Origin of the sequence: Candidatus Agathobaculum pullicola (assembly GCF_052117205.1) — a bacterium.
Taxonomy (GTDB): domain Bacteria; phylum Bacillota; class Clostridia; order Oscillospirales; family Butyricicoccaceae; genus Agathobaculum; species Agathobaculum pullicola.
This window is the reverse complement of record NZ_JBQKJP010000001.1, coordinates 53069-108682: the sequence shown is the minus strand read 5'-3', so window position 1 is coordinate 108682 and position 55614 is coordinate 53069. Positions and strand designations below refer to the sequence as shown.

General features: G+C 54.7%; 62 protein-coding genes (1 of these 62 running past the window's edge). 26 read left to right on the top strand and 36 right to left on the bottom strand.

The features are described 5' to 3' along the window. Positions 1 to 367, bottom strand: partial view of a VirB6/TrbL-like conjugal transfer protein, CD1112 family gene (locus ACTQ3V_RS00660; RefSeq protein WP_441363957.1) — the start only. Its footprint begins 479 nt before the window's first position; 367 of the gene's 846 nt are visible here — the first part of the coding sequence; the start codon lies at positions 365 to 367; its stop codon lies beyond the left edge, outside the window. A 90-nt stretch (positions 368 to 457) separates the two neighbouring features. On the opposite strand from ACTQ3V_RS00660, the gene ACTQ3V_RS00655 reads away from it, so the two are divergent. Further along, complete coding sequence (locus ACTQ3V_RS00655) at positions 458 to 730, top strand: type II toxin-antitoxin system Phd/YefM family antitoxin (protein WP_441363943.1); 273 nt, start codon at positions 458 to 460, stop codon at positions 728 to 730. After that, entirely contained in the window at positions 717 to 1019 is a 303-nt protein-coding gene (locus ACTQ3V_RS00650) for a type II toxin-antitoxin system RelE/ParE family toxin (protein WP_441363944.1), read from the top strand. Before ACTQ3V_RS00655 ends, ACTQ3V_RS00650 begins: the two co-directional genes overlap by 14 nt. A gap of 48 nt (positions 1020 to 1067) precedes the next feature. Here the strand turns inward: ACTQ3V_RS00650 and ACTQ3V_RS00645 are convergent, their stop codons facing one another. The 12 genes from ACTQ3V_RS00645 to ACTQ3V_RS00590 form a co-directional block, all read right to left on the bottom strand. Beyond that, complete coding sequence (locus ACTQ3V_RS00645) at positions 1068 to 1394, bottom strand: formate hydrogenlyase (RefSeq protein WP_441363945.1); 327 nt, start codon at positions 1392 to 1394, stop codon at positions 1068 to 1070. Beyond that, on the bottom strand, positions 1391 to 3124 hold the full coding sequence (locus tag ACTQ3V_RS00640; protein ID WP_441363946.1) for a VirD4-like conjugal transfer protein, CD1115 family: 1734 nt from the start codon (positions 3122 to 3124) through the stop codon (positions 1391 to 1393). Before ACTQ3V_RS00640 ends, ACTQ3V_RS00645 begins: the two co-directional genes overlap by 4 nt. Before the next feature lie 72 nt (positions 3125 to 3196). After that, a complete protein-coding gene (locus ACTQ3V_RS00635) occupies positions 3197 to 3931 on the bottom strand; it encodes a DUF3801 domain-containing protein (protein WP_441363947.1) in 735 nt (244 codons plus the stop codon). Beyond that, positions 3912 to 5318, bottom strand: a complete 1407-nt coding sequence (locus tag ACTQ3V_RS00630) for a relaxase/mobilization nuclease domain-containing protein (protein ID WP_441465809.1) — start codon at positions 5316 to 5318, stop codon at positions 3912 to 3914. Before ACTQ3V_RS00630 ends, ACTQ3V_RS00635 begins: the two co-directional genes overlap by 20 nt. Further along, positions 5318 to 5629 (bottom strand): plasmid mobilization protein, encoded by a 312-nt coding sequence (locus ACTQ3V_RS00625; RefSeq protein WP_441363949.1) that lies wholly within the window; start codon positions 5627 to 5629, stop codon positions 5318 to 5320. Before ACTQ3V_RS00625 ends, ACTQ3V_RS00630 begins: the two co-directional genes overlap by 1 nt. 346 nt (positions 5630 to 5975) lie before the next feature. Beyond that, complete coding sequence (locus ACTQ3V_RS00620) at positions 5976 to 6773, bottom strand: Fic family protein (RefSeq protein WP_441363950.1); 798 nt, start codon at positions 6771 to 6773, stop codon at positions 5976 to 5978. After that, complete coding sequence (locus ACTQ3V_RS00615; RefSeq protein WP_441363951.1) at positions 6766 to 7053, bottom strand: hypothetical protein; 288 nt, start codon at positions 7051 to 7053, stop codon at positions 6766 to 6768. Before ACTQ3V_RS00615 ends, ACTQ3V_RS00620 begins: the two co-directional genes overlap by 8 nt. A gap of 93 nt (positions 7054 to 7146) precedes the next feature. Further along, positions 7147 to 7875, bottom strand: a complete 729-nt coding sequence (locus ACTQ3V_RS00610; protein ID WP_024723025.1) for a DNA-methyltransferase — start codon at positions 7873 to 7875, stop codon at positions 7147 to 7149. Further along, positions 7865 to 8455 carry a hypothetical protein gene (locus tag ACTQ3V_RS00605; RefSeq protein ID WP_441363952.1) on the bottom strand — a complete coding sequence of 197 codons (591 nt, stop codon included), beginning with the start codon at positions 8453 to 8455 and terminating at the stop codon, positions 7865 to 7867. The genes ACTQ3V_RS00610 and ACTQ3V_RS00605 overlap by 11 nt, the downstream gene beginning before the upstream one ends. Further along, on the bottom strand, positions 8456 to 9229 hold the full coding sequence (locus ACTQ3V_RS00600) for a DUF7768 domain-containing protein (RefSeq protein WP_441363953.1): 774 nt from the start codon (positions 9227 to 9229) through the stop codon (positions 8456 to 8458). Next, a complete protein-coding gene (locus ACTQ3V_RS00595) occupies positions 9226 to 9867 on the bottom strand; it encodes a hypothetical protein (protein ID WP_441363954.1) in 642 nt (213 codons plus the stop codon). Before ACTQ3V_RS00595 ends, ACTQ3V_RS00600 begins: the two co-directional genes overlap by 4 nt. A gap of 14 nt (positions 9868 to 9881) precedes the next feature. Next, a complete protein-coding gene (locus ACTQ3V_RS00590) occupies positions 9882 to 10646 on the bottom strand; it encodes a phosphoadenosine phosphosulfate reductase (protein WP_441363955.1) in 765 nt (254 codons plus the stop codon). A 105-nt stretch (positions 10647 to 10751) separates the two neighbouring features. Here ACTQ3V_RS00590 and hbs point away from each other — a divergent pair, with 105 nt between their 5' ends. Further along, positions 10752 to 11024 carry a non-specific DNA-binding protein Hbs gene (hbs, locus tag ACTQ3V_RS00585; RefSeq protein WP_441464617.1) on the top strand — a complete coding sequence of 91 codons (273 nt, stop codon included), beginning with the start codon at positions 10752 to 10754 and terminating at the stop codon, positions 11022 to 11024. A 41-nt stretch (positions 11025 to 11065) separates the two neighbouring features. Here hbs and metK read toward each other — a convergent pair whose 3' ends face one another. The 10 genes from metK to ACTQ3V_RS00535 all read right to left on the bottom strand — a co-directional run bounded on the left by metK (position 11066) and on the right by ACTQ3V_RS00535 (position 17144). After that, complete coding sequence (gene metK, locus ACTQ3V_RS00580) at positions 11066 to 12217, bottom strand: methionine adenosyltransferase (RefSeq protein WP_441465808.1); 1152 nt, start codon at positions 12215 to 12217, stop codon at positions 11066 to 11068. After that, positions 12207 to 12572 carry a DUF3846 domain-containing protein gene (locus tag ACTQ3V_RS00575; protein WP_441465807.1) on the bottom strand — a complete coding sequence of 122 codons (366 nt, stop codon included), beginning with the start codon at positions 12570 to 12572 and terminating at the stop codon, positions 12207 to 12209. Before ACTQ3V_RS00575 ends, metK begins: the two co-directional genes overlap by 11 nt. A gap of 110 nt (positions 12573 to 12682) precedes the next feature. Next, a complete protein-coding gene (locus ACTQ3V_RS00570) occupies positions 12683 to 12949 on the bottom strand; it encodes a hypothetical protein (protein WP_216632164.1) in 267 nt (88 codons plus the stop codon). Positions 12950 to 13037: 88 nt separating this feature from the next. Beyond that, positions 13038 to 13544, bottom strand: a complete 507-nt coding sequence (locus ACTQ3V_RS00565; RefSeq protein WP_441465806.1) for a gamma-glutamylcyclotransferase family protein — start codon at positions 13542 to 13544, stop codon at positions 13038 to 13040. A 1-nt stretch (position 13545) separates the two neighbouring features. After that, positions 13546 to 13794, bottom strand: a complete 249-nt coding sequence (locus tag ACTQ3V_RS00560; protein WP_441364320.1) for a hypothetical protein — start codon at positions 13792 to 13794, stop codon at positions 13546 to 13548. A gap of 5 nt (positions 13795 to 13799) precedes the next feature. Then, positions 13800 to 14762: an amidoligase family protein gene (locus tag ACTQ3V_RS00555; protein ID WP_441465533.1), complete on the bottom strand. Its 963-nt coding sequence runs from the start codon at positions 14760 to 14762 to the stop codon at positions 13800 to 13802. Continuing rightward, positions 14759 to 15904 (bottom strand): DNA (cytosine-5-)-methyltransferase, encoded by a 1146-nt coding sequence (gene dcm, locus ACTQ3V_RS00550; RefSeq protein ID WP_441465805.1) that lies wholly within the window; start codon positions 15902 to 15904, stop codon positions 14759 to 14761. Before dcm ends, ACTQ3V_RS00555 begins: the two co-directional genes overlap by 4 nt. A 14-nt stretch (positions 15905 to 15918) precedes the next feature. Further along, entirely contained in the window at positions 15919 to 16221 is a 303-nt protein-coding gene (locus tag ACTQ3V_RS00545; RefSeq protein ID WP_441465531.1) for a hypothetical protein, read from the bottom strand. Continuing rightward, positions 16211 to 16861, bottom strand: coding sequence for a hypothetical protein (locus tag ACTQ3V_RS00540; protein WP_502918983.1), 651 nt, complete (start codon positions 16859 to 16861; stop codon positions 16211 to 16213). The genes ACTQ3V_RS00545 and ACTQ3V_RS00540 overlap by 11 nt, the downstream gene beginning before the upstream one ends. Further along, on the bottom strand, positions 16827 to 17144 hold the full coding sequence (locus ACTQ3V_RS00535) for a DUF6809 family protein (RefSeq protein WP_441465530.1): 318 nt from the start codon (positions 17142 to 17144) through the stop codon (positions 16827 to 16829). The genes ACTQ3V_RS00540 and ACTQ3V_RS00535 overlap by 35 nt, the downstream gene beginning before the upstream one ends. Before the next feature lie 320 nt (positions 17145 to 17464). Between ACTQ3V_RS00535 and ACTQ3V_RS00530 the strand changes: the two genes are divergently transcribed. Further along, positions 17465 to 17902 carry a cytidylate kinase-like family protein gene (locus ACTQ3V_RS00530; RefSeq protein WP_441465804.1) on the top strand — a complete coding sequence of 146 codons (438 nt, stop codon included), beginning with the start codon at positions 17465 to 17467 and terminating at the stop codon, positions 17900 to 17902. Positions 17903 to 18100: 198 nt separating this feature from the next. Here ACTQ3V_RS00530 and nifJ read toward each other — a convergent pair whose 3' ends face one another. The 10 genes from nifJ to ACTQ3V_RS00480 form a co-directional block, all read right to left on the bottom strand. Next, complete coding sequence (gene nifJ, locus ACTQ3V_RS00525; RefSeq protein WP_441465803.1) at positions 18101 to 21631, bottom strand: pyruvate:ferredoxin (flavodoxin) oxidoreductase; 3531 nt, start codon at positions 21629 to 21631, stop codon at positions 18101 to 18103. 50 nt (positions 21632 to 21681) lie between these two features. Beyond that, a complete protein-coding gene (locus ACTQ3V_RS00520) occupies positions 21682 to 22842 on the bottom strand; it encodes a UxaA family hydrolase (protein WP_441465802.1) in 1161 nt (386 codons plus the stop codon). A gap of 10 nt (positions 22843 to 22852) precedes the next feature. Beyond that, entirely contained in the window at positions 22853 to 23143 is a 291-nt protein-coding gene (locus ACTQ3V_RS00515; protein ID WP_441465801.1) for a UxaA family hydrolase, read from the bottom strand. 399 nt (positions 23144 to 23542) lie between these two features. Further along, complete coding sequence (locus ACTQ3V_RS00510; protein ID WP_441465800.1) at positions 23543 to 24304, bottom strand: IclR family transcriptional regulator; 762 nt, start codon at positions 24302 to 24304, stop codon at positions 23543 to 23545. Positions 24305 to 24537: 233 nt separating this feature from the next. Then, positions 24538 to 25650, bottom strand: coding sequence for a PTS transporter subunit EIIC (locus tag ACTQ3V_RS00505; RefSeq protein ID WP_441465799.1), 1113 nt, complete (start codon positions 25648 to 25650; stop codon positions 24538 to 24540). Between the two features lie 44 nt (positions 25651 to 25694). After that, complete coding sequence (locus tag ACTQ3V_RS00500; protein ID WP_441465798.1) at positions 25695 to 26405, bottom strand: cyclase family protein; 711 nt, start codon at positions 26403 to 26405, stop codon at positions 25695 to 25697. Positions 26406 to 26745: 340 nt separating this feature from the next. Then, positions 26746 to 27492: an amino acid ABC transporter ATP-binding protein gene (locus ACTQ3V_RS00495; RefSeq protein ID WP_441465797.1), complete on the bottom strand. Its 747-nt coding sequence runs from the start codon at positions 27490 to 27492 to the stop codon at positions 26746 to 26748. Next, positions 27479 to 28153 carry an amino acid ABC transporter permease gene (locus ACTQ3V_RS00490; RefSeq protein ID WP_441465796.1) on the bottom strand — a complete coding sequence of 225 codons (675 nt, stop codon included), beginning with the start codon at positions 28151 to 28153 and terminating at the stop codon, positions 27479 to 27481. Before ACTQ3V_RS00490 ends, ACTQ3V_RS00495 begins: the two co-directional genes overlap by 14 nt. An 83-nt stretch (positions 28154 to 28236) precedes the next feature. Further along, the gene (locus tag ACTQ3V_RS00485) at positions 28237 to 29028 is read right to left on the bottom strand and encodes a transporter substrate-binding domain-containing protein (RefSeq protein ID WP_441465795.1); all 792 of its coding nucleotides are present in this window, start codon (positions 29026 to 29028) and stop codon (positions 28237 to 28239) included. A 198-nt stretch (positions 29029 to 29226) separates the two neighbouring features. Further along, positions 29227 to 29817: a cytidylate kinase-like family protein gene (locus ACTQ3V_RS00480; protein WP_441465794.1), complete on the bottom strand. Its 591-nt coding sequence runs from the start codon at positions 29815 to 29817 to the stop codon at positions 29227 to 29229. A 186-nt stretch (positions 29818 to 30003) separates the two neighbouring features. Between ACTQ3V_RS00480 and ACTQ3V_RS00475 the strand changes: the two genes are divergently transcribed. From ACTQ3V_RS00475 to ACTQ3V_RS00415, 13 genes are all read left to right on the top strand, one after another. Beyond that, complete coding sequence (locus ACTQ3V_RS00475; RefSeq protein WP_441465793.1) at positions 30004 to 30678, top strand: response regulator transcription factor; 675 nt, start codon at positions 30004 to 30006, stop codon at positions 30676 to 30678. Further along, positions 30675 to 32051 carry a sensor histidine kinase gene (locus ACTQ3V_RS00470; protein ID WP_441465792.1) on the top strand — a complete coding sequence of 459 codons (1377 nt, stop codon included), beginning with the start codon at positions 30675 to 30677 and terminating at the stop codon, positions 32049 to 32051. Before ACTQ3V_RS00475 ends, ACTQ3V_RS00470 begins: the two co-directional genes overlap by 4 nt. Before the next feature lie 819 nt (positions 32052 to 32870). Then, positions 32871 to 33062 (top strand): hypothetical protein, encoded by a 192-nt coding sequence (locus tag ACTQ3V_RS00465; protein WP_441465791.1) that lies wholly within the window; start codon positions 32871 to 32873, stop codon positions 33060 to 33062. Then, positions 33037 to 33393, top strand: a complete 357-nt coding sequence (locus ACTQ3V_RS00460; RefSeq protein ID WP_441465790.1) for a hypothetical protein — start codon at positions 33037 to 33039, stop codon at positions 33391 to 33393. Before ACTQ3V_RS00465 ends, ACTQ3V_RS00460 begins: the two co-directional genes overlap by 26 nt. Beyond that, a complete protein-coding gene (locus tag ACTQ3V_RS00455) occupies positions 33393 to 33536 on the top strand; it encodes a hypothetical protein (RefSeq protein WP_441465789.1) in 144 nt (47 codons plus the stop codon). The genes ACTQ3V_RS00460 and ACTQ3V_RS00455 overlap by 1 nt, the downstream gene beginning before the upstream one ends. A gap of 36 nt (positions 33537 to 33572) precedes the next feature. Further along, entirely contained in the window at positions 33573 to 34061 is a 489-nt protein-coding gene (locus ACTQ3V_RS00450) for a hypothetical protein (protein ID WP_441465788.1), read from the top strand. Between the two features lie 86 nt (positions 34062 to 34147). Then, on the top strand, positions 34148 to 34867 hold the full coding sequence (locus ACTQ3V_RS00445; RefSeq protein ID WP_441465787.1) for a hypothetical protein: 720 nt from the start codon (positions 34148 to 34150) through the stop codon (positions 34865 to 34867). Position 34868: 1 nt separating this feature from the next. After that, complete coding sequence (locus ACTQ3V_RS00440) at positions 34869 to 35126, top strand: hypothetical protein (protein WP_441465786.1); 258 nt, start codon at positions 34869 to 34871, stop codon at positions 35124 to 35126. Positions 35127 to 35138: 12 nt separating this feature from the next. Continuing rightward, positions 35139 to 35402 (top strand): hypothetical protein, encoded by a 264-nt coding sequence (locus ACTQ3V_RS00435; protein ID WP_441465785.1) that lies wholly within the window; start codon positions 35139 to 35141, stop codon positions 35400 to 35402. 202 nt (positions 35403 to 35604) lie between these two features. Next, positions 35605 to 36873: a tyrosine-type recombinase/integrase gene (locus tag ACTQ3V_RS00430; protein WP_441465784.1), complete on the top strand. Its 1269-nt coding sequence runs from the start codon at positions 35605 to 35607 to the stop codon at positions 36871 to 36873. Positions 36874 to 36887: 14 nt separating this feature from the next. Continuing rightward, entirely contained in the window at positions 36888 to 37076 is a 189-nt protein-coding gene (locus ACTQ3V_RS00425) for a hypothetical protein (protein ID WP_177985705.1), read from the top strand. 923 nt (positions 37077 to 37999) lie between these two features. Further along, positions 38000 to 38890 carry a PepSY domain-containing protein gene (locus ACTQ3V_RS00420; RefSeq protein WP_441465783.1) on the top strand — a complete coding sequence of 297 codons (891 nt, stop codon included), beginning with the start codon at positions 38000 to 38002 and terminating at the stop codon, positions 38888 to 38890. Between the two features lie 29 nt (positions 38891 to 38919). Then, positions 38920 to 40167 (top strand): PepSY domain-containing protein, encoded by a 1248-nt coding sequence (locus ACTQ3V_RS00415; RefSeq protein WP_441465782.1) that lies wholly within the window; start codon positions 38920 to 38922, stop codon positions 40165 to 40167. A 52-nt stretch (positions 40168 to 40219) separates the two neighbouring features. On the opposite strand, the gene ACTQ3V_RS00410 is transcribed toward ACTQ3V_RS00415, so the two are convergent. Continuing rightward, on the bottom strand, positions 40220 to 41371 hold the full coding sequence (locus tag ACTQ3V_RS00410) for a 3-phosphoglycerate dehydrogenase family protein (protein WP_441465781.1): 1152 nt from the start codon (positions 41369 to 41371) through the stop codon (positions 40220 to 40222). 199 nt (positions 41372 to 41570) lie between these two features. Continuing rightward, a complete protein-coding gene (gene serC / locus ACTQ3V_RS00405; protein WP_441465780.1) occupies positions 41571 to 42662 on the bottom strand; it encodes a 3-phosphoserine/phosphohydroxythreonine transaminase in 1092 nt (363 codons plus the stop codon). 290 nt (positions 42663 to 42952) lie between these two features. On the opposite strand from serC, the gene ACTQ3V_RS00400 reads away from it, so the two are divergent. The 6 genes from ACTQ3V_RS00400 to ACTQ3V_RS00375 all read left to right on the top strand — a co-directional run bounded on the left by ACTQ3V_RS00400 (position 42953) and on the right by ACTQ3V_RS00375 (position 51979). Then, complete coding sequence (locus tag ACTQ3V_RS00400) at positions 42953 to 44392, top strand: aminotransferase class I/II-fold pyridoxal phosphate-dependent enzyme (RefSeq protein WP_441465779.1); 1440 nt, start codon at positions 42953 to 42955, stop codon at positions 44390 to 44392. 25 nt (positions 44393 to 44417) lie between these two features. Further along, positions 44418 to 44741 (top strand): cyclic-di-AMP receptor, encoded by a 324-nt coding sequence (locus ACTQ3V_RS00395; RefSeq protein ID WP_125115491.1) that lies wholly within the window; start codon positions 44418 to 44420, stop codon positions 44739 to 44741. After that, entirely contained in the window at positions 44738 to 45616 is an 879-nt protein-coding gene (locus ACTQ3V_RS00390) for a DNA polymerase III delta subunit-related protein (protein WP_441465778.1), read from the top strand. The genes ACTQ3V_RS00395 and ACTQ3V_RS00390 overlap by 4 nt, the downstream gene beginning before the upstream one ends. A gap of 17 nt (positions 45617 to 45633) precedes the next feature. Beyond that, entirely contained in the window at positions 45634 to 46713 is a 1080-nt protein-coding gene (locus ACTQ3V_RS00385) for a PSP1 domain-containing protein (protein WP_502918982.1), read from the top strand. Between the two features lie 219 nt (positions 46714 to 46932). Continuing rightward, positions 46933 to 49200: an S-layer homology domain-containing protein gene (locus ACTQ3V_RS00380; RefSeq protein WP_441465777.1), complete on the top strand. Its 2268-nt coding sequence runs from the start codon at positions 46933 to 46935 to the stop codon at positions 49198 to 49200. Positions 49201 to 49402: 202 nt separating this feature from the next. Next, positions 49403 to 51979 (top strand): S-layer homology domain-containing protein, encoded by a 2577-nt coding sequence (locus ACTQ3V_RS00375; RefSeq protein WP_441465776.1) that lies wholly within the window; start codon positions 49403 to 49405, stop codon positions 51977 to 51979. A gap of 47 nt (positions 51980 to 52026) precedes the next feature. Here the strand turns inward: ACTQ3V_RS00375 and ACTQ3V_RS00370 are convergent, their stop codons facing one another. After that, positions 52027 to 52443 (bottom strand): CBS domain-containing protein, encoded by a 417-nt coding sequence (locus tag ACTQ3V_RS00370; RefSeq protein WP_441465775.1) that lies wholly within the window; start codon positions 52441 to 52443, stop codon positions 52027 to 52029. Positions 52444 to 52694: 251 nt separating this feature from the next. On the opposite strand from ACTQ3V_RS00370, the gene ACTQ3V_RS00365 reads away from it, so the two are divergent. The 3 genes from ACTQ3V_RS00365 to ACTQ3V_RS00355 all read left to right on the top strand — a co-directional run bounded on the left by ACTQ3V_RS00365 (position 52695) and on the right by ACTQ3V_RS00355 (position 55554). Beyond that, the gene (locus tag ACTQ3V_RS00365; protein WP_441465774.1) at positions 52695 to 53708 is read left to right on the top strand and encodes an ABC transporter substrate-binding protein; all 1014 of its coding nucleotides are present in this window, start codon (positions 52695 to 52697) and stop codon (positions 53706 to 53708) included. A gap of 117 nt (positions 53709 to 53825) precedes the next feature. Continuing rightward, positions 53826 to 54782, top strand: a complete 957-nt coding sequence (locus ACTQ3V_RS00360) for an ABC transporter permease (protein ID WP_441465773.1) — start codon at positions 53826 to 53828, stop codon at positions 54780 to 54782. Continuing rightward, a complete protein-coding gene (locus ACTQ3V_RS00355) occupies positions 54775 to 55554 on the top strand; it encodes an ABC transporter ATP-binding protein (RefSeq protein WP_441465772.1) in 780 nt (259 codons plus the stop codon). The genes ACTQ3V_RS00360 and ACTQ3V_RS00355 overlap by 8 nt, the downstream gene beginning before the upstream one ends. Positions 55555 to 55614 lie beyond the last annotated feature (60 nt).

Here is a 55614-nt window from a genome sequence, read left to right as displayed (position 1 = left end):
AGGAATCCATGATGGTCGTCACCATGCCCTGGGCAACACGAAACGCGCCGGTCATCAGCTCCATGCCCCACGACACCGCCGCCTGCGCCAGCACAAAGCGGATGAAGCATTTGAAGGCCACCTCCGGCTTCTTCATCTCGGTGAAGCTGCCGCAGGTCTTGACCACGCCCATTACGAAAAACAGCACCAACAGCGCATACCCCACAGCTTTTAATCCATCGTTGATATTCACGATGACATTCCAGACACCGCCGCCCTTGAAGGACTCCGGCGAGGTGCTGATGAGCTGCCAGATCTCTGCCAGCCTTCCGTTCCACATTTCCAGCGCAGAGTTCAAATTGTCTACGATCCAGTTTCCGCTTCCGATCGTTTTCACCTTCTTTCTTTGCTCAGAATTCGTATTGATATTTGCTCATTATTTTGCTATACTATGATTAAAAACAAGGGGGTGCATAGTATGCCAAGTATTCGTCCAATTTCCGATCTTCGCAGCAATGCCAATGATATCTCGGACTTCTGCCGCCAGACTCGTGAGCCCGTTTATATCACCCGCAACGGCACCGGCGATATGGTAGTGATCAGTATGGAGGAGTATGAGCGCCAGCAGGCACTCATTGATCTCTATGGAAAGCTGGCCGTGGCAGAACAGGAGATTGCCTCCGGTGCGGAGGGCGAGGATTTCCTGACGCTGGCTAAGAACCTGCGGGAGCGTGTCCATGGAAACGTATAAAATAAAAATCTTTCCCACCGCCAAGCAGGACTTGGAGGAAGTGATTGGATATTTGAACACGCTATCTCCGGATGCTGCGTCGAAGTATTATGACTTGCTGGTCGAAGAGATCGCAAGTTTATCCAAAATGCCAGAACGCTGTCCGAAGCCGAAGGATCTGGCGCTGGCTGTAAAAGGCTACCGCTATCTCATCGTCAAAAATTATCTGGTGTTCTATGCCATTATTGGCGACACGGTGCAAATTCGCAGAATTTTATATGCCCGCAGAGATTACAGCGCATTGCTGTGAAGCAGATGGCGGAGTGCATTGAAAACGATGCACTCCGCCGTTTTTCTTTCAGCCAGTAATCAAAGTAAGGATCTCCTTCGTAAAGGTAATGACGATGCCGCCTGCCACCGTCAGCATACCGTTGGCGCGCTGGGAGGGATCGTGGCTCTTGAGAGACAGGCCCACCTGCAAAATGCCGAAGCCCAGCAGGATGAGGCCAATGGCGCGGATCAGAGAGAAAATGAAATCGGACAGGTTGTTGACCACCGTCAGCGGGTCGTCTGCGGCCAGTGCGGGAACAGCGGTGACCATCATCACCATCGCAGTGCAGGCAAGGACGGCGTAGATGCGCTTTGCCTTTCTTTCAAAATTCTTGTTATTCAAATCATGTTTCATGCTGCAGCATTCTCCTTTTCATTGTCAAAATCAGTTTGGAACAGCGGCTCTCCCGGAATGGGAGGCTCCGCCGTCCCGTGGTGGATGTAGGGCGGTCCGCCGCCATCCATCGTATAGCGGATGGCGGGATGCTCCACGAGCTCATACTTTTCGTCCATCACCGGCCGTGTGCCGCGGATGAACAGGATGCAGTACCGGTTATCCAGCATCCGCACCTCGTCCGGCATCAGCAGTTCTCTGCCGCTCATCTGGAAGTTGGTGGAGTAAGACCCGGACCGCCCTTTGGTCTGCCCGTGGGTCCTGGTGTCAATGGTGGACTTGCCCAGCGCCTCGGAAATGTACTTGTGGGTGCTTGCCTCGTTGCCGCCGAGATAGAGCAGCGTGTCCGAGTTGCCGGGGATAGTTTCCCACGAGTCCTTATACAATTCCTTGATTTGCGCCATGTTCTGGATGATGGTGCTGCAGGAGATGTTGCGTGAGCGCATGGTCGCAAGCTCCCGCGGCAGCCCCGGCAGATTGACCGATGGCGCTTCATCCAAGATGAAATGCACATGGCAGGGCAGCGCCCCATGGTGGATCTGGTCGGCGCAGTAGTAAAGGGTCTGGAAGATCTGGGAGTACAGCAGGCTGACGAGGAAGTTGAAGGTCGTATCATTATCCGGGATGACGGCGTACAGAGCGCACTTTCGCTCTCCCAGCGTGTAGAGATCCATGTCATCATGGTCGGTGATGGCTTTGATCTGCGGCAGATTGAAGGGTGCCAGCCGCACAGCTGCAGACACCAAAATGCTTTTCGCTGTCTTGCCCGCAGCCTGCTTGAAAACCTTATATTGCCGCAGGGCAACGCTTTCCGGGTTTTCATACTCCATTGCCCGGAACAGCAGATCCAGCGGGGAGACATACTCATCATCGTCCTCCTTCACTTCGGCATATTCCAGCACGCGCATCACCATGGAAAAATTCTGCTCGTATTCCGGCGCTTCCTGGAACAGCATGAGGATGATGGCCTGCAGCAGTGCTGTCTCGGACTTCGACCAGAACGGATCGGACTCGTGACTGCCCTTGGGCGTCGTTGCCTGGATCAGCGTGTTGACCAGCTTTAGCGCGTCTTTTTCATCCCGCAGGTAGCGGAAGGGGTTATAGCCATCCGACTGCGACAGATCCACCAGATTCAGCACTCGGATGTCGTATCCCTGCCGTTTCAGATACCCTCCGGTGGCGGTCAGCACCTCCATCTTCGGGTCTGTGATCACATAGTTGCTGTTTGCTTCCAGAATGTTGGGCTTCACATAGCCGCGCGTCTTGGCGGCGCCGCTGCCGCCAATGACCAGCACATTCAGTGAGCGCCGGTGCTTGTGGGTATCCAGCCCCAGCCGCACATGGCGGGTGAGGATCTTGTTCTGCTTCTGCCGGAACTGCGCGTTGAGCTGCCGGGGCGAGCCCCATGCGGCGGAGCCGTGTTCCTCGCCGTCCCGTGTCCTGCCCTGTCCGGAAGCATAAAGACACAGCCCCATGAGATACGCGCCGGTGCAGACAAGAATGGACAACAGGCTCTTGTCTGTCCATTGGATCTGGAAAGGCCGTTCCAGCGCGGCAGTTAAGTTTGATAGCAGCTCCGGCAGACCGCCGCCAAGGGACTGGGCGATCAGCAGCGCCGCCCATACCACAGGGATATAGAGGAACAGGGCAAGTACCAGATCCGTTGTTTGGGATGTCTTTTTCAGCCGCATCACCTCCTGCATAAAAAATACGAGGCCGGCAGAGTAGAATGCTCTGCCGGCCTCGCTGACGAAACGGCTTCCTTACTTTGTCCTATCCGGTCGTACTTTTTGACGGACCTTTTCCTTGGCCGGGGCAGACTTCTGCCGGGTATCCAGCTGCGCCTGATAGCCTTTCAGCCGTTCCAGAACCGAAGGGCGCTCACTCGTCATCGTCCCGGCAGCCGTTTCCCTGCCGCTGGATGAGGTCGATCTGCCTTTGGTATCTGGCAAGTCTGTTCCCGACCGAGATCCTTTTTTTGGCGTCACCCCCTGCCGCTCGCCCACAGGCGGCGTTACAGGCGTTTCTTCCTGCCGAGGGCGTTGCTGTTCGCGCTGAGGCGCCTCCTGTCCCACACGGGCTTCCTGCTCCTTAGAGGGGGCATCCTGCCGCGCCTGCTCCGGCTGTCCGGTATAGCGGATGCGCTCAAAGATCATATTGGCGCGGTCGATCTCCGTTACCGGCATGATCACATCCACGACTTTTCCCTTGTTATCCGAATCGCGGATGGCAGAGAACAGGATCTTCTGCTTTCCTGCCCGCTGCCTGAATTGCTGATACTGTTCCGGTGACATGGAAAATCGCCGCACATCGCGGGTCTCCTTCAGCATCTTGACCAGATTGACTTTACCGGAAATGGTCTTGTGGTTTTTCGCCAGCGCCATGGTGAGCGCCAGCATATTTTTGATGGCGGAGCCGCTCAGCCGGACAGCGACCTCGCTGCCGGAGAGCATCATGCGTACCAGCTGGTCCGCCGCTTCACCGCCTCCGATGTTCATGTTCCTGCACCTCCTTCTGATGTTCTTCTGTTTTCTGGATGTCCTGCTCCATTGCAGGCGTCTGCTGGCAGATTTCCCGACAGAGCTTCCACTTTTCCCGCTCCGCCCGGATCTTCCGATTCACCTCTGAGAGCTGCTCATACACTTCTGCCTTTTCTTTCTTCAGCACCTCCCGCGGAATGCCGCTATCCTCCAGCAGCTTCACGGCTTTCATATACTGCTCGAATTCCTGCTCCATGCCGGTGAGCCCTTCCTCGTATAACGCCCTGCTGGGTTCCAGCGCCTCCGCGTTTGCCAGCGCCGCATAGAGCGGCTGGCGTTTCTTCTTCCGCACATTGAGGAGGGTCCGCTGCTTTGTCAATCTGCCCAGCGTTTCCTCTGTGCGTTGTTCGAATGCCGCCATGTCAGCAGGCGTTGTGATGTCATTTTCCCGTAGGAACGCGAACTGTGCCTGATACCGCTCAAAGTGCATGACCGCCCGCCGCAGATGCGGCGTCATGCGGGGCGGGTACTGCCGCTTTTCGATCTTGCCCAGCAGGTAGAGATAATGGACATAGAGGGCGAGGAAACCGCTGTATCTGGGATGCTTCCGATACGGCTGATATGCCGGACGCACAGGCAAGACAGGCCGCAGCCCCGCTTCGATCTGTTCCAGGTTGCCCTGGATGGCAGTGCGGATACCGTCCTCTGTGAACAGCGGATCTTGCCTGCCGGGGTACTGGTATCGATCCTGCCCCCGCAGCCGGAAGCCGAGCCTGCCGCCATGATAGATCTCATACCCCTTATGCTCCATGAGCAGGAAGAAGTGACCGAGGTCGTTGGCATCCCGGATGGCATCCCGCAGATCTGCCTCCAGCATGGAGCGGAAGGTGGGCTGCCCCCTGGACTGGCGCAGCCACTCGATGTAGCTGACCGACCTGGCAGGCTCGCCCTGCACGATGACAGATAATCCATGCTCCCGGCAGAGCCGGTCTGAAATGGCACGGATCTGCTGGTAGTAGCTTCGGGCATTGCTGTGGTATTTTCCTCCGGTAAGCTGGTTGACGGAATTGAATACGATATGGGCGTGGATGTGTTCCCGGTCTGTATGGATGCCGATGACCGCCTGGTATCCGGGCAGATGCTCCCGCACGAATTCCTGCGCGATCTCCAGCGCCAATCCCGGCGTGATCTCGCCCGGACGGAAGGACTGGATGATATGATAGAGCTGTACTCCGTCTGTTTTATTCCAGCGGATCTTGGCATCCTGCATCTCGGCACAGGCACTTCCGATTGAGCACCCCTGCGCGGCAGTCAGCACCTGTTCCTCCGTCTTGTCACCGTTGACCACATAGGCAATGGCCTGCGCCAAACCGGCTCTGCGGGCAAGGATCTTTGTGACTGCCATTACTGTTTCACCAATTCTGTCATTTTTGTCTCTATCGTCCGCATCAGGAATTTCAGTTCCCTGACATCCTCTTTCGTCGCAAAGCCGGCGTTGGCTTTGCGGGCGATCTGATTGATGTTATTGCCGATGTGGTTGATCTCCACATACAGGTCGTGGAGCTCCTGCGGTGGCCGCTGGCGGATGGCAACGCCGCCGATCATCTCCCGGATCGCCGCGCTGACCGGCAGGCCGGAGACGGCGCAGATCTGCGACAGCTTCCTGCGCTCCGCGTCTGTCAGCCGGACGGAGATCATGTGTGTTTTTCCGGGCATATCGCCCTCCTTTCCTGCGGCACTGCCGCAAAATCTTCCGCCCGCAGGCGGCATTGGGGACTGGGGATGCCCCAGCAAGCGCGTTTGTCATACAAACGCTATGCTTGCGCCAGCGCCGCCATCGGCGGCGTTGGCTGTTCCCCGCCGACGGCGGGGCGCTTTTTGAGAGGTAGGTTGATTCCAATGCAGGTGGACACGGTCCGCACCTTTTCCAGAAAAAAGAAATGTCTGGCAGCAGCGCCAGACATCCGGTTTCGCAGGGTCCTTCCGCACAGGGTGTCAATGTAACACCCAAAATAGAAGAGGCAGGGTGTCTTGATGACACCCTGCCCGTTCAAATATTGAATCAACGCTCGATCTCTTCCGTTTTCTGCCTGCTGTTTCGTGCAGTAGTTCGAGCTGCGTCGAAGGGAAGGACGAATCCTTCTACCTGTTGATAATAGCTCGTCTGTTCCTCTACAAAGAATGCCTCAAGAGGCGCATAGTCTCCTTTGGACTGTGCGGTGTTCAGCGCATGGTAATACTCGATTTTCTTATCATCACTTATCACGAAGGGTACCAATCCGTTTTTCAGACATTCTTTGAACAGAATCACGCGGCCGGTTCTCCCGTTTCCATCTTGAAAAGGATGGATCATCTCATATTCAGCGTGGAACTTAGCCAGATCCGTCAGAGTATGCTGTGGGAGAGCATTGTATCCCGCAAGCAATTCTGTCATGCGCGCTTCCACTTCTTCCGGCAGGGCCGTGACAATATCTGAGACACGGTTTCTTCTGTTCTTATATTCCCCGATGGGATAGCCGTTGGCAATATCTTCAAAGACACCGCTTTTCAGCTTGTAGTGATATCGTTTAATGAGTTCGTGTGAGAGCGGTTGATCGTAGGTCTTGAGCATTTCATTGAACATCAGAAAATGCCCCGTCATTTCCTCTACGTCCTTTGCTCGGATCAGCGCATCTTCAGCAGATAAGGTGCCGGTATCAAACAGGGAGGCCGTTTGCTTTTCTGTTAAGGTGCTTCCTTCAATTTTGTTGGAATTGTAGGCCAGCATTCTCTGCGTAATAGCGTAAACACCGCTGCGGTCGTTTTTCTTCTGCTCAATTTGGAATCTATCGATCAGTTCTTGTACAAAATGATTACTCACAGGAGATGCCCTCTCTTTCCATACGGAGATATTTTTCTCTCAGATACCATGCCTGTTCTGATGAGATGACCTGCTCTACTTCATATGAATTGATCAGCGCATTCAGGTCGCACCACCAGAGATCCCAATGGTTATCCTGCCTGCCGCTGTCAATGATGTTCCATGATTCCTCCATTCTCAGGATGGATTCGTGGAGGTCTTCCGGCAGTCCGCATTCCAAATAGGACTGGTCCAGCGGCTTTCCCGTTTCCGGATCATATTGTGCGTTTCGATCATTCATACCTGCGTCCTCGCTTGTAACACCATTCTATTGTTTTTATTATACCGACTTATCCCTGTTTTAGCAAGTAGTGTTGCCAGACAGCCCAGTATATCATGCCGCCTTTTCCAGCTCGGCTCGGATACGTTCCCGTGCCAGCTCCGCATAGGTGTCTGTGACTTCGATGCCGGTGGCGGTATAGCCCTCCTGCACAGCCGCCAGCACCGTGGTGCCGGAACCGGCGAAGGGGTCGAGAATATGCCCGCCCGGTTCCGTGATCTTCACGATGTCCCGCATCAGCTGCAGCGGCTTCTCCGTCAGATGGATGCGGCTCTGAGGATTGCCGTATTTGAACACGCCCGGCAGACACGGGACCGGGCGGCTGATAGGCATATCGCCGTTGGAGCCCCAGACGATATATTCCGCCTGCTGGCGGAAGCGCCCCTTCTGCGGGCGGCTGTTGCCCTTATCCCAGACAGCGGTGCCCCGCCAGATCCAGCCAGCCCACTGCAGGGCGTCGGTGGCTGCCGGGAGCTGCCGCCAGTCAATGAACATACAAACCGGCGCGCCGCTCTTGCATACCTTTCTTGCCTCATACAGCCACTCTGCCGCCCAGCGGGTCCAGGAGCGCTGGTCCTTGGCGTCCCCATCGAAAGGGGGCGGCGCGTTCTCACCCATACTGGAATACTTCCGGGCGGTGGATTTGTTTTTCTCCGCCTGGGTGCGTCCACCGGACGCATAGGGCGGATCGGTGATCACAGCGTCAAAGGTGTTGGGGGCAAAGGTCCCCAGCACCTTCAGAGCATCCCCCTGGAGGATGCTCCATTTCTGATTATCGCTCATACTCATGCTTCTCCTTCTTTTTCGTTCGATTTTCGCGGGGCGGAGACAGCTCCGTCTCCACATATTCGCTGATGATTCCCAGTGCTTCCTCGTAGCTGCGGCACGCTCCACCCATGATGCGGGCCTGCATTTCCTTTGCTTCTGCCGCCATGCCATTCTGCCGGAGAACTCTGGCGGCAATACCCATCAGATGGAAGATGTTGCCGTCCTGCCCCAGCAGAGGGCAGAGAGGGCGGGGTTTCTCCTGCCGGGCAGAGTGGAATCCACCCAGTCTGTTGGGAACATAGTCAGAAAGCCATGTGCCTCCGAATGCGCCGTGGGTCTGCAAGCGCCACATTGCCAGTTTCCCCATGTCCACCTGAATGTCCTCGAAGGGGAACAGCAGATTGGTGAGTCCATCGTGCTGAAAAACCTTGACCGTCTCAAAGCGGCTGCCATTCTGCAGGATGCCGTCCTGCGTCAGCAGGTCGTTGATGCCATCCAGCCACTCCCGCGCCTCACCGCCGCAGCCCTGGAGCACCAGTCCCTCCTGATGCTCCATATCCCGCAGATCGTCCGCGCTGATCTTTTCAATTGGCATTTATCTCTCCTTTCTTTTGGGATGCCGTGCAGGTGGCGTCCGTCCAATGGTTGTCTGATCCGTCATCACGGGGATGCCCAGCTCGCCGGCTTTGTAGATCTCCTGCCACATCCCATCCGTCCAGACCGGACCGTACACATTCATCTGCTGGCAGGATTCCAGCAGGCGCAGTCCCATCGCCCTGGCTTTCTCGTCCTGGGCGGGATCGGCGGGATCTGCGACAGGCGGGAACAGCAGATGCGGACAGATGGGGATATTCCCCTCCGCAAACACCTCCTGCGCTTTCTGCCGCGCAAACTCTACATTGTTTGTCACATCGCCCCGCAGCGGAGCACAGATATAGACCAGCTTGGGGCCGCTCCGTTCCAGCTCCGGCGTGCGCTCCCGGAATGCGGACAGATACTGACCGACGGCATCCCGCAGAGCGGCATAGTCCGCGGCAGTGGGGTGATAGGCGTACCACTCCACTTTTCCGTAGTCATCCCACAGGTGGGGAATGACGCCGCTGCGGAAGTTCGGGTTGTTCGGCACCTGCTTTTTGCCCCAGACATCCTGAAAGCGCAGCAGCGTCCGGTCCACCACACCCTCCGTGCGGTTGAGCACCGTGAGGCGGATGGCGTCATATTGGCTGGAGATGTGGGTAGAGAGAAACTCTGCCCGTACACGCAGGTCATTTCCGAGATCTCCCACGCACACACGCCCGGAAAATTGAGGCCGATCCACGAGATTGCTATGTTCAAACAGCTTTCGCAGTTCCTGCTCATACACGGTCATCGCTCTACACCTCGTTTCTTTGGCGTTTTTGTTTTCATAGGGCTTGTTTCTTTTTGCAGGGGTTGCACTGTCTCACGCCCGATGCCGCGGATCACGCTGCGGCTCTTGCCGCTCAGGACAAAGGTATCCCGTGTATCGTTGCGGACTTCCTCGCAGGGCAGGATCACGGCAGAACCGGTGATGCGGATATCCCCCTGCACCGTGCCATACACCTTGCAGTTGCCGGACAGGATGGGAGTCCCCATCGTATGGGGATCGTGAATGATCTGCGCGTTTCCGGAAGCCAGCGCTTTTCCGGTCATGGAGGCTCCGCGGAGATAGGCGTTGTCCTCGGCGCGGCTGTGGCCGCTCATCACGCTGCCTTTGGAAACATAGGCGCTGCCACAGGCAATGGCGTCGCCCCGCAGACAGGCGTCCCGATCCACATAGGCGTCACCCGCTGCAATGGCGTCATCGAAGATCCACGCGCAGTCTCCCGGCTCCGCGGACAGGTTGCTTTCGCTTTCCACGAAGCCACCTATGTCGCCTGCGCGGATCTCGCCGCAGATATCCCGCAGCGCACGGATGCGGTGCAGGAACGGATATTCCTCATGGGCCATGTCTGTGATCTCATATTTCTGATTGCTGATGGTTCTCATCTCCTTTTTCTTTTTTATGCCGCTTTTGGGTACAGGGCATCTTCTTTTCGGAATGCCGCATCGATGTCGGAAAAGCGCTCCGTGCGGTTGAATTTCTCGGACACCTTTCCCGGCATTGCCTGCAGTTCCAGCATTTTCGCCCACAGCTTCGGATGGTTGTCATAGAGGTGCCGCAGTTCCTTCCGCTTGGCATTCGGGCAGAACCAGCAGCCGCCACGGTCTGTAAACGCATAGACAGGTGAAAGCAGCCCTGCCGTTTGGCAGAGCTGCTTTGCATCCTCTTCGGTGTAGTGATATTTTTCCAGCAGGGACACCTGATTTCCCTGCAAGCGGCGCAAGCGCACCGGCTCATCGCTGGCGATGCCCACATACTGCACAGCATCCGGCGTCAGAGTCTTGTTATACCGGCGGATGGGACGGAGCTTGCAGTCCCGCTGAACGTAGCAATGCCCGCACAGAGGGAATCCGCGTCGAAGTCCTTTTTTCGGACCGCGGGTAATGGCTCCGGCAAACAGGTCCAGATAGGTCTTATCCGAACGCAGCACACGGACAGGGACCCCCAACTGTTCCAGCCTGGGGATCGCAGTCTCGTAGATGAATGCCCGATGCTCCGGCACCTCGCCGGAGGTCCTTTTATCGAACATCACCTCACAGTAGACCACTTCATCCAGCGGTTCCCCGTGCTCCAGCGCCAGCAGGATCGTAGCAAGGCTATCTTTGCCGAAGGAGCAGGCTGCAATATGTGGTGTTTTCTTCTTTTCTTTTGAAATCGTGATCATCCTCTCTGATTCTGTTTTTGCTGCAGTATTGTCAGCAGGTGGGGAGTCTGCTATAATAGCGCATATCATTTCCGGTCATTTTAGATATAAAGGAGACGAAATACGATGAATAAGACAGAACTGATCACCGCCATGGCGGAAGCCAGCGGCCTTACCAAGAAGGACTGTGACACCGCTCTGAATGCGTTTGTCGACACGCTGCAGGCTGCGTTGAAGTCCGGTGACAAGGTACAGCTGGTGGGCTTCGGCACTTTCGAGGTGAAGGAGCGCGCCGCCCGCACCGGCAAAAATCCCGCCACCGGAGCCACCATTGAAATCCCCGCTTCCAAGGCGCCGGCTTTCAAGCCCGGCAAGGCATTCAAGGATTCCGTACAGTGATAACACGCCCGCGAGAGACGATCTCTCGCGGGCCTTTTCTGTTATCGGTCCGATACGCCCATGTCCTTGGCATGACAGGCACATTCCAGCACCTCTGTCATATCCGTGCGCTCCCAGGGCGCGTCCGCATGGGTGAAGTGACCGTAATTGCAGAACTTTTGGAACATGGGCTGATCCAGTCCCAGCGTTCCGATCATGCCGTCCGGTGTCAGGTTGAATACCGTGCGGACTGCCTGTTCCAACACGTCATCGGAATAGATGCCGGTATGCTCCGTATCCACCGTCACCGCTACAGGCTGTGCCCTACCGATGGCATAGGCAAGGCTGATGGTGCAGCGCTTTGCCAGTCCTGCCGCCACGATATTCCTGGCAATATAACGGGCCATGTACGCGCCACTGCGGTCCACCTTCGTTCCATCCTTGCCGGACAGCGCGCCGCCGCCATGAGGGGCGAGGCCGCCGTAGGTATCCACCATCAGCTTGCGTCCGGTGAGCCCGGTGTCCGCTTCAAAACCGCCCTGGACAAATCGACCCGAGGGGTTGATCAACACCTCTGTATGTTCATCCGGCGGCAGCTCCTGCATGGCGGGCCGGATCACATGGAGCAGGATGTCCCGGCGCAGTTCCGGCAGGGGCAGTTCCTCCTCATGCTGGCAGGATACCACCACTGCGGCAATGCGGTACGGGACTCCAGAGCGGTATTCCACAGACACCTGCGCCTTGCCGTCCGGACGCAGGCCGGGGATGATGCCCTGTCTGCGGGTATCGGTCAACAGGCGGGTCAGTCGATGCGCCAGCACCACAGGCAGAGGCAGCAGCTCCTTTGTTTCATCGCAGGCAAAGCCGTACAGGATTCCCTGATCTCCTGCGCCGGTCTCCGTGCCGCCACACACGGCTTCCGCAATGTCGGGACTCTGCTCATGGGTGATGACCTCCACCTCATGGTCACTGCCGCCGTATCCGGCTTCCCGCACCGTCCTGCAAATAATGGCAGGGATGTCCGGAATCTTCGCTGCCGTGATCTCGCCTGCGGCGATGATCTTTCCGGCTGTGGCCATGACCTCGCAGGCAACGCGGGCAGCGGCATCCTGCGTAAGGCAGGCATCCACCACCGCGTCCGCGATGGTGTCGCAGAGCTTGTCGGGATGTCCCTCGGTGACTGACTCAGCAGTCAGAATGCAGTTATCTTTCATATTCATGCTTCTCCTTCTTCGTTGGTTTCTTTTGTGCCTCCGGCTGTTTCGGAACAGAAAGGATCATTTCATGGCTGTATTTGTCCTTGTACTTTTCAATCTGCTGCTCCGTCAGCGAGGCAAAATCATCCTCTTTAAGACCGGCAACAAAAAATGTGCCGCAGACAATGTCATATGGCACACCGTGATTATCGGTCAGGGCGCGGTTCCACGGCAGGCCCAGCAGCTTGCCCTCGTCATTGCAGACGAGCGCCACCGGGTCATCGAAGGGGTAAACTGCCTGAATGGTGCCGCCTACCAGTTCCTGCATGGCAGAAAGGGTGTGGTCGATCTCCTGCACTTCAGGCAGTTCCATGGGGCGCACCACAAGGACTTTCATTTTTTCTGTGCTGATATGGGTTCCTCCTTCTTCAAAAGAAAAGCGGCAGCGACAGATTCCTCTGCCGTTGCCGCAAATGGTGATTCTTATTCTTTTTTGGATGCCAGCGTCCGGGTCTTCAGCAGGGCATTCTCCAACGCCCGGTGATCTTCATGCTCTGGCCACCATTGGGGGCGCAGGAATCCCAGCGCCGCAGCAGCCCATTCATAATCGGTCCGTTCCAGTGCGCCGCCCAGCAGCCCCTGCCGGAATTTCCGGTGCCGTTCCCGCACCGCCGGGTCAACACTATCCCGTTCCAGATACAGTTCCAGAAAGCCGCCGAGGACAGCGGCTTCCTCCATCGTGTAAAACATATCCGCACCCCTTCCACAAACAGGGGATATTGTAACACACGCGGCGGAAATTGCAAACAGGCTATTTCTTTCTGCTGCGGCAGAGCCATTACCGTTCCGGCTCTTTGTGTCGTTCCGATTTCTTATTCCTCGGCTTATCCATTTTTCCGGAGAACACCTCGTCAACGGTCCTGTCCCACGCAGCCTGTAATGACTCCACCGGCAGGCCGTTGGCTTCAAAGCCTCGCTGGATCACGCGGTAATAATACGGGGACGGCAGTGCAGGCTGGCGGCAATAAGGCTCTGCCATGATATAGACCATGACGGGGATCTCTGCGCCAGCCGCGTCTTTAACCGTCACGGTTTCTTTCGTGTAGTGGCGGGGATACCCCTCGTACCGGTCCAGAGACTGTTCGCAGTTTGGCGTGAGCTTCCACAGCAATCCATAGACAACGCTGCCTTTTTTCGGCGCAACGGTAGCAAAGCCGCTGCCGCGGAACCGCAGTTCGTAGTTTTCCAGCCTGACCGGTCCCACGATCTCGGCATCCGGACAGCGCTGCGCCATCTGCTCCAGATCAAGGTTGCTGCCGTAGGCAAAATACAGGTTTTCCTCCATATCACACCTCCAGCATCGTTAGAGCGCCAAAGCGTTCCAGATGACGGAGCAGGGCTGCCGCCTGTGTCTCCGCATCGCCATCCGGCAGCGGACAGTCCATTCCCGTGGTGCGGATGACATTATTCTGTACAAACCAGATGTAGGTCTCCACATCCGGGAACTCTGTGGGATCAAAGCTGAGATCCCGAAGCTGTTCCATGATCCCGGCTGCGGTTCCTTCGTACATGGTATCTTCAATTTGAATCTTCAAAGGCTTCACCTCTCCATTTCTCTGGATTTTTTCTTCTTTTTGTTGACTGCATAGCTGTCCTTATCGAAACGCCACGCCCGATCACCGTCCAGATTTGCCAACAGGTGGTCACGGGTATGCTTGAATTCCTCGCCGTTGAGTCCCAGCCGCACCAGCCAGACCCGGAAGGTAAACAGCTCATTGTCGCTGTGGGTCTTGCGCATGACCGTGCTGCGCTGGGCAATAGCCTGGGCGGAGATGGCAAGGCACAGATTCACATAGGCGGCGACTTTTCCCGCATGGAGCGTGGAATTGAAACAGCGCCATTCCACCGTCCCCCGGTAAAAGACCGAATGCAGATTCAGCGCGTAATAGCGGGTCCAGTTATAGTGGTCTGCGCTGCCGTTATCTCCCTCGTACCAGATATTCTCCAGCTGCGTCAGGTCCCTTGTCTCATCCGACGAGAGCCTGCGTGCCTGCTTCAGCATGGGTTCCCGCACCTTCTGACACCAGCGGGACGCCCGGCTTTCATTGACCTGCAGCGCTTTGAACAGGATATCCTCCTTGGAGTACATGATGCCGATGAGGTTTTTCAGACTCTGCCGGTTATGGTTTGCGGCGTCCACATGGACATGGATGCCGCAGGAGCTGTTGGCCTTGGCCCCTGCGTGACGCACCTGCCGGACACACTCCTGCAGCTTGGGCAGTTCCGCATAGGTGAGCTTTGGCGTTACCATCTCCACGCGGTATCTGTAGTCACCTGTTGCACGATAGCCGCTGCCGATCTTCTGCTCCCCGTGGATGCTGGAGTCACTCATGACCGTCCACTCTTTGCCGTCCCGATCCGTCACACACCATTTATCGTAAGCGCCGCCCACATAGCGGGCGTCCGTTGCAAAATACGAAGCCAGTGCTGTTGCCGCCTGCTCACGGGTGATGCCGGTCATTTCAACTTCCACGCCGAAGCACTGGTCCTTCAACCCGATCATGCGGCAGCACCCGCTTTCAGTTCCGCATCCACCTCCCGGATACGGCGCCCGATGGCCTCAATGACATTGGCGGTGACGCTGTTGCCCGCCTGCTTATACGCCTGTGCGTCAGACTGGATGGCGAGGATGCGGTCGATCTGCCACTCATCGAAGCCCTGCAGCCGCAGACACTCCCGCGGCATCAGACGCCGGATGCGTCCGCCACGTTCCACGATGCCCTGGATGCAGCTCGTCTCCAATGTATGGGCGATATCCTGTCCCACACGACCACGGCGAGTGTTGCTCCCGGAAAAGCCGAGATCGACGCTGTCACCGGGATTTGCCTCTTTATAGCCTTTTTTCGTGGCTTCCTTGATGAGCAGAACGCCGGAACGCTCTGCTTTATGATTAGACAGCGTTGTCTGACCATAACGGGCAGTGAGGCAGCGGGCGGTGTCCGTCTGTTTTGGCTTTCCTGCGCACAAATCCACAAATGGTTTCTGTGATGGAATAAGGTACAATCCTGTTTTGCCGCCCACACCTCCAGCGCCGGCAGTCTGCGTGCAGGCTATTCCATCTGCGTCGTAGACACGGGAGCCTTGCGAGCCTCCGAGGACTTGTATAAGAGCTTTTCCACCTGTGCCGAAGACAGGAAATATTTTTCCGGCGCATCGGGGATCAAGATAGCAGATAAGGAACAGCCGCCTTCTGGATTGCGGGACTCCAAAATGTTTGCTGTTAAGCACCATCCATTCCACGCGGTACCCCAGGTCATTAAGCGTGGCGAGGATGACAGAAAACGTCCGGCCTTTGTCATGCGACAGCAGTCCCGGAACGTTTTCGAGCAGAAGATACGAAGGTCGTTTGGATTGAGCCAATCGGGCAATTTCAAAGAAGAGAGTGCCACGGGTGTCGTCAAAGCCCCTTCTTCTGCCAGCGATTGAAAATGCCTGACAAGGGAATCCTCCGCACAGAAGGTCGAAGTCCGGCAGGTCTGCGGGGTCGATTTTTGTGGCATCGTGATAATATCGTTCCTCCTTTCCCGGCTCATAAATGGCCTCATAGCTGGCATTGGCGTATTTGTCGATCTCGCAGTGTCCTACGCACTGGAAACCGCCCGCGCGGGTCAATCCCGTGCGGAAGCCGCCGATGCCGGCAAACATATCAAAATATCGGATCAGGTCATCTCATCTCCTTCCTGCAGGGCAAGCAAAAAGCCGAGGACGCTTTCATCTACATCCCCGGCGCTGCCGCTATCCTGCGCTTCTTCTTTGGTAAGCTGCACTCCCCGCAGTTCCTGCCGGATAGTCTGGCGAACGGCATCCAGCAGTTCCTGCTGCCCTTTATACTCACAGACCATGCGGCAGACCGCGGCGGTGCGCTGCCCCGCGGGGATCTCCGTCAGCTTCTTCCACGCCCTGCGCTGTATGGGCGAGGACATGGAAAAGGACAGATTGATCCGCTTTTTGTTACTGCTCATCGTTCTTTGTGAGCCGCTCTGCCAGCCGCTCATAGCCTTTGGCGTTGAGGGACACATCGTCAAGGATGACTGGGCGGCAAAGGCCGTCCGCAGCGGATACATTCCGCTTCAGCAGCGCCGCGCCGCCGCCCAGAAAAACAGCAGGCATGGCACGGGTATCCAGTCCACTCTCCGTAATGGCGGAGAGCAGGCGATGGACATAGGCGTCTGCCTGCCGGTCAATAATTTTTCTGGCATCCTCGTTGATATGGACAGCATCGCCGCGCAGCACGCTTTCCATCTGTGCCGCCGTCATAGACAGGCCCAGTGCGCGGCGGATCTGCTCACCGATCTCATCCAGACAGCGGATCATGCCAAGTTCCAGACTGCGGCAGGTCGATGCATTGGGGATACGGTTGTCCAAACGCATCAGATCCACCGTCCAGCCACCGATATCCGCCACGATCACAGAAGGCTCATCCAGCAGAATGCTCTGGGTCAAGACCGCGGCATAGCCCTGTGGGAACAGGGACACCTTGCGGATGGCGATGGAGTATTCCTGCCCCTCATAGCGGAAACTCACCGTTTTCCCATCCCGGAGCAGATAGGTGAGAGGTGCTAAATGCCTACTGCTTCCTGTTACAATCATCAGAACTGGCATCTGTCTCAACTTCTTCAACTGACAATGACTGCCTGTCCTGTTTATAGTAATTCAATTCGTTTGCCATTTCCAAAGCCAGGTGAAAGCCACAGAGAAAACTGTCCATGGAGCGCTCTTCTGCCATTAGATTCTGGGTATCCATGATCCGCAGCACCAGTTTTCTCTCCGGTTTTTCCAGTCGCTCAATGAGCTGACGGTGGCAAACTTCAATTTCCTGTTCAGCTTCTGCCATGGGCACAGGTGTATAAAATCTATCATACAGCAGTTTCAGTGTATTGCGCATATTATCCTACCCCCTTGTAGCAAGACAACATACCACAAGCGGATAGAAAAAGCCACAACAATATTTGCATCACTGCAATTTAACTGCATCCAAATTTCGGAAGTTGTTTTTGTGAAGCATAGGCCAAAATGAAGGCATATGGAACACCACATGCCCTCATTTTCCCCATATACGGCTGGGGCTTAACCCGTATCGAGAGATCGTTTTTCGCAGCACTTCTCAAATAGCGGGGGCGAGGACAGTTAACCGGCTGTTTTCGCCCTTTTCTGACGTGCGCAAAAAGAAGGGCCTGCGGATTTTCCGCAGGCTCTTCCACGCTGATGCGCAAAATCGGTTTTTTGTTGTCCTTTTGCGGGGGTGCCTATCTGTCCTCCGCGTTTTCTCATCGGGTGCCCGGCCTGAACAATGCGGACTATCTTTGGACGATTCAGTACAACACCATCACCGAACTGGCGGAGAAGGGGCCGTGCGTTATCGTAGGCCGCTGCGCGGATTATATCCTGCGGGAAAAGGCGGATTGCCTGCGGGTGTTCATCCATGCGGATATGAAATTCCGTGCCGAGCGCATTGTCAAGGTATATGGCGAACGTGAAGCCTCCCCGGAGCAGCGACTCAAGGACAAGGATAAGCGCCGTGCCATCTATCATCGGTTTTATACCAATATGAAGTGGGGCCGTGCACAAAATTATGATATCACGCTCAATAGCGGAACACTGGGAATCGATACCTGTGTATCCATTATCAAAAGGCTTTACTGATGGGCAGCAGTACTACCACCTACATGGATGAGGAAAAGCATGTCGCCGATATGATAGGCAATCCAACATTTGAGCGTGCTCGGAAAACCGGAGTTGGTTTATAAAAGACAAAAACCCGTTTCATCGATAATGGCATTATCGATGAAACGGGTTTTGCCGTCAGAGACTATCAGACAAACATTTCAGAGAGTAGGAATATTATGCGTTGGTGTTTTCCGCTATTTTGCGGTACTTTTCATAGCGTGCCTTGATATCGCAAATCGCTTTTTTATAAAGGGCGTCGGCACGATCGGGGAAGTTATTTTTGAGCGATGCGAAACGGTTTTCGCCCATCAGGTAATCCATCAGCTTGCTGGTATCCGGCTCGGGAGAATCCAGCTGGAAGGGATTGAGTCCCTGCTCTGTGCGGCGCGGGTCGTAGCGATACAGCTGCCAGTATCCACATTCGACCGCTTTCTTCATTTCGGTCTGCGTGCAGCCCATGCCTGCCTTGATATGCTGCTCAAGGCACGGGCAGTAGCAGATGATCAGAGACGGACCCGGATAGGCTTCCGCTTCGCGGATGGCTTTGAGCGTCTGTGCCTGATCGTAACCGATGGCTACCTGTGCGACATATACATAGCCATAGTTCATAAAGATGGCGCCGAGGTCCTTTTTGGCAATCTGCTTGCCGCCCGAGGCGAATTTTGCCACCGCGGCGGTCGGCGTTGCCTTGGAGGACTGTCCGCCTGTGTTGGAATAGACTTCGGTATCCAGCACCATCAGGTTGACATCCTGATTCTGTGCGAGCACATGGTCGATACCGCCGAAACCGATATCGTAAGCCCAGCCGTCGCCGCCGATTGCCCATACGGATTTTTTCGACAGATACTCCTTGTTTTCCAGTACAAAGGCAACATCGGGCGTTTTTTTGACATCATTCAGCATTGCAATCAGTGCATCCGAAACTATGCGGGATTTTTCCCTATCGTTCCAGTTTGCCAGATAAGCGTGGATGGCATCCACCGCGATGCCCTCTTCAAGAAGAGCATCCAGACGCACAAAGATTTCTTTGCGGATAGCATCCTGTGCATGGAAAAAGCCGTAGGCAAATTCCGCGTTATCTTCAAACAGCGAGTGCTCCCAAGCCGGGCCAAAGCCGCGCTGGTCTTTGCAATACGGAAGAATGGGGGCGCCGCCGCTGTATGCAGAGGAGCAGCCTGCCGCGTTGCCGATGTACATATGGTCGCCCACCAGCTGGCTGACCAATTTGATGTAAGTGGTTTCGGCACAGCCGGCACAGGCGGCGGAGAACTGGAAGTAGGGCTTTGCAAACTGGATGGACTTCATGTTCTTGTCGCTGATGACATCCGGCTTGAGATAGCGTTCGTTCATCGCAACCGAATCAAAGTTATTCTGTTCTTTCTTCATTTCTTCAAATGGCGTCATAGTCAGTGCGCCCTGAACAGGGCATGCTGTCAGGCAGACGCCGCAGCCCAGACAGTCATAGGGGGAAATCTGAATCCGGTAGGAATACGACGGCGCATCCTTGCCCAATCCCTTGGCCGGTACCGTCTGGAAGGAAGCCGGTACGCTCGCCTTTTCCTCTTCGGTCAGCAGAACCGGGCGGATGGCCGCATGCGGACAGGTGGCTGCGCACCGGTTGCACTGTGCGCATTTGTCGCCGTCCCACTTGGGCACCATGGTGGCAACGCCGCGCTTGGCATAAGCCGAAGTACCGTTTTCCCAAGTGCCGTCCAGCACGCCGTGCTTCTGGAATACCGAAACCGGCAGTTTGTCACCTTGCTGGCGGTCCATGGGCAGTACGATGTCCTTGACAAAAGGCGTGGCCTCGATTTCCTGCGCCGGGGCATCGACCGCATCGGCCCAGTTTGCCGGAATCTCCACCTTGACGGCGGCGCTGATGCCGACGTCTACCGCCTGATTGTTCAAATCAACAATCTTCTGCCCAGCCTTCTTGAAGTAGGAATTGTAGTTGTTCTTCTTCATATCCTCAACCGCGACATCCAGCGGGATGACCTTGGTCAGTGCGAAGAACGCTGCTTGCAGGATGCTGTTGGTGCGTTTGCCCAAACCGATTTCAGCGGCGAGTTTGGCGGCGTCGATGATGTAGAACTGCGCATGCTTGCGGCACAGGTCGCGCTTGACCTTGGCCGGCAGGCGGGTTTCCAGTTCTTCTACACTCCACGGGCAGTTGAGCAGGTAGATACCGCCCTCCTTGAGATCTTCGGTCGTATCGTATTTGCTGACATAGGTCGGCGCGTGTACCGCTACAAAATCCGCAGCCGAAACGAGATAGGTCGAGCGAATTGGCTCGTTTCCAAAACGCAGGTGCGACTGGGTAAGGCCCCCTGATTTCATGGAATCGTAGGAGAAATAGGCCTGCGCGTATTTATTGGCCGTCAGACCGATGGTCGTGATGGCGTTTTTGTTGGCGCCTACCGTGCCGTCGCCGCCGAGACCCCACAGTTTGCAGGAAACCTGACCGGGATGCGCCATCTCGATTTCCTGATAGTCGAGCGAGGTGTGGGTCACGTCGTCGTTAATACCGATAGTAAAGTTGTTTTTCGGGGTATCCTGCGCGAGATTGTCATAAACAGCAATCAGCTGGCCGGGCGTAGTGTCCTTGGAGGACAAGCCGTAGCGGCCGCCGATCACCTGAATATCGCCGCGTCCTGCCTGATGGAGCGCCGTGCAGACGTCCAGATAGACCGGCTCGCCCACCGAGCCGACTTCCTTGGAGCGGTCGAGCACTGCAATCTTTTTGCAGGTTGCCGGAATGGCCGCCGAAAAATGCGAAACCGAGAACGGACGGTACAGATGGATCTGCACCATGCCGACCTTGCGGCCGTGTGCGTTGAGGTAGTCAACGGTTTCCTTGAGCGCTTCCGAAGCCGAGCACATCACGACGATGACCTCCTCGGCATCCGGTGCGCCGTAGTAGTTGAACAAATGGTAGTCGCGGCCGGTCAGCTCGTTGATTTTGCCCATGTAATATTCGACCGTTTCCGGCACAGTCGCGCTTTTGACGTTTGCGCCTTCCTTGCACTGGAAATAAATATCCGGGTTGACGTTGTTGCCGCGGTTGGTCGGATGCTCAGGGTTGAGCGCCTGTGCGCGGAATTGCTTGAGCGCGTCATAGTCGATCAGGCCACGCAGATCCTCATAATCGAGCGCTTCGATGCGCTGCATTTCATGCGAGGTACGGAAACCGTCAAAGCAGTGCATAAACGCATACTTGGCGTGGATGGCCGACAGGTGCGCGACCGCACCCAAATCCATCGCTTCCTGCGGCGAGGAGGACATCAGCATGGCATAGCCGGTGGTACGGCAGGTCATAAAGTCGGTATGGTCGCCGAAGATGGAATGGTGGTTGGAGGTAACCACACGGGAAGCAATGTGCATGACATTGGGAAGAAACTGACCGCCCATGGCATACATGGCGGGAATCATCAGCATCAGACCCTGCGATGAAGTAAACGTCGTGGTCAGAGCGCCGGCCTGCAAAGCGCCGTGGCAGGTGCCCGCGGCGCCCGCTTCGGACTGCATCTGAATCACATCCACGGTCGAACCAAACAGGTTCTTTCTGCCCTTGGCAGACCATTCATCCACCTTTTCCGCCATCGGGGAGGACGGCGTGATCGGATAGATTGCCGCCACCTCGGTAAAGGCATAGGCAACATGGGCTGCAGCCGTGTTTCCGTCCATCACGGCGTAATTTTTCTTCATTGGACTTTCATCTCCTATATCGACAGATACTTATTTTGGTATACAAAGGCTCAAACAAAGTTGCACACACGGGCAATCGACATTTCCGTAAAACCAAGCGCTTCGGCTTTGGTTTGGCGGCCGCTGGCCACCTCGGACACCAGCTGCATCAGGTCGTCTCCCAATTGCTGGAGGCTGCCGCCATAAATAAGAGAGGAGGCATCCACATCAATGTTGTCCTCCATTTTGGCGAAGGTCATACGATTGCCGGTGATTTTGATAACCGGAGCGATGGGGTTTCCGGTTGGCGTACCGCGCCCGGTGGAGAAAACAACCACCTGCGCGCCGCCTGCCACCATAGCGGAAACCGAAGCCGGATCGTTGCCCGGCGTATCCATGATGACCAGACCGCTTTTGGGCTTGACCTGCTTGGCATAGTCATAAACCGCCATAATGGGACTGTGGCCGCCCTTGTGGATGCAGCCGAGAGATTTTTCCTCCAGCGTCGTAATGCCGCCCGCCTTGTTGCCCGGCGCGGGATTGCCTTCGCGGATTTCCTCGCCGACCAGCTGCATTGCGCGCTCATACCGGTGAACGATCTCGAAAATCCGGTCGTGCACCTCCTTGTTTGCTGCGCGGCGGGCAAGAATGTGCTCCGCGCCGATGAATTCCGTGGTTTCGGACAGAATGGAGGTGCCGCCTGCCGCCACAATGCGGTCGCTCATTTCTCCGATGAGGACATTGGCCGCCAGACCACTGGTGGGGTCGGAGCCGCCACATTCTGTGCCGATGATCAGTTCGGAAATGGGAAACGGCATTTTTTGCAGCAGAGAGGCTTGCGTCGTCAGTTCTTTGGCATATCGCACGCCGATATCGGCCGCTTTGAGCGTGCCGCCGACCTCTTGAATAATCACTTGTCGGATTGGCTTGTTGGTGCGCTCCTCAATGGCCTTGACCACCAGATCCATCTGGCAGTTTTCGCACCCGAGGGAGACGACGACCGTTCCGTAAATATTGGGGTTTGCAGCATAACCTGCCATTACATCCATAACATACTGCTGATCGGAAGCGACTTGCGAGCAGCCGAGTTGATTGTTGAAGGTGACTGCACCATCCACCTGCTGGGCGATAATGCGGGCGGTATCCGAAGCACAGACACTGGCGGGCAGAATCAGTACCTTATTGCGCACGCCAACGCGACCGTCGGGCCGCTGATATCCATAAAAAGTCATGTCTGTCCTCCTATTCTTTTTCTTCCGGGTTTTCGCGGCGGCCTTCCACGTTGTGAACATGGACGTGCTCGCCAGCCTGAATATCACAGGTCGCAATGCCGATATGTTCCCCGTATTTCACGACTGGCTCTCCGCACACAATATCCCGGATGGCCAGTTTATGATAAATGGTGATATCGTCTCGCGCCGTCAGTGTATGTTCCACACCGTTACAAAGGTAGGTCACGGTATCGCCCTTGGAAAGCGGCTCAATGGCTACCGCAACATTATCCTTGCTGTCAATGATCATGGCATTACACATGCGCTCCACTCCTTTTTATCTCTGTGATGATCTGTTTGTCCGGATGGCATACCCGCAATCATGCACTGGGATTTTTGTGTTTTTACCGCATCAAATCCTTTGATACACTCGCGTCAGCATATTGATTGCTCGTTGTTTTGTCTGTTCGTAATTAAGAATCTTATTCTTAATTACGAATCCATGTATTGATTATAACACCATAGCACAAAGCTGTCAAATTGAATTTGGGATATTTTTTAACATATTCCACAAAAAAATCCCATTATATTGCTGGGAAATTCCAATGCAATGGCGATGATGGAGAATCCCACATCCGATATATAAAAAAACAGACCCCTGCCGTTTGACATGGATCTGTCTCTCTGCTGCGCGCTGTGCGCAATATATCGCTTTCAGCGGTCAAAAGAAATGGATAAGCTCGCCCAACTGTTCAATTTCGGTCTGTGCTTGCTTCAAGCATTGGATGACCTGTGCAATTTTTTCCTCCTGACAGCGGAATAACGGCACCGATATGCTGAGCGCGGCGAAAACCTTGCCTTGCCGACGCAGCGGCAGCGCCCAGCACAGCATCTGCGCGGTTGACTCCTCCTGCTCGGTTGCGATTTCCCCGTGGCGTATCGCATCCAGCTGTGCCAACAGCATATCCAGATCGGTGATCGTATGTTCGGTCAAACGCGGCATCCCGTCGGCATAAAGCGCGCGGATTTCATCATCCGTCAACCCACTGAGCAGCGCTTTTCCGATGGCTGTGGCATTGGCGGGCAGGCGATTGCCGACCCAGGAAATCATACGAATTGCCTGTGTGGAGTCTTCTTTTCCCACATACAGCACATTGCCGTGATCCAAAATACCAAACTGACAGGTCTCCTGACAAACGGCGACCACATGTTTCATGATTTTCGTGACAGGCTCCATCCCACTGTCGGCCGAGAACGCCGCGCCGAGGACCAATCCGCTCGGACCGATGATATACCGTCCGGTCTCGTGATTTTGCTGCAAATACCGCCTCTCTTCCAACGTGTGGACGATGGGAAACAGACTGCTTTTGGGCGCGTTCAGAGTCTGCGCCAATTCTGTCAGCGTCATTCCCGCCTTCACGGCAGATACATGTTCGAGTATGTCCAATATGCGTGTGGTGGTGCGATGTTGGTCTTGTGCCATCCAAGTAGCCCCCTTTTCATGTAGGAAGCTGTCGGATGTGGGAAGTATGCGGCCCAATGCTTCCTATTTTAATTATAGCAATTTACTCCTTATTTGCAAGCAAAGTAAGAATTCTGCAAAAAAATGCGAGGAACTACCAGTGTGGCCATTCCTCGCATATTTAGGGATACCGGTTGGGGAAGGGGAAATAGGGTGGGAATTATTGCTATGCCATTTGCTTTGTGGGCTGTCAATCAGCCCTCTTCCTCAACCGCGGAATCATCAAAGCCGATAACCAGCGTCAGGACGAAACCTGCAACAAAGCTGACGGCCAGGGAGAGTAGGAAGGGGATAAAGGCCACAGTCCAGAACACAGGCAGCGTGGTCAGCGCGGGGAAGGCAAACGCGGATGCCTGGCAGCGGAACCAGCCGGCAATTGCACCGCCGATACCGCCGGCAATGCAGGCGCATATCATCGGCTTTTTCAAGCGGATGTTCACACCGAACAGCGCAGGCTCTGTAATGCCGAAGAAGGCGGCAATGGCTGCGGATACCGCGGTCGAACGCAGTTGCGTGTTGCGGGTGCGGATGCCGACTGCAAGTGCGGCGCCGCTTTGAGAGAAGATAGAACCGCCGATCAGAGCCAGAATGGTGTCATATCCGTTGACTGCGATATTGTTCAGGATGATGGGGAACAGACCCCAGTTGAAACCGAACACGACCATGACCTGGAAAAGGGCGCCCAATACGAAACCGGCCACCAGAGGGCTAAGCCCATACAGCCACTGGTATCCTGCCGCCACCCAGTTGCCAATATAGAGGCCAATCGGACCAAAGACAACCAGTGTGACCGGAATGACCAGAATCAGGCAGACCGGCGGGGTCAGGATAGCCCGCACCGTTTCCGGAATCACCTTTTTGCAAAGGATTTCCACCCACTTGAGCATGTAAACTGCCAACAGGATGGGGATAACCGTGGAAGAGTAAGTCATTGCCTTTGCGGGCAGACCGAGAATGGAAAAGTCCTCTCCAGCCTCCATAAGGGCTACGAATGTCGGATGTACAAGGACACAAGCGACCAATACGGCACAGAACGGCTCGGTGCCGAAGCGCTTTGCGGCGGTGAATGCTAAAAACACCGGGATGAAGTAGAAGAACGCATCGCCCATCGCGTAAAATACGCTGTAAAGCGGATGCCCTTCGACAATGATGTTAGCGGCGGTCAGCAGTGCGACGATACCCTTGAGGATACCGGCTGCGACCATCAGCGTAATAAACGGAAGAAAAACGGAGGATATCAGGTCGATGACACGATCCAAAAGGCTCTTTTTCTTCGTCTCAACGGCTGTGTTTTCTTGATTAGCCACAGGCTCAACTCCTTTCTCGCATGCAACCATGCGCTGATGGCATCTTACTCAACCAGAGCAATCACACGGGCGGGTGCGCCGGAGCCATCCTTTACCTTGAGCGGGAGCGCAACAATATAGCAGAACGGAGGAAGGGTATCCAGATTGTCAAGTGCCTCCAGAATGAAGATATCCGCGCCGAGCAGAACATCATGTGCGGGGCAAACAACGGCATCGCCGGCATCCAGCGCGAGTGCGTCCGTACCGACTACGCTTACACCCTTGTTCTTCAGGTACTCGGAAGCCTCCTGGCCCAGTCCCGGCCAGTCATGCTCGTACGGCTTGCAGTTGGGTTGAACATTCCACTTTTTGTCCCAGCCGAAGCGGAAGAGTACGAAATCGTTCGCATGGATTGCACCATGCTCCTTTTCCCATGCCTGAATAAACTCTACGGGAAGGCATTCATTCTTTCCCAGATGGCTGGCGTCAATGATAACGCCGCGGCCGAAAAGACGTTTAACCGGAATCTTTTCGATGGTATAGTCGCTGCCGGGGATGTGATGGTTGGGAGCATCCATATGCGTGCCGGTGTGCTCGCTCATAATCAACGCAGCATGGGTAAATGCGTCTCCATACTCAATCGCCTCATGCTGGACACGGCCAAAGCGGGCGTGTGTCAGGCAGCTGGGCATTCCAACTTCCAGATTGTGGCTCAAATCAACCAACTTTAATTGATTACCAACCAGTTCAGCCATTGTCTCAATTGCGTTGTTCATAACCATTACCTTGCTTGTCTCTTATTTCCAGTTGTACCAGTCTTTATGAACGTATATACGAACATAAGACTTAAATACGAACTATCTGTAAGCTAATATTAGTCATCCCGTTCTGCATTGTCAAGTTTAATTGAAGAAAATTGTGATAATCCACAAGAATTTATTTTGTAGATTATGTAAAATGCCTATGGATTTTTTTTGTCTGTTATTTGCAGTTCCCATAAAAAAGAAAAAATCCGTTTGATTTGTTTGTTATAGCAAAAAACCACTACCATAACCCTGTCTTACGGCAAAGTATGGTAGTGGTTTTGCATATTCTGAGCGAAAAAGATGTGTGCTTTTACAGAACCTTGCTTAGAAAATCGATCGTGCGCGGCTCCTTCGGATGGTTGATAACCTCATCCGGCGTGCCTTCCTCGACGATGTAGCCGCCCTCCATAAAGATCACACGGCTGGCAACCTCACGGGCAAAGCCAATCTCATGTGTGACGACAACCATCGTCATGCCTTCCTTGGCCAGATTCTGCATGACCTGCAGCACCTCGCCGACCATTTCCGGGTCGAGCGCGGAGGTCGGCTCGTCAAACAGCATGATATCCGGATTCATCGCCAGTGCACGGGCGATAGCAACGCGCTGCTTCTGGCCACCGGACAACTGCGCGGGATAGGCTTCCGCCTTGTCCGCCAGCCCCACGCGCTTGAGCAGCCGCATGGCGGTTTCGCGTGCTTCCTCCTTGGTGGCCTTTTTCAGCTCGGTCGGCGCGAGCATCATGTTGCCCATGACATCCAGATTGTTGAACAGATTGAACAGCTGGAACACCATGCCGACGTTTTCGCGCACCTTGTTGATATCGGTGTGCTTGTCGGTGATGTCGTAGCCGTCGACGATGACCGTGCCGTCGGTGATTTCCTCCAGACGGTTCAGACAGCGCAAAAAGGTGGACTTACCGCTGCCGGACGGCCCCAGAATGACAACGACCTCACCCTCATGGATATCAATGGAGACGTCTTTGAGCACTTCCAGATCACCGAAGCTCTTTTTCAGATGAGAAACATGAATCTTTGCCTGCTTGTTATTCTCTGCCACGATTGAGCCTCCTCTCCATGATCTTTGCAAAGCGGGACAGCAGCGTAATGACGATCAGGTACATGATTGCCACGATTGTCCAGACCGAGAACGAATCAAAGGTATTTGCTACGACGTTCTTTGCGGTGTTGACCAGCTCCGGGAATCCGATAACCGAAAGAATAGAGGAATCCTTGAGCGTGATGATGAACTGGTTGATAATGGACGGGATCATGGTGCGGATGGCCTGCGGCAGCACGACCTTCTGCATGGCCTTCCAGTACGGCAGGCCGAGGCTGCGCGCGGCCTCCATCTGGCCCTTGTCCACGCTTTGGATACCGGCGCGGATGATTTCCGACATGTAAGCGCCGCAGTTGAGTGCAAGGCAGATTGTACCGGCCTGCAAGGCGCTGGGTACCATGCCCACCAGACCCCATCCGTTTTTGAGCAGATAGGGAATACCGAGATAAACGTAAAAAGCCAGTACGATCATCGGAACACCGCGGATCACATCGACAAAAATGGTCGAAATAATGTTGCAGGCGCGGTTTTTGACCACGCTCATAATGCCGAAGATCAGGCCGAGGATACAGGCGAAAAACAGTCCGAGCAGGGTCAGCAGCAGCGTCTGCCCCAGTGCCCGCAGCAGCAAAGGCCCATAATCGGTAAGGATTTGGATCAATGGTCAGAACCCCTTTCTTTGTAAAAAGAGGGGGCGCCGGATCAAACCAGTGCCCCCTGAAAACTCAGGTCTATCGGCTGCGATCAGCCCAGATACTTGGCGATGATCTCGTCGTACTTGCCGTTTTCCTTGATGTTGGCAAGGCCGGCGTTGAACATGTCGATCAGCTCCTGATTGTCCGCATTGAAGATGGCAAAGCCATACGGCGCGCCTTCGTTAGCGGTATCCTCAAGGATCTTGAGTGCCAGATTTCCGTCCTTGATGGAGGAAGCCATGATCGGGGTATCCTCGAAGCAGGCAACCGCCTGACCGCCGAGAACCGCCTGATACATCGTGGGCGAATCCTCAAAGTAGGTGAGTTTGAAGCCATACTGATCCATCAGGCTCTCAGCGTAAGCCGCGCCCTGCGTACCGGTCTTGACGGCAACCGTCTTGCCGGACAGGTCTTCAAAGCCGGTGATATCGGAATCCGCCGCAACGGTCATGGTCTGCGTAGCCTGATAGTAGCCGTCCGAGAAGATCCAGCCGCTTTCCTTGCGCTCATCGGTGATGGAAGCGCCGGCGATCATGCCGTCCGCCTGACCGGCCTGGCAGGCCGCGATGGCGGCATCCCAGCCGAGGGGCTTGATCTCATACGCAAAACCCTGATCTTCCGCGATTGCCGCAACGATGTCCACATCGATGCCGACGAAGTTGCCGGAAGCGTCGGTGTATTCAAAGGGCTTGAACACGGTGTCGGACGCGATCACCCAAGTCTTGCCGTCACCCGAAGCGTCGCCAGACGCATTGCTGTCGCCACCGGACGAATTGCCGCCGCAAGCTGCCAGACCCAGCGCCAGGCTGGCTGCCATCAGCAGAGAAATAATCTTTTTCACTTATGATTCTCCTTTTCGTTTTTCTTACCATCCGCATCCGCATGGCGTTTTTCCCCGCGCATGCAGTGCATCAGCCATAGTGAAAGAATAGGCGATGGAAGGATACAGACAACCACCATCGCCTATTATACCGAACTTATTATAGCGTAAAATAAAGCTACAGTCAAGCACAGAGCCTGTTTTAGACAAAAAAGCAAATTAAATCCGCTCCGCCGCCCGCAAAATTTCCTCGAGCGCGAAGTCGATGCCCAATACACTGGTGCACAGGGTCAAATCGTAGTTTGTCGCATCGGCATAGTGGCGGCCGGTATAATGTGTGCAGTATGCGCTGCGCGCCTTATCGACAGCTTTAATGTTGGCGCGGAGCTTTTCCGGTTCGGTGTCCTCCACCATGCCGCGCATCCGTTCAAAGCGCCACTCAAAATCCGCGTGGATGAACACCCGCAGGCAGTGGTCAAACTCCCGCAGAATAAAGTCCGCGTTGCGGCCGACAATAACGCAGCTTTCCCGGTCTGCGATTTCACGGATGGCCTTGACCTGCGCCTCCCACAGCTTGTCACTGAGCGGGCGGTTGTAAAAGTCAAACAGGCTTTGCGTCAGACCAAAGCTGGTCGGCACGCGCTCATCCCATTTGCGCACCTGCGCGGGCGTCAGCCCTGCGGATGCCTTGGCGGTGCAAAGGATCAGATCCTTATTGTATAGCGGTATACCCAGTGCGTCCGCTGCGCGCCGCCCAAGCTCGCCGCCGCCCGCACCGAACTGCCGGCTGATGGTAATGATCTTTTTCATGGGGTTTCCTCCTGATTGCCCTATCGGCAGAGCCGGATGGTGTGTGACCGGATATATCCGGAATCTGCCCGGTCGGTATTATTTTTAATTATAGCCGACCGATGGGATAAACGCAAGCATCATGCGCAAGACTCCCTTGCCCAATGGTATGAATTGGTACTATAATAAAGAATAGGAGGGGTTTTTATGCGAATTCTGGTAGCGGAAGACGAGCGCGATCTTAACCGGCTGATCTGCCGGACGCTCGAGCGCGCGGGATACAGTGTGGACGCCTGCTTTGATGGAGAGGCCGCATTGGATTATTTGCTGGGAGCGGAATACGACTGTTTGCTTTTGGATATTATGATGCCGAAAAAAGACGGACGCGAGGTGCTGCGCACCGTGCGCGCACAGGGCAGCGCTGTTCCGGTGATATTCCTGACCGCGCGCGACAGTGTGCATGACCGTATTGAGGGGCTGGATCTCGGTGCGGACGATTATCTGGTCAAGCCTTTTGATTTTGAGGAGCTGCTCGCCCGTATCCGTGCGGCAACGCGCAAATATGGCACGCAAAAGACCAGCGTGCTGACGCTGGCCGATCTGACGGTGGACACCGGCAGCCATACGGTCACGCGCGGCGGCAAGGAGATTCGCCTGTCGGCCAAGGAATATGCCATCCTGCAATATATGATACAGCATAAAGGAACGGTTATTTCCCGCGCCCGGCTGGAGGACCATATCTGGAATTATGATTATGCGGGCGGATCGAACGTGGTGGACGTATATATCACCTATCTGCGCAAAAAGATCGACAGCGGCTTTGATAAAAAGCTGCTGCATACGGTTCGCGGCGCGGGCTGGATATTAAAGGAGGAGCCGTGAAGCGATTTTCCGTCAAGCAGAAGCTGACCCTGTGGATTACGCTGCTCATGCTGCTGCTTACCACATCGGTGCTGGTGTTTATGGTTGTGGTGAGCAGTTCGGTCGTTAATGAAAACGCATATGAACAACTGACCAATACCGTGCGCAGCAACCTGAGCGGTATTTCCAAGGAAAACGACAGCCTGAAGTTCAGCGAAGATTTTTCTTTTACAAAAAATGGTGTGTATACCGTTATATACAGCAGCAGCGACGCACTGCTTGCCGGACAGCTGCCGCTGTCCTTTCCGGATACGCTGGAGTTTGAAAACGGCGTAATCCGCATGGCGGAAGGAAACAGCGGGAATTATTATGTGCTGGATTTTTGGCTGCCATTTGACTGGGAGGACGGCGTGTGGGTGCGCGGCATGATCCAGACGCCGGATGTAGCCGATGTGCTGGACGATATGACCGGTATTGCGCTGCTGATTCTGCCCTTGATGGTGGTGGTAAGCGGTCTCGGCTCCTATCTGCTGGCCCGCTCTACCTTCCGCCCCATCGACAAAATTATCCGCGCGGCGGAAAATATCGGAGAGGGACGCGATTTGTCCCGTCGTATCGGCCTGCCCCCCGGGCGGGACGAGATCAGCCGGCTGGGACAGGCATTTGACAACATGTTTGTGCGATTGGAAGCGTCTTTCGAGTCGGAAAAGCAGTTCACTTCGGATGCCTCACATGAATTGCGCACACCGACCGCGGTTATCCTCGCCCAATGTGAGGATGCACGGCGGCATGCGGAAACCACCGAGCAATATGCGCAGGCGATTGAGGTCATTGAGCGGCAGGCGGGCAAAATGTCCGACCTCATCGCGCAGCTTTTGCAGATGACCCGTCTGGAGCAGGGCACGCAGCGTGCCACCTTTGAGTGGGCCGACCTGAGCGGCCTGGTAGAGGTGGTTTGTACGGAGCAGCCCGCCTTTCCCAAGAACATCACGCTGCAAACCGACATTCAGCCGGAGGTCGAAGCGCGTTTTGATGTCACGCTGATGAGCCGTCTGCTGCAAAACCTGATTGGAAACGCCGTGCGGTATGGCAGGCAGGACGGACATATCTGGGTGTCTCTGCGGCAGGAGCAGACGGATGCTGTGCTTGTCGTGCGGGATGACGGTATTGGCATTGCAAAGGAGCAGCAGGAAAAAATCTGGCAGCGATTCTATCAGGTGGAGCCGTCGCGCAGCGGACAGGCCGGCACCGGACTGGGACTGACCATGGTGCGCCAGATAGCCGCGCTGCACGGCGGCACGGTGACGCTGGACAGCGCCCTCGGAGTGGGCAGCTGCTTTACCCTTCGATTCCCTGTCGGGCAGGAAGGAGAAGGCGGCGAAAAAAAGGTGTAAAAAAATTTTTTTAAATTATCAATAGTATTTTTTCGTTCCGGGGTGTTCGGGGCTGTTCCGGCTCATACCGTTGCGAGAAAACACAGCAAATACAAGGCTTTTCTATATGTTGGGCTGTAAATCGCCTGTTGTGGCTTGCTGTTCCAACTCGTTCGGGTGTGAATGGGTTTATATTGGGGCGTGTTGATTTTCTGTTGATTTTCCCACCACACCAACACCAGCCGGGAACAGCTCACACCAGCGGCAACAGATACCCCCCCCCGGAGGGGGATATATACCCCGCTCAAAGTGCCGAGGGAGTAGTCCGAATACCCTCAAGCAATAAAAGGTTTTTAGAGAGAGGGTATAGTTTAATTTACAGTACCATTAGTACCAAAAACAAATAATATTATATCTATCTTTCTATCTGTTACCGAGCAACACAATCGAGATAAGATATAATCTTTTGAATGGCACACAGCAGTAGTACCAGTGAAGTACCAACAGTACCATTTCAACATTGTAGAGAGACCCTTCTCAAAAATTCCCGAAAAATCCAAAAAGAATTTTCGTGTTATTTTCAATACTATTGGTATTGATTTGCTATCTGAATCAGATAAAATTACGATATTCGGATAACTTTTTATCCGTATCCGATAGTTGTAATTTATGCCCCATTTGCTATAATGGTGATAACAACAAAATAACCACAGTGATTCGGTCACGCTCTCCGTATTGGTTATGGAGAGAACAAGTTGAAATGATAGGTGCGTTATCGCACAGAGATTAAATTCTCTGACGATAGCGCACCTTTTTTGTTGCCGGAAAGGAGGTTCAAGAATGACGGAACAGGAAGCATTAGAAGTGGCTCGTAAACAGATTAGAGCAGAGAACGCCGCTTATATGCGGGAATGGAGAAAGCGAAATCCCGAAAAAGACAGGGCTATTCGCAATAGATACCGTGAAAAGTTGAAAGCCAAGAGGAAGGAGGGCAAGTCAAAAGCCTGTGAAGCTGTTTCTCAATGCGGTTAAGGAGCTTTTAGACCGGGGAGAAATCCGTTTCTCGGATTTAACAGCAGAATGTCCTTCGTACAAACCTGTGGGTTATGTTGATGAGTATTTCTACTACTGCTACCCCGACACGATTTACAGCGAAGTGCGAAAATTCTATGCCGCACAGGATTTGAATTTTCCGCTCGGAAAGACAGCCCTATTTCAGCAGTTGGCAATCGACAAGCTAATTGAAACCGACAAGAATCAGACTACTAAAGCCAAATGGATTACTAATTCAAGCGGCAAAAAGCGTTCTCGCCTTTTATGGTTGAGAAAAGACGCATTAGAAGACAAGGAGGAAAACGAATAATGTCTACGACAGGAAAGAACCCCGCTCAAAGTTATCTTGAAATAACTGAGAGCATGACCGCAAGCAAGGAAAAAGGGCTTGCACTGGAAAAAGGACACAGCATTTATAAGGAAAAATCCGGCGAATATCAAGAGGATATCTAATCATTCGATTCTATCCCATAGAAAGGAGGGATTTTTATGAGTGATGTCACTGTGGAAAGTCTACAACTCGAAGTACAGTCCTCTGCTGATGGAGCGGCAAGAAGTATTGACACTCTTACCTCCACGCTGGGGAAACTGAAAAGTGCTACGAAAGGTATCGGACTGACAGGTGTTGTGAACCAAATCAGAAACCTCGATTCAGCACTGAAATCTGTCGATGGTTCTTCCGCTGATAAAATTGACAAGTTGGCAACCAGTTTGTCGAAGCTCAATGGACTGGGGAGCATTAAGCTCTCCTCCTCTGTTGCAAATCAGCTCAAGAATATCGGCAGTGCCGCTACTTCTCTGAATGGCGTGGACTTTTCCAGTATCGGTAAGCTCTCGACAGCACCCACGCCGCTGGGGAATATTGGTAAAGCAACCGGGTTGAACTCGACCTTTAACGCCTTAAAGAAGTTACCCGAAGTGGCAAAATCGTTGGCTGGTCTTGATTTGAACAGTTTTACCAGTCAGATTCAGCAGTAGAGGAAGCACGTCACAGAGGTAAACCCATTATAGAAGTAGAAACACCTATAAAAGAACAGGAAGAACAGAACGAGGAGGACAACACCATGACCGAGTACAAAAACATAAAGAACGAAGTAATCACCGACAGCGAGAGCCGCAAGAACAACACCGCTTTTTATATCCGTAATGGATATATGCCAACATGGGCGGCAGAACACCACGGAGACCTCGACAGAGGTTTACAAGAGTACAGCACCGCCACACGTTGGGAGCAGTACAAAAACGGCAGAATCACCCGAGAAAAGGCGGTTGAGTTTGCCACGGCTCGAGCTTTCCGAGAGATTGACAAGAAAACCGCCGTACAGCTTGCACAGCTCGACAGAGTAGCCGCCGCCCCGGCTCTTTCCTACCTGTCTATTTCGGTTGATTGGGTGCGCTCTCGCACATGGGGCTACAATCCACACGCCGAAGCAATGAGCAACGCCGGAACATTTACAGGAACGGCGAGCGGTTGCGGCTATGATAAAGAATCGGCGGCAGTTGCCGAAGCTCTGAACCAGTGCGACAGCGTTTTACAGCTTCTTTACACCTACAAGGAAAACGCCCTCGCCGCTGGTGAGAGTGACGAGAGCAAAACGGCAAGTTGCGGACGCTCCAACGGTTCTATTATCGGCTACGGTGCGGGATATGGTGCAATCCCTTATTTTGAGGGCGGTGTGGGTGTTTCGTGCTTTTGGTCGATTCTTAAAAAGTGCGGTTTCGAGGTGAGAGGACACCACGGAACACACAGCAATTTTTACACCATTGAAAAGGGGGTTGCATAACATGAAAACACCGCTTTACAAGAGATATGCAGACCGCCGCCCGGTTGGGTCGGTCTGCCTGTGTAACACCTTCGGCGTGTTGGTATTCGAGCCGATGGAGGAAGACAAGCCCGACACCGATTTTATAACGGCGTGGAGCGGTTCAGAGGGTCAGACATGGGGCTATCATCGTAACACTGTACATTATACCGCCGCCGGGCGTGGCTACCTTCGCAAGGGTTCTTTACGGCTGTATCTTGATGAAATTATGAGAATGTGAGGAGGGCAAACAATGAGCGCATTTGAAAAGCTGTGCAACGAGTACAGAGAAAACAAGAGATTGATAGAGGAGTTGGAAGCGATGAACGACAGTATAAAAACCGACATTCTCGCAATCATGGGAGACCGGGAGACGGTCACAGAGGGAGCGAGCAAAGCGACATACAAGGCGGTTACTTCGTCCCGGTTCGATTCTTCCAGCTTCCGTAAAGTGTACCCGGATTTATTCACCGAGTACAGCACCCCGACAACGTACCGCCGTTTTACGGTTCAATAAAAAATAGCCCTTTATCTAACCGCCGCCACAGCATGAAAGAAAAGAGCTATACACCCCGAGTGGGTGCAATCAATATTGTATTTCACCCACTCCCAAATTTCAAGGAGGGAGAAAGAAAAATGTTCGTTCTTTGCATTTTGATTTTACCGTTGGTTATTCTTGCGGAGCTTCTAAAAATGAATAAATAAAGGAGGTCGAAGAAATGGCAAGCTATACAGCCCGAAAAAATAAAGTGGGGCAAATTGTAAGCTTTCAAATAAAAGTTTCTCGAGGGCGTGACAAGCTCACCGGGAAACAGCTCACACCCTACACAATGACATACACACCCCCGGAGGGGTGGAGCAAAAGAGCGATTACAAGAGAGCTTCAAAAAGTCATGGGCGAATTTGAAGCGGCTTGTAATCGTGGCGAAATCCTCACCAAAGAGGAGCAAAAAGCCCATGCACAGGAGAAAGCCGAAAAAGCCGAACACCAAAAGACGGAGGAACAGAAAAAGCCGACATTTAATAAATATGCGGAGCTGTTCATAAAAGAAAAAGCCGCCACGCTTTCGGCTACTACAATACAGAGTTATGAACAGGCGTTGAAACGTCCGGCGGCTGTGTTTGGTGAAATGAAATTAGAAGACATAGATTTTCTAATGGTGAAGCAATTTATAACCGATTTACAGACCACCAAAGCGGAAAACGGAAAAAAGCCGCTTGCACATGGTACGATAGTTACATATTACACCACATTGCACACACTTTTTGAAAGTGCCGTTGAAAACGGCGTGATAGTTCAAAACCCTATGCAACGAATGAAAAAGCCCAAACCACGCAAGGACGATATACCCCGGAAAGCTCTTGTATATTCCGAAAGCGAACTTGCGTATATTATGGAGTGCTTGAACAGTGAGCCGTTAAAATGGCGGGCGATGGTTCTATTTATGATTGACAGCGGTTGCCGCCGTGGAGAGGTTGCCGGGTTGAAATGGGAAGAAATCAATTTTCAAACCGGAAAAGTCACCATTTCCCGAAATGCTCAATACACCAAAGAAAAAGGCGTGTATATAAGCACCCCAAAGAACCACAAAAGCCGGGAAATCATTATAAACACCCCTGTTTTACAGGTTCTCAAGGAATGGAGAAAACAACAGGCGCTGTTATATTTCAGTAAAGGACAAACAACCGGGGGCTATTGCTTCACACAGAACGAGGGCGAAATATTAAACCCAAACACCATAACCGCATATATAAGGCAGTTCGGAAAAAAGTATAATTTGCCCGGTATGCACCCCCACGCATTACGACACACAATGGCAACAATCAGCATTGCGAACGGTGCGGACGTTGTGAGCGTTTCTAAAAAATTGGGGCATTGTAACCCCTCTGTTACGCTCAACATATACAGCCACGCAAACGAGGAAGCGCAACGGCGAGCTACCGAAATTTTCGCCGATGTAGTTTATAAAAATCAGAAACACGCATAATAGGAGGAAACACCATGAAAGAAGTACATATTTTAAACCGTGAAGAATTTGAGGAAACCGCCGTACAGCTTTACAGCCTTTTGAAAGTTCTTTCAGCAGTTGACCCGGACAACGAAACCGCACTTTTTGAAATGCCAACCGCATTAAAAGCGGCTGTAAAACTCGCTGATGATATTCTATGCACTGTGAACGAATCGAAATAACACAGGCACACCGCCCCGGAGGGATAACACCCCGCCGGGGTCTTCTTTTGCCCTGTCGTGTTGGTGCTGTGGGGTTGGTGTACGCTGTGGGGCGTTCTGTGGGGCGTTGTACGGCGTTTTTGTGCTGTATGCGTGTAGTGTACCCTTGCACCGTTCCGGGCGTTCTGTGGGCTGTTTGTGGGGCTGTGGGCGTGGCGTTGCGCCGCCGCCCTACCTTCCTACCTAAAAAGGATTTTTACCGATTTTTTCAAGGAATCCGAGACAGAACACCGCCCGAGCGAGGTCTTGCGGTTCGTTTGCAAGCTCTCCACCAGCATACAACAGAATCAGCACCACCAGCGGCGCACAGGCGGCACAGCGTACACCAGCAAAACCAGCCACAGCAAGCCCCGACAGATAGCACCAGCGAGGACAACACCGCCCGGAACGGTGCAGAGCCACCAACACAGAGAAAACACAAGCGATTTTATTACACATTTTCAAGCGAATTTTTCAGATTTTCCCGGGTTGGTACTATTTCCCCTGGCTTGACACTGTGCGGCACTGTTGCGCTGTGCCATTGAAAAGATAAATACTAATCCGTACAGCATTAACAGGCAACAGAAAAGAGATAGTAATATAACACTATTCGTTTTTGACACTAACGGTACTGCTCCCGGGCGAATAGGTACATATATATTTTTACATTTGACCGCCGCCGGGGGTGAATTGGTGAAGCCGTTGATTTTCTCGGCTCTGTTGATTTTCTGTTGATTTTTCGGCGAAAATTGGAGTTGTAAAAAGCCTGTGAAGCGACGAAAACCGACAAACACAGGCTTTTCTAAAATTTACAGTTTATTTTTTTAAATAATTTACTCTTTTAATATTTTTTTAATGTTGGGCTGGTATTCTGTATACGAACTCAAACGAAAGGTGTGAGCAGGATGAAAAAACAGTTTTTAATGTTTACCGCCGCGGCAATGCTGGCCGCCGCGTTGGCAGGCTGTGGCCAGCCCACCCAGAAAAGCAGTGCACAGATGGGATATATCGGTGTGGACGCTGCCAAGAATATGGCAATGGTTGCCGCACAGGTGGATACCACAAACACGACCTTTACAACAGCAACGCTGGGTCAAAAGGACGGCATTGCATATTATGAGGTGGATTTCACGGCGAACGGTACGGATTACCGCTATGCGATTGACGCCATGACCGGTGCGGTGATTGAATCGAACAGCGCCGCGTCACAGACAGTCGGCACGAATGATACGATTGCCACGGCCGCTGCCAATGGCACAACCGCCGCAGGTGCTGCCAATGGTACGACTTCTGCGGGAGCTGCCAATGGTTCGGCCACCACGGGCCAGACGGGTGCGATTGATGAGGCACGCGCAAAGCAGATTGCGCTTAACCATGCGGGCGTGAGCGAGAGCGACACGACGTTTGTGATGGCTAAGCAGGATTACGAGAACGGTGTGCTGGTTTACGAGATCGAGTTTTATGTAGCCGCGACCGGATCAGAATACGATTACGAGATTGACGCTGCGACCGGTGAGATTCGCGGTTTCGACTATGACGCGGAAAACTACACGCCGAGACAGCAAAATACGGCTTCCGCCTCGGGTGAGACGCTCAGCGAGGCTGACGTTCGCTCGATTGCGCTGGCCAAGGTGCCGGGCGCAACCGCCAATGACATCCGGATGTATCTGGACCGCGATGACGGCCGGCTGTGCTACGAGGGCAAGATTATCTACCAGGGTATGGAATACGATTTTGAAATCGATGCGTACAGCGGAGCCATTCAGGAATGGGAAGCGGAATCTGTATTCGATTGATAATATAAACCATTAAGGAGGAGAAAAAAATGAAAAAACTGATTTGTACAATGGCACTGGCCGCACTGCTGTGCGGCGCGGCGGGAGCAGCCAATGGTTCCTACACGGTAGCGGCGGAGCTGAGCCCGAACATCACGGTTAAGATTGACGGTGTGGATCGCGTTTTCTATAACGCGCAGGGTCAGGAAGTTCACCCGATCAGCTACGCAGGCACCACCTATGTGCCGATTCGCTCGATTGGTGAGCTGATGGATAAGAATGTCAACTGGGACGGCACGACCAACACCGCCACCATCAGCGGCTCGCGTGTTACGCCGGACGCAACCGGTATACCGGATGTGGGCGCGGTGACGCAGAGCATCACTCTGAGCATTGAGCCGAGTTATACCATCGTCATTGACGGCACGGCACGTACGTTCTACAACGTAAACGGTCAGAAGGTTGACCCTGCGCTGTATAACGGCTCGATTTACCTGCCGATTCGTGCAATTGGCGAAATTATGGGCAAGACCGTGTCGTGGGACGGCGCAACGCAGACCGTATTCATTTCCGGCAGCACGGCAGGCAGCGAAGTGACCGATTTTGATACGAACACCCCTTCGGGCAACACGGGTAACACCGGTAATGTAGGCGGTAATACGGGTAACACCGGTAATGTAGGCGGTAATACCGGCAACACCGGTAATGTAGGCGGTAATACCGGCAACACCGGTAATGTAGGCGGTAATACCGGCAACATCGGCAACGTAGGCGGCAACACCGGTAATATCGGTACAACGACCGGCGCGGTAACGCTCGAGCAGGCGAAGCAGACCGCACTCAATCACGCGGGCAAGACTGCAAGCCAGGTGACCTTTGTCAAGACCAAGTCCGACTGGGAGTATGGCAGAACGGTATATGAAATTGAGTTTATCTATCGCTCCGGCACGGGCTATCTGGAATATGACTATGAAATCGACTCTACGACGGGCAAAATCCTGAGCTATGACTATGACGCAGAGGGATATGTTCCCTCGACCGGCGGCACGGGTGTCACGGGCGGTACGAGCATTGGTGGTCAGACTGCATCCATCTCCGCGGATCGCGCCAAGCAGATCGCGCTGGCTCGCGTACCGGGTGCAAGCACGGCCAATATCTACGAATTCAAGCTGGATTATGATGACGGCCGTCTCGAGTATGAGGGCAAAATCATCTACAACACGATGGAATATGAATTTGAAATCAATGCTTCGACCGGCAGCATTGTTAGCTGGGATGTAGAATCCATCTACGACTAAACACCATGAAAAAAGGCCTTCCGCTACGGCGGAAGGCCTTTTTCTTATGAAATCAGATGGCGCGTACCGAAATCATACCACCAATTGCGCGCAGCGCGTCGAGGTTCTGCTCGGTGGGCTGCTCGGCAAGGTCTACGATGGTGTATGCGTAATCGCCCTTGGAGCGGTTGCCCATGTTTTCAATGTTGCACTTGACCGCAGCGGTGATGGATGCGATCATGTTGGGAATGTTCTTGTGAATCATGCAGACGCGGTAGCCGCCTTCATAGGGAACCTTCAGGTTCGGGAAGTTGACCGAATTGCGGATCGTGCCGGTTTCAAGATAATCCGAAATTTCCTTAACCGCCATCTTTGCGCAGTTGTCCTCGCTTTCGGGCGTGGACGCGCCGAGGTGCGGCAGCGTGACCGCGTTTTCCTGTGCGAGAATCTCATCGGATGCAAAGTCGGATACATAGGCTGCGACCTTGCCGCTTTCGAGTGCCTTCGCCATGGCCTGCGTATCGACCAGCTCGCCGCGGGCGAGGTTGATGATGCGTACACCGTCCTTCATCTTGGCGATGGTCTCCTCGCAGATGGTGTTCTTGGTGTCCGGCGTCAGCGGAACATGGATGGTGATGTAATCACAGTTTGCAAAAATCTGGTCCAGATCGGTGACATGCTTGACCGAACGGGAGAGCGCAAGCGCGCCGTCAACCGACAGATACGGGTCGTAGCCCCAGACCTCCATGTCCAGATCGACCGCGACGTTTGCAACCTTAACACCGATGGCGCCCAAACCGATGACGCCCAGACGCTTGCCGGAGATTTCCGGACCGGCGTAGGTTGCCTTGCCCTTTTCAGCAGCCGGGCCGATGTCCGGTGTGCCGGCAAGGCTCTTTACCCAGTTTGCGCCCTGCACAATCTTGCGGGAGGCAAGCATCAGCGCGCAGACAACCAGCTCCTTGACCGCGTTGGCGTTTGCGCCCGGGGTGTTGAATACGACAATGCCTTCCTGCGCGCAGCGATCGAGCGGAATGTTGTTCACGCCCGCGCCCGCACGCGCGATGCACTTGAGGTTCTTCGGGAACTCAACATCGTGCAGCTTGGCCGAACGGACGAGAACGGCATCATAATCCGTAAAGTCCTCCGAGCAGGTATATTTGGTGGCGTCGAGTTTTTCCAGACCGACCTTGGAAATTTTGTTATACAGCTTTACCTGATACATGGGAATACACTCCTCTTATCTTCTTATTGTTGCCGCTCTTTGGGAGCGAAGCGATATAAAATAACAAATTTCCAAGGACAGGTGCCTTGGAAATTTGACCCCGACTCAGCGGCCTTGGGCTGCGGCCGGGAATATCAAAAATCAGTTTTTCACAACTGATTTTTGTATATAGGGGGTACTGGGTACCCCTTATAAGCGTTTATGCGTTTTCCGCCGCGAACTTCTTCATGAAGTCGATTAAGTACTCCACACCCTCAATCGGCATCGCGTTATAGATGGAAGCGCGCATACCGCCGACCGAACGGTGGCCCTTGAGGTTGGACATGCCGGCCGCCGCGGATTCCTTGGCAAACTTCGCGTCCAACTCGTCGTTTCCGGTGCGGAAGGTGACGTTCATGTGGCTACGGGACGCCTTTTCGGCAACCGCCTTGTAGAAATCCTGGCTGTCGAGGTAGTCATACAGCAGGCCGGAACGCTTTGCAGCGCGCTCCTGCATGACCTTGACGCCGCCCATCTGCTCGACCCACTCAAGCACGAGGCCCAGCACATAGATGCCGTACGTGGGGGGCGTGTTGTACATGGAATCCTTGTCGGCCATGGTCTTCCAGTCGAGCATGACCGGATACTTCTCAAGCGGATAGTTGCCCAGCAGGTCCTCGCGTACGATGACGACGGTCACGCCCGCAGGGCCCATATTCTTCTGTGCGCCCGCGTAGATGACGCCGTACTTGGAAACGTCAACCGGCTTGGACAGGATGTTCGAGGACATATCGGCCACCAGCGGTACGCCTGCCGGAGTCTCGGGGTCGTACTGATACTCGGTGCCGTAGATGGTGTTGTTGGCGCAGATGTAGAAGTAATCCGTGTCCGGACGGATGTCCAGCTCGCCCTGTGTAGGCACGCGGTCAAAGTTGCCCTCCTTGGAGGAGAACGCCACATGGATATCGCCGAACTTGACGGCTTCCTTGTAGGCGTTGTTGGCGAAGTTGCCGGTGATGGCATAGTCCGCCTTGCCGGTCTTCATCAGGTTCATCGGGATGGCCGCGAACTGGGTTGTCGCGCCGCCCTGCAGGAAAAGGACCTTGTAATTCTCCGGAATGGAGAGCACGCGGCGCAGCGCGGCCTCGGTCTCCTTGATGATGCCGTCATATACTTTAGATCGGTGACTCATCTCCATGACGGACATGCCTGAGCCCTTGTAGTTCAGCATTTCGGATGCACAGCGCTCGAGTACGGGCACCGGAAGCATGGAGGGGCCTGCGGAGAAATTGTAGATACGATTGTCAGCCATAGTGATAGTTACCTGCCTTTCAATAAATCAGCGTATTGTTCCGTATAGGAATGCAATATCCATTATAATATAAGGGATAGGGTTTTACTACGGGAAATTAAACCAAAATTCCGTCGTAAAAAGACGAATGTCTACACATTATGGACAGATGCTGCAGTATTCCCGCAAACGGCATCCGATTGCAAGCGTTTGCACGGATATGATATAATAGGGCTGAACCAAGAAAGGCAGTTCGCGTGTTTTTACACAGGGCTGTGCAAAAACATGCGATGCGAAAGGAGAGGACGGCTATGTTTCGGCGCAAGCAGCCGCATCCACATAAGCAGCTTACGCATCGGCAGATAAACCGTCTGCTGCCGTTTACCAATGCGCCGCTGTTTCACGCGCTGCAATTGCTCGCGACCGGCGATTCCGCGCGCTTTCATATGCCCGGACACAAGGGTGAGCCGCTGTTCAACAGCTATGCCGAGATATTCGCCATCGACTTTACCGAAACCTACGGAACAGGCAATCTGTATCTGGGCGACGGCCCGATTCGTGACGCGGAGGTCGCCGCGGCGCGGTATTTCGGCGCGTCCGACTGCTTTTTCCTGACCGGTGGCTCGACGCAGGGCATCCTGTCCGTGCTGGCGACCGCAGTCGGGCGCGGCGGCGCGGTGCTGCTCGACCGCGAATGTCACAAATCGGTCTGTCACGCCTGCGCGCTGCTGGACATCACGCCCTATTTTATCTCCGCGCCGGTTCTGGAGCCGTTTGGCATTTCGGGCGCGCTCGCGCCCGCGGACGCGGAGCAGCAGCTGATTGCCCATCCCGAGATTTGCGCCGTCCTCCTCACCTCCCCCACCTATTACGGCGTGTGCCGCGCGATTCCGGCGTTTGTCGACCTGTGCCGCGCCTACGGAAAAATGCTGCTGGTGGACGCGGCGCACGGTGCGCACTTCCCTGCCGTCGGTCTGCCGACTCCGGTCGCCGAGGGCGCGGACATGGCGGTGCTGTCCATCCACAAGACGCTCCCCTGTCTGGGACAGGGCGCGGTGGTTTTGAGCGGCTCGGGCGTGGATAAGCGTGCGCTGCGCGAAAATACCGCGCTGTTCGGCACATCCAGCCCCTCCTACCCCATCATGGCATCTATCGACCTTGCCCGCGCCTACACCGAAGGACCGGGCCGCGCTGCCTATCGCCGCGCCGCTGAAACCTGCGGCGAGCTGCGCGAGTATGTGCTGCGGCGCACGGGCTTTACTGCACTGACCATGGAGGACTATCCCGCGCTCGACCCCTGCCGCCTGACCGTGTGTACCGCGGGCACGGATGTGACCGGTCATCAGCTGGCCGATATGCTGTGGAGCGAGTACGGCGTGGCCTGTGAGATGGCGGACGCACGCAACGTGGTGTGTATCCTGACCTGCGCGGATTCGGGTACGGCGTTGCATCGGCTGCGGCGCGGCCTGCGCCGTATTTCGCAGCGCCGCCATGAAGCGCTGCTGCCCTCCCCTGTCGCGCCCTTCCCGCCCGCCGAGCGGGTGATGTCCGTGCGGGACGCATGGTTTGCCAAGACCGGACGCGTCGAACTTGCCGCCGCTGAGGGACTGGTGTGCGCCCGTCCGGTCACGCCCTATCCGCCCGGTGTGCCGCTGCTGTGGCCCGGGGAGAAAATTACCCGCGCGCACATTGAACTTATCCGCGAAAGATGGTACAATGAAATCGGCGAGATTACGGTTGTGATCGGCTGATTTACCTCAAAGGAGGATTTTTTCTATGAAAATGGTACTTGCGATCATCAATTATGATGATGCTCAGGATGTAATCAATAATCTGATGAAGGCCGGCTTCCAGATCACCAAGCTGGCGACCACCGGCGGCTTTCTCAAGGCCGGCAATGTTACCATTCTGATCGGTCTGGATGAATCCAAGCTGGACGAATGCTTCGACATCATTCGTGAGCACTCCTCCTCGCGCAAGCAGATTATCCCCACCACCGCCGAGCTGGGAATGGGCTTTTTCCCGTCCACGCCTGTGCAGGTCGAGGTTGGCGGCGCGACCGTGTTCGTTTTGAACGTCGAGCGCTTTGAAAAGCTGTGATTTCATTTGACACGCTGCCGGGCAACGCGGCGCTGAAAAGTGCGCTGAAAAACGCGCTGGCGGACCGTTTTCCACAGGCTGTGCTGCTCTCGGGGGACGATTCCGCCGCGCTGGCGGCATGGTCGGACGTACTGGCCGCGGGTATCCTGTGCGAAAGCGCGGGGCCGCGGCCGTGCGGGACGTGTCTGTCCTGCCGCAAGGTCAGCGAGGGCGTGCATCCTGACATGACCGTCATTGACGAGGGAGAAAACGAACTGAAAGTCGATCTTGCGCGCCGCCTGAAGGCGGAAGACGCCATCATTCCGAACGACGGCGCGCGCCGCGTGACCATCATTCGGCACGCGCAGAATTTAAACCCTATGGCGCAGAACGCGCTGCTCAAGGAGCTTGAAGAGCCGCCGGCCTATGCTTTTTTTGTGCTGACCGCGGAGCAGCCGGACACGCTTTTGCAGACCGTGCGCTCGCGCTGCACCAAGTTTTCACTTATCCCGCAGGAGGAAACGGGCGGGGACGGCGAAGCCGCCGCACTCCTTGCGCCCTATCTGGAGGCGCTGGCCGCAAGACGTGAGGATCGCATGATGCTGGCGGCGCTTGCACTGGAAAAAACGCCGCGCCGCGCGCTGCTGGGTGTCATCGGCAAGCTGCAAGGCGCGCTGCGTGACGCGATTTTTGTCGGAAAAGGGTTGCCGCAGCCGCCAGTCGCGGCGGAACTGCGCGCACAGACGCAGGCGCTGGCTGGCGCGGTGAGCGCGGCACGGCTGCTGGCGCTATACGATTTTCTGAGCGTGCTGACCGACCGCGTTTCCCGCAATGCAGCGGCGGCGGCGGTAACAAACGCGCTGACAAGCGATGCGTACCGCATCTGCTTCTTATGATATAGGAGGATCAGTTTTTGACAACGATTATTGGAGTCCGTTTCAAAGCGGGCGGAAAAGTGTATTATTTTGACCCGCAGGACATACCGGTGTCCGCGGGCGAGGATGTCATTGTGGAAACCACGCGCGGACTGGAATACGGTCAGTGCGTGCAGGGCAACACGGAGGTGCCCGACCAGACGGTCGTCCAGCCGCTCAAGCGCATGGTGCGCGTGGCGACCGACGAGGATAAAAAGACGCTTGCGCGCAATAAAAAGCGCGCGGACGAGGCGTTTGTCATCTGCAAGAACAAAATCGAAGAGCGCGGGCTGGAGATGAATCTTGTCACGGCGGAATGTACGTTCGATATGAATAAAATGCTGTTTTATTTCACGGCGGACGGCCGCGTGGATTTCCGGGAGCTGGTCAAGGATCTGGCCAGCATATTCCGCACGCGCATCGAGCTGCGGCAAATCGGTGTGCGCGATGAGGCGAAGATGATCGGCGGTTTGGGTACCTGCGGACGCGAGCTGTGCTGCTGCTCGTATCTGGAGGATTTCCACCCCGTTTCGATCAACATGGCAAAGGATCAGAACCTGTCGCTCAATCCGGCAAAGATTTCGGGGGTGTGCGGCCGTTTGATGTGCTGCCTGAAATACGAGCATGAGGCTTATGCCGAGCTGCAAAAGGTCACGCCCAAGCAGGGCAGCGTGGTCGATACGCCCGAAGGACGCGGCAAGGTTATCACAACGCAGATGCTGCGCGGCACCTGCAAGGTGCAGCTCGACGATAGCCCGGATCATTCGCTGACCGAGTTCCGGTGCACGGATTGCTGTGTGGTCAAAGGCGCGTGCCGCAACCGACAGAACGCCGCCGCCATGGCGGAGGAGCGCCGCCGTATGGAGCAGGAGGCCGCCAAGCAGCAAAAGCAGCAGCCTGCCGTTGAGGATTTGCCGGATGAGGCGCAGGATGGGCAGCCCGCCGAAGAGGCGCCTTGCGCAGAGGGCGCGCCGCGCCGTCGCCGTCGCCGCGGAGGACGCCGCCGCCATAAGCCGCAGAACGCGGAAAATGCGGACAACACATCCGGACAGGAGCATGCGCCGGATGCGCAGGAATGACGGTGCACACATTTATCCGGAAAAAGATATAAAATTGACCGTCCCCTTTTGTCAGGGGACGGTTTTTTTGTACGCGCGTCGGAGCGGACGGCATTGCAATCAAAATGTAATATAACGCGCGCTTGTGTCACAAATGTTACACTTTTTCGCCTGCTATTGAGCGGCATGCAGGAAAAGGCTATAATTTATATATCAATCACCCAAGGATGGAAAAATTTTATGCTCAAGAAAACCATTTCCGCCCTGTTTGTGGCGTTTCTCATGATAATAGGTGCTTCGGCAGCCGGGTCGATCTTTCCGGCACAGCGCACGGATATCGACGGTGTGACCCGATACGGGTATCTGGATGAAGAAGGGCGTACCGTGCTCTCGTTTTCCTATGCGCAGGCCGGGGAATTTGCCGCGTGCGGTTTGGCGGCGGTCGAGGATGACAAGTGGCGGACCGCGGTGATCGACCGCGAGGGCCGCGTAGTTGTGGAGTATACCGACGCGCCGGTATCGGTCGAGTTTTCGGACAACGCCATCGCCTATCGCTATGCCGACCACAGCGTGTACTATACGCTGGAGGGAGAAAAAATCGGCTCGTATGCGGGAGCGGTAGGATTTTTTCAGGACGGTCTGCTGTTGTGCAAAAGCCCGGCGTCCGACCTGTATACCTATGTCACGCAGGACGGCAGCGCCGCTTTTGCGGGCGAATATAAGGACGCGGGTGTTTTTTCGGGCGGACGTGCGTTGGTTTGCACAACGGACGGGCAGTATCTTGCCATTGACACCGAGGGGCAGACGCTGTACACGCTGGAAAGCGGCATCGAGCCGCGCTATATGACCATCTTCGGTGAGGATACCATCGTCCTGTCCAACGGCATGGCCAAGGCGCTGTACTCGCTTTCTCAGAGCGATTATTTGACGGTGTTCAAGTACAGCGAAATCAGCGAATTTGATGACGGCGTGGCAATGGTCCGCGAAGGCAACCGATGGGGCATGATCAATACATCCGGCAAGCTGCTGACCGAACCGACCTATTATTATCTGTCCTATATGGGAGAGGGACTGTATGCTGCCCGTGGCGCGAACGGATCCGCTGCCGCCGTGGACGCCGACGGAAACGTGGCGTATCGCGTGAACAGTTACGTCGGCGGCTTCAGCCAGCTGCGCTACGGCATGTCCTGGCACGGTCAGGCGGATGGAAGCCTGATTTTCTTTAAAAAGAACGGCGGCTATCTTACCAGTCTGGAAAACGCTGAAAATCCGACGTTTTTGAGCGAAAATGTTGTGCGTGTAACACAGGATGGCACGCTCAAATATATCAATCTGTCCACCGGAAATACGCTGCTGGAGCAGCCCAAATCCTTTGAACTGGGCGGCGGCCTGACGGCAAAGACCGTGCATTACGAAAAATTTATGGGTTATCGGGCAGATGGAACCGAGCATGGATGGAACGTGGACTTTCCGGAGCTGAGCGGCCTTTCCGACACAAAGGTGCAGAAAACCATCAACGATGCGATTCGCGCGTTTTTCCTCAAGGGTCCTCCGATTACCGCGGAGTACGAAGCGCTTGAGGGCAGCTACGGCGCCTCAGTCGAAGGATCGGTGCTGGTTGTTTGGGCGAACTGCATCAGCGGTCAGGGCGCGGGCGCATCGGTATGGAACGACAGTCTGGCCTTTGATTTGAACACGGGGGAACAGTACCAAATCAGCGATTTGTTGGTCAGCGGTTCTCTGGACAGCGTCCGGCAGATGCTGCCAGAGGAGCATGAGATTTATCTGTACAGCTTCCCGCGCATGAGTGCAGAGGGCGTGACGTATTACTATAATGAATACGCAAGCGAAACGCGCCGCGCCTACACGGAAAGCTATCTGCTGACCTTTGCGGAGCTGGGCGACGCAGTGGATACCGAGAGTGCGTGCTATCTGGCGCTCAATACGCCGCTGGTCAAGCCGACAACCACTGTGGCGGGCTTTTCCGATGTAAGCGATAAGCATTGGGCGGCGGAGTATATTCGCAAGGTCGTCGAAGACAGCCTGATGCAGGGAGCGGACGGCAAATTCCGTCCGGACGAGCAAATCACGCAGGCGGAGGTCTGCGCCACGATTGCGCGCAGGCTGTCGCTGCAAACAGGCGGCGAAAGCATGGATGGAATAGACGAAACGGCATGGTATGCCGAAGAGGTCAGCGCGGTCTGGTCCGCAGGCATGCTGGATGGGCTGGAGGCGGATTTTGAGCCAAACAGCATGATGACGCGCGCGGATGCGGCGCAGCTGTTTGCCAATGTGCTGGTGCAGCGGGGCGATACGCTGCCGGACGAGCAGACGGTGGAAGAGACGCTTGCCGCGTTTGAGGACGCTGCGTCGATACCGGAGGAGCGCCGTGCCGCCGTTGTGCTGTGCATGCAGAAAGGGCTTGTAAGCGGGTATACCGACGGCAACTTCCGGCCGGAGCGCGGCTTTACCCGCGCGGAGTTTGCCAAGCTTTTGACCATGATTTGAGCGGTTTTTTCAGACACGAAACCCCGCCAAACGGGGATTGCGGTCCTTTGATTTGCCGGTATGAGGGGCGCCTGTCAGATGGTGGCGGAAGGCACAGCTGCGTCGGATGATGACAAATCTGGCTGTTTCCCGTAAAATAACAGTACACAAATGACGAAAATGATGGTAAAATAGGAATAATGAAACCAAAGAGGTGATAGCTGTGAAAAGATTTTTATCCGCCGTGCTGGCGGTTGCCCTGCTTTTGTGCACGCTGCCGGCGGCGTTTGCTGCTTCCGACATCGAAAACCACTGGGCAAAACCATACCTGCTGGAGCTGAATAAGCTTGGGGTGATAAACCCCTCCTCGGAAGGCGAATATACGCCCGATCAGGCGATTCGGCGCTGGGAATTCATGCGCTATATCAATCGCGCCTTCGGCTTTACGGAAAAGGCCACGATCAATTTTTCTGACGTCAGCAGTAGCGCTATCTATTATGAAACGGTGCAGATTGCGGTCGAGTACGGCTATATCAACGGCGTCAGCGACGATAAGATGGACCCGGAGGGCACGCTGACGCGTGAGCAGGCGGCAACCATTCTCGGTCGTCTGCATAAGTATACGCCGGGCACGGACCTGTCCAATCTCAACAGCTTTTCGGATAAGGATAAGCTGAGCAATTACAGCAAGTCCTATGTGGCTGAGGCGGTTGCGCTGGGCTATATCAACGGGTACACTGATGGCACCTTCAAGCCGCAGGGCAATATCACCCGCGGCGAAATTGCCAAGATTCTGTATTATTTCCTCGGCTCTTCGCTCAATACCTCGGGCAATTCCTATACCGGAGAGGATCTGAACACCGATACCAAGAATGTGACTATCTCCGCGCCCTGCTCGCTGTCCGACGCCACGATTGAAGGCAATCTGTTCATCACGGAGGGCGTGCTTTCCGGCAGCGTCACGCTGACCAATGTCACGGTTAAGGGCGATATTATCGTCAGCAGCGGCGACGTTACGCTCGACGGCACCTCCGCGCTGCATATGACCGTGTCCAACGCGCTCCCCTTGACGCCGCAGGTGACCTGTACGGGCAACAGCAACATTGGTGAGACCGATGTGCAGACCTCTGCGGCGCTGACCGAATCCAATCTTGCGGCATCGGGCGGCGGGTTTGCCGACCTTGTAGTCACGGGAAGCAATCTGTCGCTGACGCTGGACGCGGCGGTGTGGGATTTGACCACTTCCGGTAAGACCTCGATTCTGACCACGGGCAGCACGTCGATTGGTGAGCTGACTGCAAATGGCGAAACAAGCGTGACCGGCGGCGGCTCGATTCAGTCCGCGGTGATCACGGTGTCCGGCTGTGAGTTGATCATGCAGCCCGATACTTATTCGCTGGGCGGCGGCGTGACCGCAGTCATTGCCGGCCAGTCGGTTTCCTCGTCGACGGGCGTCTCCATCTCCCCGTCCTCCCTGTCAATTGACATCAACAACCAGAATGCGATTGCACATTCCTATGATTTTACCTTTAATGCGGACAAGAACGATTTGATTCGCATGTCTGTGGACGGTCGGACACTGGTGCTGGGCACGGATTATAATGTGTTGACCGATAAAAACGGCATCCGGGTTTATAAGACCTATCTGACAACGCTCAGCCCCGGGGTACATACCGCCGAGCTGTTGTTCGCGGATAATTCCAAGGCTTCGCTGGGGATTCTGGTCGGCGATTCCGCGCTCAGCGCGGTCAGCCCGTCCCAGATTACATTTGATAAGTATAAAGAGTCCCCCAATTATTCCAATGTAACTGCAACGGTCGTTCTGCCCGCAGGCACGCTGCTGGATTCGATTAAGCTTGGCAGCACGGTGCTGGGGCGCGGTGTGGATTATCTCTATGACGCCTCCACCGGTGTCACCACTTTCCTGCGCGAGGCGCTGGATAAAAAGAGTCTGGGAACATATACCATCACCTTTGTGCCCAACAAGGGTACGACGTTCTCCTGCACGCTGAAGGTTGTGGATACCGCGCCGGTCAACGGCATCTCCCCTGCGGAACTGGATTTTGATTCCAATGTCAATTCGGAAGGATATCAGGATTTGACCGTAACGCTCAGCACGGCCGATGGCGCAAAGCTGGAGAAAATTACGGCAAACGGAAAAACACTGGAAGAGAATTGGCAGTATAAGCTTAACGGCAATCAGGTTATCATCAGCAAATCCGCAATAGCGGACTTGGGTGCGAACAAGCCGGCGTATGTCAATTTGACATTTGTGATGTCCAACGGACAGAATCCCACGCTGCGGGTCAACTATGTGACAACCTTTGCCTTGACAGCGATGGTAGTGGATGACCTTGGTCTGCCGATTGAGGGTGCGACCGTTACATTTGCACCGGAAGACAATGCGTCGGGCAGCGCGGCACAGAGCGCTTCGACCAATGAATACGGCAGTGCGACGGTTTATGTCAAGAGCGGTACCTATAAGGTTACTGCAACGCACGAGCGCTTTACGCAGTCGGTTTCCGCGACTACAACCGTTTCCAACGCCCGTTCGGTCAGGCTCATAGGTGAAATTCTGGAAACCGTACAGATTGTGGTGACCAATGAGTATGGTGCGCCGCTCTCCGGTGCGGTGGTCACCATCGGCGGACAGAACATTACCACCGGTGCGGATGGTACGGCTTCGTTCAGCCTCAAGCGCGGCAGCTATATGGCGCAGGTTGCCTGCTCGGGTTATACCACGCAGACGATTGCCCTGTCGGTCAACGGCACGGTGCGTGAGCGCGTACAGCTCAAGTAAAGTTTTTCGCATAAATAAGCCGTCCGGCACATGCCGGACGGCTTTTGCTATTTCAATGCGGCAGCTTCGCTCTTGTTGCAGGAGTCCCGCAGGAATTGGATGACATCCCGCCGCGTAATAATGCCACAAAACATACCGCGCCCATCGGTTATGGGTACAAAATTCTGTGCGGATACCAAGTCTATCATGTTTTCCATGCGCGCGTCAATGCCCACCGATTGGTGCCGGATGCGCCGTGGCACCTCTCCGACGGTCATATGGTCAAGCTGCTCGGATGTGTGGCTCAGCACCAGACGCAAAAAATCGCCCTCGGTAATGGTACCGATGTAGCGCCCTTTGGGGTCAACAACCGGGATGGCAGTAAAGCCGCTTTGCATGATATTGTCGAGTGCCTGCCGCACAGAACAGTCCGCGGATAAGTATGAAACCTCTGCCTTGGGCTTGAGGAAAAAAGAGATGTTCATCGTATGTCCTCCTTGTGGGTTCTGTCTTTATTTTACGATGCCGGTTTGGATTGGTCAACTGCTTCTGGTCAATGCTAACAATTTATTAACAATTAAAAATACGCTTCTTGTTTGTTTTGACGGCAAAGAAGGGCTTTTGCGAAAAAAGTGAGCAATGGACTTGACGAAAACTCTTTTAACTGCTAAACTGTAAAAGCGGAAAGGGTTTCACCTTTCCTTACACGCATTTTACGCAGAAAAGGGGTTTTTACATGAAGAAGAGATTACTCGCCGCATTGATGGCTGGCGCAATGGCCCTGACCATGACCGCCTGCGGCGGCACGAACAACGATACCGCAAACACGGATACGAACGATACGGCCGAAGGCGGTTCTGCCGGCAGCTACAAGGTTGGCATTGTGCAGCTGATGCAGCACGAAGCGCTCGACGCCGCGACGCAGGGTTTTCAGGATAAGCTGAAAGAGCTGGTTGAGGCGGACGGCGGCTCGGTCGAGTTTGACCCGCAGAACGCTTCCGGCGACTCGGCCAACTGCGCGACCATTGTCAACGGCTTTGTTTCTTCCGGTGTGGACCTGATTATGGCGAACGCCACTGCCGCGTTGCAGGCGGCTCAGGCTGCAACAGCGGATATCCCGGTGCTCGGCACCTCGATTTCGGACTACGGCACCGCGCTGGGTGTGACCGACTGGACCGGTAAGACCGGCACCAACATTTCGGGCACGACCGACCTTGCGCCGCTTGACGGTCAGGCGGAGATGCTGCAGGAACTGTTCCCGGATGCGAAGAATGTGGGCCTGCTGTACTGCTCGGCTGAGCCGAACTCCGCTTACCAGATCAACACCATCAAGCCGATTCTGGAAGGCATGGGCTACACCTGCACAGAGTACGCTTTCACCGATTCCAACGATGTTGCCTCGGTTGCCCAGAACGCTGCGTCTTCCAGCGATGTCATTTATATCCCGACCGATAACACCGCCGCTTCCTGCACGGAAGCGATTGCAAACGTTGTTCTGCCGGCCAAGGTTCCGGTTGTTGCAGGTGAGCAGGGTATCTGCTCGGGCTGCGGCGTGGCGACTCTGTCGATCGACTACTATGAGCTGGGCCAGATTACCGGCGAAATGGCGTATGACATCCTCGTGAACGGCACCAACCCGGGCGAGATGGAAGTGCAGCCCGCGCCGAACTTCACCAAAATGTACAATGCCGCCAACTGTGAGGCGCTTGGCATCACCGTGCCGGACGACTACACCGCAATTGCAGCATAATAAACAATGAACAGACAAAAAAGCGGAAAGGGCTTTCCTTTTCCGCTTTTTTTTGCTATACTACTGTATGTGCTTTCGCACTTTATCAGATGATATCATTTTGGGGGGCATGGAAAAGTGGATTTCTTCTCCAACCTGCTGGCCGCGCTGCCCGGCGCGGTGGCACAAGGCCTGATTTGGGGCTTAATGGCAATCGGTGTGTACATTACCTTTAAGGTGCTCGACTTGGCTGATTTGACCGTGGACGGTACGATGGCCACGGGCGGCGCGGTGTGCATCGTGCTGATGACCAACGGCGTCAACGTCTGGGTGGCGTTGCTGTGCGCGTTCCTTGCGGGTATGCTCGCGGGCTTGATTACCGGTGTGCTGCATACCTTCATGGGTATTCCGGCCATCCTCGCCGGTATTTTGACGCAGCTTGCGCTGTTTTCTATCAACTTGCGCATCATGGGCAAAAAGGCCAACATGGCCATCAACCCGGACAATTTTGACTTGCTGGTATCGCTGCGCAACGTCAAAAAGGTGACGCTCGAAAATCCGATTTTTGTCGCGGTGGTGTTCACCATCGTCGTCATAGTGGTGCTGTACTGGTTTTTCGGTACCTCGCTCGGCTGCTCGATTCGCGCGACCGGCGCAAACCCGAATATGAGCCGCGCGCAGGGCATCAATGTCAACTTTAACAAGGTGCTGGGCCTGATGCTTTCCAACGGTATCGTTGCGCTGTCGAGCGCATTGTATTGCCAGTATCAGGGCTTTGCCGACGTTAACGCGGGCCGCGGCGCCATCGTTATCGGTTTGGCGGCGGTCATCATCGGCGAAGTGCTGTTCAGCCGGATTTTCCGCAATTTTGCGCTCAAGCTGCTGTCGGTCGCACTGGGCGCGGTGATTTACTACATTGTGATCCAGTTTGTGCTTACGCTCGGTCTGGACACCAACGATCTCAAATTGATTACCGCGGCAGTCGTGGCGATCTTCCTTGCCATCCCATACTGGAAGGGCAAGTATTTCAAGGGCGCGGGCAAGGCAATTGCCAAGGCTGGCGCGCAAGCGAAGGGAGGCGAGGACAATGCTTGAACTGAAAGGCATTTATAAGACGTTCAACGCGGGCACAGTCAACGAAAAGCGCGCAATCGACGGCCTCGACCTGACGCTGGAAAACGGCGATTTTGTCACGGTGATCGGGGGCAACGGCGCGGGCAAGTCCACTACGCTGAACCTGATTGCGGGTGTGTATCCGGTGGACGCCGGACTGATTCGACTCAACGGCTTCAATTTGACCGGTCTGCCCGAGCATAAGCGCGCGCGCTTTCTCGGCCGCGTGTTTCAGGACCCCATGATGGGTACGGCGGCGACCATGGGCATTGAGGAAAACTTGGCGCTCGCCTATCGCCGCGGCAAGCGGCGCGGCCTGAGCTATGGCATCACCAACGAGGAGCGCAAGATTTACCGGGAAAAGCTCGCAACGCTCGGCCTTGGTCTGGAGGATCGCATGACCAGCAAGGTTGGCCTGCTATCCGGTGGTCAGCGGCAAGCGCTGACGCTGCTGATGGCGACGCTCCAGAAGCCCGATCTGCTGCTGCTCGACGAGCATACCGCCGCGCTTGACCCCAAGACGGCCGACAAGGTGCTGCAGCTGACCGAGGAAATTGTCGCGCGCGACAATCTGACTACGCTCATGGTCACACACAATATGAAAAACGCCATTCAGTATGGCAACCGCCTGATTATGATGGACGCGGGCCGCGTGGTGGTGGATATTCGCGGCGAGGAGAAGAAAAACCTCACCGTGCGCGAGCTGCTTGAGAAGTTCAACATCGAAAGCGACCGCATGCTGCTCAGCGAATAATCACGCGCGCAGGCGCGTGATATTGACAGCAAAAGACTGCTGAAAAACACGGTTTTTCGG

Excerpts from the sequence above, each read along its gene's own strand:
- ACTQ3V_RS00555 (WP_441465533.1), bottom strand. The coding sequence starts at position 14,762 with ATGATCGGGTTGAAGGACCAGTGCTTCGGCGTGGAAGTTGAAATGACC.
- ACTQ3V_RS00655 (WP_441363943.1), top strand. The coding sequence starts at position 458 with ATGCCAAGTATTCGTCCAATTTCCGATCTTCGCAGCAATGCCAATGAT.
- ACTQ3V_RS00515 (WP_441465801.1), bottom strand. The coding sequence starts at position 23,143 with ATGTGTAATGCCATGATCATTGACAGCAAGGATAATGTTGCGGTAGCC.
- ACTQ3V_RS00650 (WP_441363944.1), top strand. The coding sequence starts at position 717 with ATGGAAACGTATAAAATAAAAATCTTTCCCACCGCCAAGCAGGACTTG.
- ACTQ3V_RS00595 (WP_441363954.1), bottom strand. The coding sequence starts at position 9,867 with ATGAGAACCATCAGCAATCAGAAATATGAGATCACAGACATGGCCCAT.
- ACTQ3V_RS00640 (WP_441363946.1), bottom strand. The coding sequence starts at position 3,124 with ATGCGGCTGAAAAAGACATCCCAAACAACGGATCTGGTACTTGCCCTG.
- ACTQ3V_RS00355 (WP_441465772.1), top strand. The coding sequence starts at position 54,775 with ATGCTTGAACTGAAAGGCATTTATAAGACGTTCAACGCGGGCACAGTC.
- ACTQ3V_RS00445 (WP_441465787.1), top strand. The coding sequence starts at position 34,148 with ATGACCGAGTACAAAAACATAAAGAACGAAGTAATCACCGACAGCGAG.
- ACTQ3V_RS00415 (WP_441465782.1), top strand. The coding sequence starts at position 38,920 with ATGAAAAAACTGATTTGTACAATGGCACTGGCCGCACTGCTGTGCGGC.
- ACTQ3V_RS00480 (WP_441465794.1), bottom strand. The coding sequence starts at position 29,817 with ATGAAAAAGATCATTACCATCAGCCGGCAGTTCGGTGCGGGCGGCGGC.
- ACTQ3V_RS00425 (WP_177985705.1), top strand. The coding sequence starts at position 36,888 with ATGAAAGAAGTACATATTTTAAACCGTGAAGAATTTGAGGAAACCGCC.
- ACTQ3V_RS00570 (WP_216632164.1), bottom strand. The coding sequence starts at position 12,949 with ATGTTTTACACGATGGAGGAAGCCGCTGTCCTCGGCGGCTTTCTGGAA.
- ACTQ3V_RS00610 (WP_024723025.1), bottom strand. The coding sequence starts at position 7,875 with ATGAGCGATAATCAGAAATGGAGCATCCTCCAGGGGGATGCTCTGAAG.
- ACTQ3V_RS00455 (WP_441465789.1), top strand. The coding sequence starts at position 33,393 with ATGTCTACGACAGGAAAGAACCCCGCTCAAAGTTATCTTGAAATAACT.
- ACTQ3V_RS00475 (WP_441465793.1), top strand. The coding sequence starts at position 30,004 with ATGCGAATTCTGGTAGCGGAAGACGAGCGCGATCTTAACCGGCTGATC.
- nifJ (WP_441465803.1), bottom strand. The coding sequence starts at position 21,631 with ATGAAGAAAAATTACGCCGTGATGGACGGAAACACGGCTGCAGCCCAT.
- ACTQ3V_RS00535 (WP_441465530.1), bottom strand. The coding sequence starts at position 17,144 with ATGCGCAATACACTGAAACTGCTGTATGATAGATTTTATACACCTGTG.
- ACTQ3V_RS00370 (WP_441465775.1), bottom strand. The coding sequence starts at position 52,443 with ATGAACATCTCTTTTTTCCTCAAGCCCAAGGCAGAGGTTTCATACTTA.
- ACTQ3V_RS00590 (WP_441363955.1), bottom strand. The coding sequence starts at position 10,646 with ATGATCACGATTTCAAAAGAAAAGAAGAAAACACCACATATTGCAGCC.
- ACTQ3V_RS00530 (WP_441465804.1), top strand. The coding sequence starts at position 17,465 with ATGCGCAAAATCGGTTTTTTGTTGTCCTTTTGCGGGGGTGCCTATCTG.
- ACTQ3V_RS00545 (WP_441465531.1), bottom strand. The coding sequence starts at position 16,221 with ATGAGCAGTAACAAAAAGCGGATCAATCTGTCCTTTTCCATGTCCTCG.
- ACTQ3V_RS00410 (WP_441465781.1), bottom strand. The coding sequence starts at position 41,371 with ATGTATCAGGTAAAGCTGTATAACAAAATTTCCAAGGTCGGTCTGGAA.
- ACTQ3V_RS00500 (WP_441465798.1), bottom strand. The coding sequence starts at position 26,405 with ATGAACAACGCAATTGAGACAATGGCTGAACTGGTTGGTAATCAATTA.
- ACTQ3V_RS00435 (WP_441465785.1), top strand. The coding sequence starts at position 35,139 with ATGAGCGCATTTGAAAAGCTGTGCAACGAGTACAGAGAAAACAAGAGA.
- ACTQ3V_RS00430 (WP_441465784.1), top strand. The coding sequence starts at position 35,605 with ATGGCAAGCTATACAGCCCGAAAAAATAAAGTGGGGCAAATTGTAAGC.
- ACTQ3V_RS00540 (WP_502918983.1), bottom strand. The coding sequence starts at position 16,861 with ATGCCAGTTCTGATGATTGTAACAGGAAGCAGTAGGCATTTAGCACCT.
- ACTQ3V_RS00420 (WP_441465783.1), top strand. The coding sequence starts at position 38,000 with ATGAAAAAACAGTTTTTAATGTTTACCGCCGCGGCAATGCTGGCCGCC.
- dcm (WP_441465805.1), bottom strand. The coding sequence starts at position 15,904 with ATGTTTGCCGGCATCGGCGGCTTCCGCACGGGATTGACCCGCGCGGGC.
- ACTQ3V_RS00605 (WP_441363952.1), bottom strand. The coding sequence starts at position 8,455 with ATGCCAATTGAAAAGATCAGCGCGGACGATCTGCGGGATATGGAGCAT.
- ACTQ3V_RS00565 (WP_441465806.1), bottom strand. The coding sequence starts at position 13,544 with ATGGAGGAAAACCTGTATTTTGCCTACGGCAGCAACCTTGATCTGGAG.
- ACTQ3V_RS00510 (WP_441465800.1), bottom strand. The coding sequence starts at position 24,304 with ATGGCACAAGACCAACATCGCACCACCACACGCATATTGGACATACTC.
- ACTQ3V_RS00520 (WP_441465802.1), bottom strand. The coding sequence starts at position 22,842 with ATGACTTTTTATGGATATCAGCGGCCCGACGGTCGCGTTGGCGTGCGC.
- ACTQ3V_RS00600 (WP_441363953.1), bottom strand. The coding sequence starts at position 9,229 with ATGACCGTGTATGAGCAGGAACTGCGAAAGCTGTTTGAACATAGCAAT.
- ACTQ3V_RS00615 (WP_441363951.1), bottom strand. The coding sequence starts at position 7,053 with ATGAATGATCGAAACGCACAATATGATCCGGAAACGGGAAAGCCGCTG.
- ACTQ3V_RS00450 (WP_441465788.1), top strand. The coding sequence starts at position 33,573 with ATGAGTGATGTCACTGTGGAAAGTCTACAACTCGAAGTACAGTCCTCT.
- metK (WP_441465808.1), bottom strand. The coding sequence starts at position 12,217 with ATGAAAGATAACTGCATTCTGACTGCTGAGTCAGTCACCGAGGGACAT.
- ACTQ3V_RS00645 (WP_441363945.1), bottom strand. The coding sequence starts at position 1,394 with ATGAAACATGATTTGAATAACAAGAATTTTGAAAGAAAGGCAAAGCGC.
- ACTQ3V_RS00465 (WP_441465791.1), top strand. The coding sequence starts at position 32,871 with ATGACGGAACAGGAAGCATTAGAAGTGGCTCGTAAACAGATTAGAGCA.
- ACTQ3V_RS00440 (WP_441465786.1), top strand. The coding sequence starts at position 34,869 with ATGAAAACACCGCTTTACAAGAGATATGCAGACCGCCGCCCGGTTGGG.
- ACTQ3V_RS00635 (WP_441363947.1), bottom strand. The coding sequence starts at position 3,931 with ATGAACATCGGAGGCGGTGAAGCGGCGGACCAGCTGGTACGCATGATG.
- ACTQ3V_RS00400 (WP_441465779.1), top strand. The coding sequence starts at position 42,953 with ATGTTTCGGCGCAAGCAGCCGCATCCACATAAGCAGCTTACGCATCGG.
- ACTQ3V_RS00630 (WP_441465809.1), bottom strand. The coding sequence starts at position 5,318 with ATGGCAGTCACAAAGATCCTTGCCCGCAGAGCCGGTTTGGCGCAGGCC.
- serC (WP_441465780.1), bottom strand. The coding sequence starts at position 42,662 with ATGGCTGACAATCGTATCTACAATTTCTCCGCAGGCCCCTCCATGCTT.
- ACTQ3V_RS00380 (WP_441465777.1), top strand. The coding sequence starts at position 46,933 with ATGCTCAAGAAAACCATTTCCGCCCTGTTTGTGGCGTTTCTCATGATA.
- hbs (WP_441464617.1), top strand. The coding sequence starts at position 10,752 with ATGAATAAGACAGAACTGATCACCGCCATGGCGGAAGCCAGCGGCCTT.
- ACTQ3V_RS00395 (WP_125115491.1), top strand. The coding sequence starts at position 44,418 with ATGAAAATGGTACTTGCGATCATCAATTATGATGATGCTCAGGATGTA.
- ACTQ3V_RS00625 (WP_441363949.1), bottom strand. The coding sequence starts at position 5,629 with ATGCCCGGAAAAACACACATGATCTCCGTCCGGCTGACAGACGCGGAG.
- ACTQ3V_RS00365 (WP_441465774.1), top strand. The coding sequence starts at position 52,695 with ATGAAGAAGAGATTACTCGCCGCATTGATGGCTGGCGCAATGGCCCTG.
- ACTQ3V_RS00575 (WP_441465807.1), bottom strand. The coding sequence starts at position 12,572 with ATGGAACTGCCTGAAGTGCAGGAGATCGACCACACCCTTTCTGCCATG.